This is a genomic window from Paenibacillus solanacearum (genome assembly GCF_910593845.1).
Lineage (GTDB): Bacteria > Bacillota > Bacilli > Paenibacillales > NBRC-103111 > Paenibacillus_G > Paenibacillus_G solanacearum.
In genome coordinates this window covers 1-55781 of record NZ_CAJVAS010000041.1, presented here as the reverse complement: position 1 = coordinate 55781, position 55781 = coordinate 1, and the positions used below count along the sequence as shown (strand labels likewise).

At 47.9% G+C, this 55781-nt stretch carries 37 protein-coding genes; 31 read left to right on the top strand and 6 right to left on the bottom strand.

Annotation, left to right across the window (positions count from 1 at the left end):
* Nucleotides 1-126 precede the first annotated feature (126 nt).
* The 5 genes from KXG62_RS27745 (at nucleotide 127) to KXG62_RS27725 (ending at nucleotide 11859) form a co-directional block, all read left to right on the top strand.
* The gene (locus KXG62_RS27745) at nucleotides 127-5667 is read left to right on the top strand and encodes an S-layer homology domain-containing protein (RefSeq protein ID WP_218095280.1); all 5541 of its coding nucleotides are present in this window, start codon (nucleotides 127-129) and stop codon (nucleotides 5665-5667) included.
* A 179-nt stretch (nucleotides 5668-5846) separates the two neighbouring features.
* Nucleotides 5847-8123: a helix-turn-helix domain-containing protein gene (locus KXG62_RS27740; protein ID WP_218095279.1), complete on the top strand. Its 2277-nt coding sequence runs from the start codon at nucleotides 5847-5849 to the stop codon at nucleotides 8121-8123.
* 212 nt (nucleotides 8124-8335) lie between these two features.
* Nucleotides 8336-9301, top strand: a complete 966-nt coding sequence (locus tag KXG62_RS27735) for an ABC transporter permease (RefSeq protein WP_425517382.1) — start codon at nucleotides 8336-8338, stop codon at nucleotides 9299-9301.
* A 15-nt stretch (nucleotides 9302-9316) separates the two neighbouring features.
* Nucleotides 9317-10204 (top strand): carbohydrate ABC transporter permease, encoded by an 888-nt coding sequence (locus KXG62_RS27730; protein ID WP_218095278.1) that lies wholly within the window; start codon nucleotides 9317-9319, stop codon nucleotides 10202-10204.
* Between the two features lie 35 nt (nucleotides 10205-10239).
* Nucleotides 10240-11859 carry a type 2 periplasmic-binding domain-containing protein gene (locus KXG62_RS27725; RefSeq protein WP_218095277.1) on the top strand — a complete coding sequence of 540 codons (1620 nt, stop codon included), beginning with the start codon at nucleotides 10240-10242 and terminating at the stop codon, nucleotides 11857-11859.
* Nucleotides 11860-11929: 70 nt separating this feature from the next.
* On the opposite strand, the gene KXG62_RS27720 is transcribed toward KXG62_RS27725, so the two are convergent.
* The 3 genes from KXG62_RS27720 to KXG62_RS27710 all read right to left on the bottom strand — a co-directional run bounded on the left by KXG62_RS27720 (nucleotide 11930) and on the right by KXG62_RS27710 (nucleotide 16000).
* On the bottom strand, nucleotides 11930-12928 hold the full coding sequence (locus KXG62_RS27720) for a DUF6528 family protein (protein ID WP_218095276.1): 999 nt from the start codon (nucleotides 12926-12928) through the stop codon (nucleotides 11930-11932).
* A gap of 97 nt (nucleotides 12929-13025) precedes the next feature.
* Complete coding sequence (locus tag KXG62_RS27715) at nucleotides 13026-14543, bottom strand: extracellular solute-binding protein (RefSeq protein ID WP_218095275.1); 1518 nt, start codon at nucleotides 14541-14543, stop codon at nucleotides 13026-13028.
* Nucleotides 14544-14659: 116 nt separating this feature from the next.
* Nucleotides 14660-16000 carry an ABC transporter substrate-binding protein gene (locus KXG62_RS27710; protein ID WP_218095274.1) on the bottom strand — a complete coding sequence of 447 codons (1341 nt, stop codon included), beginning with the start codon at nucleotides 15998-16000 and terminating at the stop codon, nucleotides 14660-14662.
* A 216-nt stretch (nucleotides 16001-16216) separates the two neighbouring features.
* Here KXG62_RS27710 and KXG62_RS27705 point away from each other — a divergent pair, with 216 nt between their 5' ends.
* Complete coding sequence (locus KXG62_RS27705; protein WP_218095273.1) at nucleotides 16217-18529, top strand: helix-turn-helix domain-containing protein; 2313 nt, start codon at nucleotides 16217-16219, stop codon at nucleotides 18527-18529.
* A 73-nt stretch (nucleotides 18530-18602) separates the two neighbouring features.
* On the opposite strand, the gene KXG62_RS27700 is transcribed toward KXG62_RS27705, so the two are convergent.
* Nucleotides 18603-19487 (bottom strand): TetR/AcrR family transcriptional regulator, encoded by an 885-nt coding sequence (locus tag KXG62_RS27700; protein WP_218095272.1) that lies wholly within the window; start codon nucleotides 19485-19487, stop codon nucleotides 18603-18605.
* Nucleotides 19488-19743: 256 nt separating this feature from the next.
* Here KXG62_RS27700 and KXG62_RS27695 point away from each other — a divergent pair, with 256 nt between their 5' ends.
* From KXG62_RS27695 to KXG62_RS27630, 14 genes are all read left to right on the top strand, one after another.
* Nucleotides 19744-20280: a GbsR/MarR family transcriptional regulator gene (locus KXG62_RS27695; RefSeq protein ID WP_218095271.1), complete on the top strand. Its 537-nt coding sequence runs from the start codon at nucleotides 19744-19746 to the stop codon at nucleotides 20278-20280.
* Between the two features lie 29 nt (nucleotides 20281-20309).
* Nucleotides 20310-23426 carry an efflux RND transporter permease subunit gene (locus KXG62_RS27690; RefSeq protein WP_218095270.1) on the top strand — a complete coding sequence of 1039 codons (3117 nt, stop codon included), beginning with the start codon at nucleotides 20310-20312 and terminating at the stop codon, nucleotides 23424-23426.
* Nucleotides 23427-23473: 47 nt separating this feature from the next.
* Nucleotides 23474-24730 (top strand): efflux RND transporter periplasmic adaptor subunit, encoded by a 1257-nt coding sequence (locus KXG62_RS27685; protein ID WP_218095269.1) that lies wholly within the window; start codon nucleotides 23474-23476, stop codon nucleotides 24728-24730.
* 34 nt (nucleotides 24731-24764) lie between these two features.
* Nucleotides 24765-26498: a hypothetical protein gene (locus KXG62_RS27680; RefSeq protein WP_218095268.1), complete on the top strand. Its 1734-nt coding sequence runs from the start codon at nucleotides 24765-24767 to the stop codon at nucleotides 26496-26498.
* A gap of 193 nt (nucleotides 26499-26691) precedes the next feature.
* Nucleotides 26692-32052, top strand: a complete 5361-nt coding sequence (locus KXG62_RS27675; protein ID WP_218095267.1) for a fibronectin type III domain-containing protein — start codon at nucleotides 26692-26694, stop codon at nucleotides 32050-32052.
* A gap of 46 nt (nucleotides 32053-32098) precedes the next feature.
* Entirely contained in the window at nucleotides 32099-37300 is a 5202-nt protein-coding gene (locus KXG62_RS27670; protein WP_218095266.1) for an RHS repeat-associated core domain-containing protein, read from the top strand.
* A gap of 17 nt (nucleotides 37301-37317) precedes the next feature.
* The gene (locus KXG62_RS27665) at nucleotides 37318-37671 is read left to right on the top strand and encodes a hypothetical protein (RefSeq protein ID WP_218095265.1); all 354 of its coding nucleotides are present in this window, start codon (nucleotides 37318-37320) and stop codon (nucleotides 37669-37671) included.
* 1335 nt (nucleotides 37672-39006) lie between these two features.
* Entirely contained in the window at nucleotides 39007-39840 is an 834-nt protein-coding gene (locus tag KXG62_RS27660) for a rolling circle replication-associated protein (protein ID WP_218095264.1), read from the top strand.
* A gap of 228 nt (nucleotides 39841-40068) precedes the next feature.
* Nucleotides 40069-40845: a recombinase family protein gene (locus KXG62_RS27655; RefSeq protein ID WP_218095263.1), complete on the top strand. Its 777-nt coding sequence runs from the start codon at nucleotides 40069-40071 to the stop codon at nucleotides 40843-40845.
* A gap of 12 nt (nucleotides 40846-40857) precedes the next feature.
* Nucleotides 40858-41121 (top strand): hypothetical protein, encoded by a 264-nt coding sequence (locus KXG62_RS27650; RefSeq protein WP_218095262.1) that lies wholly within the window; start codon nucleotides 40858-40860, stop codon nucleotides 41119-41121.
* 220 nt (nucleotides 41122-41341) lie between these two features.
* Nucleotides 41342-42577, top strand: a complete 1236-nt coding sequence (locus tag KXG62_RS27645) for an IS110 family RNA-guided transposase (RefSeq protein ID WP_218095261.1) — start codon at nucleotides 41342-41344, stop codon at nucleotides 42575-42577.
* 227 nt (nucleotides 42578-42804) lie between these two features.
* A complete protein-coding gene (locus KXG62_RS27640; RefSeq protein WP_218095260.1) occupies nucleotides 42805-43392 on the top strand; it encodes an HNH endonuclease in 588 nt (195 codons plus the stop codon).
* Nucleotides 43316-43840, top strand: a complete 525-nt coding sequence (locus KXG62_RS27635; protein WP_218095259.1) for an SMI1/KNR4 family protein — start codon at nucleotides 43316-43318, stop codon at nucleotides 43838-43840. Before KXG62_RS27640 ends, KXG62_RS27635 begins: the two co-directional genes overlap by 77 nt.
* A gap of 565 nt (nucleotides 43841-44405) precedes the next feature.
* Entirely contained in the window at nucleotides 44406-45254 is an 849-nt protein-coding gene (locus KXG62_RS27630; protein ID WP_218095258.1) for a replication initiation factor family protein, read from the top strand.
* 2 nt (nucleotides 45255-45256) lie between these two features.
* Here KXG62_RS27630 and KXG62_RS27625 read toward each other — a convergent pair whose 3' ends face one another.
* Entirely contained in the window at nucleotides 45257-45463 is a 207-nt protein-coding gene (locus KXG62_RS27625; protein WP_218095257.1) for a helix-turn-helix domain-containing protein, read from the bottom strand.
* A 150-nt stretch (nucleotides 45464-45613) separates the two neighbouring features.
* On the opposite strand from KXG62_RS27625, the gene KXG62_RS27620 reads away from it, so the two are divergent.
* The 6 genes from KXG62_RS27620 (at nucleotide 45614) to KXG62_RS27595 (ending at nucleotide 50910) form a co-directional block, all read left to right on the top strand.
* Complete coding sequence (locus tag KXG62_RS27620) at nucleotides 45614-46390, top strand: recombinase family protein (protein ID WP_218095256.1); 777 nt, start codon at nucleotides 45614-45616, stop codon at nucleotides 46388-46390.
* A gap of 16 nt (nucleotides 46391-46406) precedes the next feature.
* Nucleotides 46407-46652, top strand: coding sequence for a hypothetical protein (locus tag KXG62_RS27615; RefSeq protein WP_218095255.1), 246 nt, complete (start codon nucleotides 46407-46409; stop codon nucleotides 46650-46652).
* A 238-nt stretch (nucleotides 46653-46890) separates the two neighbouring features.
* Entirely contained in the window at nucleotides 46891-48126 is a 1236-nt protein-coding gene (locus KXG62_RS27610; protein ID WP_218095254.1) for an IS110 family RNA-guided transposase, read from the top strand.
* A 179-nt stretch (nucleotides 48127-48305) separates the two neighbouring features.
* Complete coding sequence (locus KXG62_RS27605) at nucleotides 48306-48950, top strand: hypothetical protein (RefSeq protein WP_218095253.1); 645 nt, start codon at nucleotides 48306-48308, stop codon at nucleotides 48948-48950.
* A gap of 20 nt (nucleotides 48951-48970) precedes the next feature.
* Nucleotides 48971-49618: a hypothetical protein gene (locus tag KXG62_RS27600; RefSeq protein WP_218095252.1), complete on the top strand. Its 648-nt coding sequence runs from the start codon at nucleotides 48971-48973 to the stop codon at nucleotides 49616-49618.
* Nucleotides 49619-49992: 374 nt separating this feature from the next.
* Complete coding sequence (locus tag KXG62_RS27595; RefSeq protein WP_218095251.1) at nucleotides 49993-50910, top strand: phage/plasmid replication domain-containing protein; 918 nt, start codon at nucleotides 49993-49995, stop codon at nucleotides 50908-50910.
* A 318-nt stretch (nucleotides 50911-51228) separates the two neighbouring features.
* On the opposite strand, the gene KXG62_RS27590 is transcribed toward KXG62_RS27595, so the two are convergent.
* Nucleotides 51229-51435 (bottom strand): helix-turn-helix domain-containing protein, encoded by a 207-nt coding sequence (locus KXG62_RS27590; RefSeq protein WP_218095250.1) that lies wholly within the window; start codon nucleotides 51433-51435, stop codon nucleotides 51229-51231.
* Between the two features lie 188 nt (nucleotides 51436-51623).
* On the opposite strand from KXG62_RS27590, the gene KXG62_RS27585 reads away from it, so the two are divergent.
* From KXG62_RS27585 to KXG62_RS27565, 5 genes are all read left to right on the top strand, one after another.
* The gene (locus tag KXG62_RS27585) at nucleotides 51624-52415 is read left to right on the top strand and encodes a recombinase family protein (RefSeq protein WP_218095249.1); all 792 of its coding nucleotides are present in this window, start codon (nucleotides 51624-51626) and stop codon (nucleotides 52413-52415) included.
* Nucleotides 52412-52639 carry a hypothetical protein gene (locus KXG62_RS27580; RefSeq protein ID WP_218095248.1) on the top strand — a complete coding sequence of 76 codons (228 nt, stop codon included), beginning with the start codon at nucleotides 52412-52414 and terminating at the stop codon, nucleotides 52637-52639. The genes KXG62_RS27585 and KXG62_RS27580 overlap by 4 nt, the downstream gene beginning before the upstream one ends.
* Nucleotides 52640-52871: 232 nt before the next feature.
* Nucleotides 52872-54107 (top strand): IS110 family RNA-guided transposase, encoded by a 1236-nt coding sequence (locus KXG62_RS27575; protein WP_218095281.1) that lies wholly within the window; start codon nucleotides 52872-52874, stop codon nucleotides 54105-54107.
* Between the two features lie 308 nt (nucleotides 54108-54415).
* On the top strand, nucleotides 54416-54910 hold the full coding sequence (locus KXG62_RS27570) for a hypothetical protein (RefSeq protein WP_218095247.1): 495 nt from the start codon (nucleotides 54416-54418) through the stop codon (nucleotides 54908-54910).
* A gap of 29 nt (nucleotides 54911-54939) precedes the next feature.
* Nucleotides 54940-55353 (top strand): hypothetical protein, encoded by a 414-nt coding sequence (locus tag KXG62_RS27565; RefSeq protein WP_218095246.1) that lies wholly within the window; start codon nucleotides 54940-54942, stop codon nucleotides 55351-55353.
* Nucleotides 55354-55781 lie beyond the last annotated feature (428 nt).

Below are 55781 nucleotides of genomic sequence, written 5' to 3'. Positions count from 1 at the left end.
ACGCTCTGATCGAAAATCGATGCATAGGATACATTCTCCACGACTGCCGCTTAAGCGTCAAAGTTGAAATACTGAGATTTAGTGAGAAAACAGGAGAAAACATTACTTTATAGTGGGAGGAACCAGATGCTATCGGTTAAACAACGACGCACAATTATTTATGTTTTGCTGTTTTCTTTGATTTTTTCAAGTTTTGGATTAATTGCTGAACCACAGGAGGCGAGGGCGGCGACAGGGCTTCCTCGCATCTTGATTACGGAGTTGGTCCCTAACGCTGTGAACGGTACGGGTGGCGTGACTTCTGACATGTATGAGTATGCGGAAATTTACAATAACTCCGATCAGCCGGTGAAATTGTCGGACTTGCAGTTCATAATTAGGAGCGACGATGCTAAGGATTCCCAAGGAAATCCAAAACCCACATCAAGCGACCCATGGCAAGGCTGGGATGCAACTGAGTCCGCGAAAGTTATTCCGCCTTGGGGTGTTATGGTGATCTGGGTTAAGCAAACAAGCAATAATCCCAACACACTTGACGATTTTTATACATATCATAAAACGTTTAATGCGGATTTAAAAAAAGAACAAATTGCTATTTTCAAAGGAACCGGATTCGGCAATGTAGCTGCTCGAACTTTTATTGTCAAGGATAAGGATGGTAAAGATGGCAATATATTGTCTACAGCGAGTTATGTTGGTACGTCGACAAGCGATCCTTTGGACAAAACATCGATTCAATACTTTTATCCTAAAGACGGCACCACAGCGATGGAGCATAAAGGAGACCCATCAAGGAACCAGCCTCTAACAACCGGAAAATTGAATGCTATGCAGCTCCCTTTGCAGGAAGTGGCCAACCCAATCGTGACATGGAGTGACGGACAGGCAACGGTTAGTTGGACAGCACCAGATATCACGGGTTACAACGATTACTCGTATATTAATGTCTATGACCAAACGGGAACGATTGTTGCGGGTCCGATCACGAAAGAAATGAAACAAAGTGTGAATATTCATCTACTAAATGGAACCAATTATACTTTTACGATAAAGACTGTTCTTGACAATGTTAGTGAAAGCAGCGGTGTAACTTTACCGACAGGGCAACCAACGGGATCGTCGCAATTTCCGCCATCTGGAATATATCAAGATTCACCTGATTTAAATGGAAGGAAGGAACAGTCCGATCTTGTCAATTTCTTCAAAGTAAGTGAGAAGGGGCCGATCATTCCAGGCTTGCAGCAATATTTGGTGCCGCAAGGGATGGCTTACGATGCAGCCCATAATTGGCTCTTGATCTCCCATTACCGTGAAGGAAAATCAAGCATGCTTTCGGTTGTCGATATGATTACTGGCAAGCTGATCAAGGCGATGGAGCTGTACTCGAATGCGAGCACTGCATACAAAGGGCATGCGGGCGGAGTGGCTGTCAGCCCGAATTATGTATGGCTTTCTTCGGATTATAAAGTGTATCAGATAAAAATGGACGATCTTGTTAGTGCGCAGGACGGAGGAAAGCTTGTATTTTCCAGCAGCTTTAATACGGAGACGAAAGGCTCCTTTCTTACCTATGCAGACGGATTCCTATGGTCAGGGGATTACGAGGATTTGGCCAATTATTCGACGAAAGCGTCCCATTATCTGACCAACAGGGATAATCAACCTCATCACGGCTGGGTTGCAGGCTATCGTTTGGACGCTACCGGAACCCCTGCGGCTTCGCCTGAACAAATTTTTTCTATTCCGGATAAAATTCAAGGAATGGCTTTCGTTCAGGATAAAATTGTATTAAGCAGATCCGGCGGACGAACGAATATGAGCCAGTTGATCGTGTACAAAAATCCGTTAAAGTCGAATATCCCCTCCGACAAGACCGTTGATGTTGGAGGCACCGGAGTTCCATTAACAATATTGGACGGGGTGAACGCGATCAATTCGTTGATCATACCGCCAATGTCCGAAGGCGTCTACGAATACAAAGGGAAACTGTACGTATTGTTCGAATCGGGAGCAGCAACTTATTTGTACAACGGCACTTACCCGGTTGATTCCATATACTCGGTCAATATTGAGCCGTACCTTCAACCGCAGGAGGATAAGTTTCCGGAGCTGCTGGTTACGGAGGTCTCTCCCGCGCCAAAAGGAGCGAGTGAGCCGAATGAGTTTGTCGAAATCTATAATACGACGAATCGGCCGATCGATTTGACTGGGTACAAGTTATACTATTACTACAATCCCGGCTCCCAGCCATGGTTCGATGGGGTTACCAAGTGGAACTTGGTGGCGAAAAATAACATTATAAATCCGACGAACATGATCATTCAGCCTAAATCCGCGAAAATTATATGGTTAATCAAGCCGCAATATAAAGATAAACCGTATACCATTGATCTATTCAATAGCGAATTCGGAACGAATTTGACTGCCGATCAATTTGTATTCGCCGATCTCAAAGATGGCGATGCCATGTACGATACGGGGAACCGTTACGTTGCTATTGTTTCCCCAGAGGGAGATAAGGTCAGGGATCGGTTAAGCATGGCGGGCTATAATGCGGCAATGGAGAATAAAGATTGTAATAACGATGCCAGCAAAGGTACGGTTACTTGCGATGTTGAACGAGCCAAAAGCGAAAGCATCGACTATTCTTACCCTGTAGCCGGCATTAACATGGACGGCAGACTAATGGTGGCTTCGCCTCACCAAACGCCCACACCAGGTACAGTCAAACCGCAACAAATAGCAAACTTCCCGTCTTCGCTTTCAAACGACGTCGAAAAACCGATTGTCACTTGGGATGATAAGCAAGCGAAGATCGAATGGACGGACCCGCCCATTGTACAGGATTTTGAAGTAAATATATACGACGCGAAGGTTAGCCTGATCGGCACTGTATCCAAGGGGATAAAGTCATACACTGTGGCAGGGCTAGAGAACGGTACGGATTATCAATTTACATTGAAAGTGACAAGATTTGGGTTGGAAAGCAAGGGTGTAACGACAGAGACAGGATATCCAAAGGATGGCGAAGCACCCGCGAAGCCGAAAAGTTTGAAGGGAAACTCGATAGATGGCGACATCGTTCTGGAATGGACTTCTAACACGGAAGCCGATTTGGTCGGATATAAGATATACGTGGATGATAAGCCAATATCAAGCGAACGTGTCGATGTGGAAGCTTCCAAAAGCAAGCATGCCTTTAAGACAGACGACTTGGAAGACGGAAAAACGTATCAAGTCTCCATCGCCGCTGTTGATACAAGCCGTAACGTTTCCGAAAAATCAGATTCTGTTTCGATCAAATACGAGGGAGGTCCCAGCGGGTTTAAAGGTACGGCTGGCGACAAATCGGCAACACTCACTTGGAATCCGATGTTGATCGACTTGCTCGGGTATACGGTGTACCAAAACGGCCAACCGCTGACCGTTTCCAATTCGGTGTATACGGTAACATACAGTACGTATTCCTATACGGTGACAGGGTTGGCAAACGGAACGAAATATAATTTCGCTGTAACCGGTGTGAAGAAAGATAATAAAGAGACGCCGAAATCGAACATAATCGAGCTTACTCCATTTGTGATGACCGACATTTCGCTTGATATTCCTTCAACGATCCCGGTGGGCGGCATATTTAACAGCGTCGTAAAAGCCGTGTATGACGGTAGGCCGGCGGAGGAAATTAAGCTGAACGTTTCGTACAAGAGCGCGGATGCCTCGATCGTCTCTATTGAAGCTTCGGGACAAGGAAAGGCGCTCAAGCTTGGCAAAACGGTCATTGAAGCCACTTACGGAAGCTACAAAACATCGCAAAATATTGAGGTAAAAGAGGATTTGATTTCCTTGGAACTGAGCGGTGTGCCATCAGCGCCTTTCTACATTGGCGATAAAGCGCAGCTGAAATTGACAGCGAAGTATAGCGACCAATCGACGAAAGAGGTCACGGCGGGGGCTACCTACACAGTAGACCCGTCCGCGGTCGCAACCGTTTCGAGCTCAGGGTTGCTTGAAGGCAAAGCCAAAGGAGAAGCGACCATTAAAGCCGCGTTCGGCGGAAAATCAGCCGAGCAGAAAGTTACGGTCAGTGAAAAGGCATCCCCAGTTACACTGGTCTCCCTTGAAATCATCGGAGTGATATCGAATTTCTACCCTGGGGACCGAGTACAGCTGAAAGTGACAGCGAAGTACAGCGATAATACGACAAAAGATGTCACGAATTCGGCCGCATATACTAGCAGTAAGACGGATATCTTAACGATCAGCTCCACAGGTATGATCGAAGGGAAGAAAACGGGTGATTCCATCATCAAAGCCGACTTCGGCGGGAAATCCGTTCAATCGACGGTAAGCGTTGTTGATCGACCGCTCAACTCAGGCGGAGGCGGAGGGGTTGTGAGCGGTGGCTCTTCGTCGGGATCGGCGAACTCATCCACGCTCGGTGCTTCGTCGCTGAAAGCCGTCAAGGAGAATGATTCGCAAGGACGAAGCGTGACCAGGTATGAAGTAGATTCGGCCCAGCTGGGGAATGCCTTCAGATCGCTCAAGGCGGATGAGCGCAAAGTGACGATTAACATTAGCAGCAGCGAACCGGTAACCAAAGTTGCAATGCCGGCCTGGACCTTGCAGGAAGGTAGCAAAAATTCGCCGAACGCGGCCATCGTCATTCAGAACGGCGGAATATCTTACGAGATTCCGGTTAAGGCTTTCAACTTCGATTCCTTGGCCAAGGAGCTCGGGGGCACTATAGATAAAATGACGATCAACGTCGTTTTCACGGCGCAATCCGGCCAAGAGGCAGATCGTATTAAAGCCGTCATGACCGGTCAAAACGCGAAGGCGTTGACGACCGCTTACGACTTCACGATTCAAGCAACTGTCGGTGGAAAAACCGTTGAAGTAAAAAGCTTTAACGGCGAATACGCAGTGAGAACGTTAGAAGTTACGGGGAAGATGGATCCATCCAAATCGACCGGTGTGCTCATCGATTCGACCCGTGGAACGATGTACTTCGTACCTACCATATTTACTACATCGGGGGGCAAGACGCAAGCATCAATCATGAGCCAGAGCAATAGCATTTATGCCGTGGTAGAGCTGAGCAGAACATTCGCCGACGTGAAGGGCCACTGGTCGCAAAAAGACGTCGAGCTGCTGGCGTCGAAGTTGGTGGTCAGCGGCGTGGATGATCGCAACTTTGCGCCGGACGCGCAAATCACCCGTGCCCAATTCGCCACCATGCTCGTTACGGCGCTCGGTCTATCCGGTCTTGCGGATAACGTAAAGGCGGCGCCCAAGTTCAAGGATGTCGCTGCCGGCGACTGGTTCGCTTCGGCGGTCGCCGTTGCTGCAGAGAAAGGCTTGATCAGCGGGTACGAGAATAACGAGTTCCGGCCGAATGCGAACGTGACGCGCGAAGAGATGGCCGTCATGGTCGTCCGAGCGCTCCAGCTCGTGGACAAACGGGACGTTCCGGCGGCAAAGCTTGTCCAATTCAGCGACGGAACGGCGATTGGCAGCTGGGCCAGCGCATCGGTAGCCAAGGCTGTAGATACGGGGATTATCCAAGGGGTCACGGATACATCCTTCGAGCCGGGACAATATGCGACGCGTGCCCAAGCGGCCACGATGCTGAAACGAATGCTGCAATATTTGAAATTTATGAACTGATGCAAGGGATGAAGTAGCGGATAGCCCCGATCTTCCGTCATGGAAGCGCGGGGCTATCCTGTTTTTTAACCGTAAGGGGCATCGCCAAGCACAGGCTGTTCGCGCTTTGCGTATACAATCGCGGAGGGATTTGTTAAAATTGGTTTATGAACTCCAATTCTACTGGCAAAGGAAGAGCTATGCAGAGAAGATCGATCCCTATCGCCCCGGTCTTTTATAAATATCTCGTTTCCTATATTATCGTCCTGCTGATTCCGGTAGGGCTGCTTGGCGTGAACGGATCGATGCAGCTGAAGGAAATCGTCAACCAATACGTGGAATGGACGAACAAAGAGATGCTCAACCAACTCGGTGAGAGCGTCGATACGAAAATCCTCGAAATGAACCGGATCGCCGCCCGCATATCGTCCAATCCGGATTTAACCCCCTATGCGGTCACGAAAGATTTTTACAGCGCGTACTTGACCAAGCCGCTGCTCGATTACAAAGTATCCAATGATTTTATACAAGAGGTATTGTTTTATATCCGGGAGCAGCCGAGTCTATATTCATCTGTCAGTACGTATCGCCTTCCGAATTTTATTAATGACATTTACCATTTTCCGAACTGGCCCGAGGAACAGTTTCGTCACGATTTGAACACCATCGCGAAACCGACGCTTCGGCCGGCGGAAGATGTCCTGTTCATGTCTTCCGCGCACGAACGGTATATCAGCTACTTATTGCCGATTCCGACTTCAAGTCTTCATCCATACGGAACGGTCCTTTTCCTGATCAAAGAAAGCTCACTACTCAATTATTTGAAATACGAAGCGTACCCGCGCGCCGGAAATACGATTATTTATGACGAGAATAACCGGGTTGTCACCTCTTACAAAGGGGAAGGACATGCGGAAGAAGAAGCGCTGTATCGCGCGCTGGAACCGACGGGCAGCATGTTCTCGGTACTGGAGCTGAATCATGTCAAATATTTCGTCTCCCGCCTGAAATCGGATCAAACCGGCTGGACGTACGTGAATGTGCTGCCTGTCGCGGACGTGATGAAGCCGATCAACGACGTGGTGTCCAAATGGCTTCGCACCCTGTTTTTCATTCTGCTGCTCGGCAGCTTCGTTATTTATGCCCTGCTTCGTTATAATTACAATCCGATCAAGAAGCTCGCGCAGCTGGCCGAGATGCATCTGGGCAAGACGATTGCGAAGAGCAACGAGCTCGATACGGTCCGCACGCTCATTGACAAAATTATGCTGTCCAACGACGAGTTGGGACAGAAGTTCGAAAGAAACCGTTCCGCCATTCGCCAGCAGCTGCTGCTCGATCTGCTGAAGGGCGAGATCGAGACGCAGGAACAGCTGCGGGAACGCGGCAGCGAAATCGGCGTATCGCTCGAACACCCGGTATATGCGGTATTTGTGGTCGAAGGCGCCGGACTCACGGCGGCCACGATGCAGTGTGTTGCAGACGCGATCACCGGCCGCTCGGGCGAAGCGCTTGCGGTGTACGCCAAGGAAAGCATCGGGAACGACATGATGATTTTCCTTGTCTCGACGAGCCGAACGGAGGAAGAACTGTCCGAATGGATGCGGGAATGGCATGAAGCAGTGTTCCGGGACTTCGGCGTCAAACTGACATGTGGCGTCGGCCAGCCGTACCGCGAGCTGAAGCAGTTCGGGCGCTCGTTCATCGAAGCTTCCACGGCGTCCGATTACAAGTTCATTAAGGGTAGCGGTCAAATCATTCATTTCCGCGAAGTCGCTTCCGATCACACTTCCACCTTGTTTGACACCGGCAAGGAGATGGATCACTTAAGCTTTTTGCTGCGCGAAGGGAAGACGAAGCAAATCGCCGAGACGCTGGCGCAATTCACGCAGCATATCAAGCAGGGTGGAACGACCTTGTTCGTAGCGCGCTGTTTGTGCTTCGACATCATCCATACGGTCATGCTGACGGTCCAGGAGCTGAGGAATGAATTCCCGCAGCTGACCGGACAGCTGCCGGATGTCATGACGCTGATGCAGTTTCATACCGTCGAGGAGCTGGCCGAGCTGATCACGAAGGCGTGCATCGATGTGAGCCAGGCGGTGCAGGAGCTTCGGGGCCATCCGAGCGAACGGCTGCTGGAAAGCATGCTGGATTACTTGCATACCCACTGCCGCCAGCCGGATTTTTCCGTGCAGGCGATGGCCGGCCATTTCGCGTTATCCGCTTCATACTTGAGCCGTTTTTTTAAAGAAAATACCGGACAGACGATCTCCGATTACGTTCATTCGATACGGATTAATAATGCCAAGAAGCTGCTGGAGCAAAGCGATACCTCGATCAAGGACATTGTGCAGCTGGTCGGTTACTTTGACACGTCGAGCTTTATTCGCAAGTTCAAGACGGAAGTCGGCGTGACGCCGGGCGAGTACAGGAAAATGACGCGGCAGCAAGCGGGCAGCCCGCCAACCGGTTGAATGACCGGTTTTTTTCGTGTTTGCGGCACTTCATGAACCGCATATGGACGAGTCAAATACCGCATATTCAAGGCGGCAACAAGCCTTTGCACAGCGGAAGATCAGATTTCGCATATGGCGCGTGAAAGCGCTTATATACGCGGCGCCGGAAACTTTTTTACAATAATAAGCGAAACGGAAGCCATCCATAACGGAAGAAGGGAGGGGGAAGATTGACAGCGAGACCGATAGAGCACTCGGCTCCGGCAACACAGAAGAAGCAGACGCTGCGGCGAAGCCCGGGCTGGAAACGCGTCTTGCACAATTACGAGCTGTATTTGTTTATTCTTCCTACGCTGGTCTACTTTATTTTGTTTCACTACGTTCCGATGTATGGCGTACAAATCGCATTCAAGAACTTCATTGCCGTCAAAGGGGTGACCGGCAGCCCGTGGGTCGGATTCGAGCATTTCGAACGGTTTTTCGAATCGTACCAATTCATTACGGTTATGCGCAACACGCTGGGCATCAGCCTGTACGAACTGTTGGTCGCCTTTCCCGCGCCGATCGTGCTCGCGCTGCTGCTCAATCAAGTCACGAGCGAACGATTCAAAAAAATCGTGCAGACGGTCACGTACGCGCCGCATTTTATTTCCGTCGTCGTCATCGCCGGCATGCTGTATTTGTTCCTGTCACCGAAGCAAGGTTTGGTGAACCAAATCTTAGTGCTGCTCGGGATGGAGCCGGTCTTCTTCATGGCGAGTCCGGATTGGTTCAAGACAATCTACGTGTTCTCCGGCATATGGCAAAATATCGGCTGGGCGGCGATCATTTATTTGGCGGCGTTATCCGGCGTCAATCCGGATTTGCACGAAGCGGCCGTCGTCGACGGCGCCACGAAGCTGCAGCGCATCCGGCATATCGATCTGCCGAGCATCATGCCGACGATCGTCATCCTGCTCATCCTGAACGTCGGGCATCTGATGAGTATCGGGTTCGAGAAAGTGTACCTGCTGCAAAACCAGCTCAATATCGACGCTTCGGAAATCATTCAGACCTATGTGTACAAGGCTGGTCTCATGAACGCGCAATTCAGCTATTCGGCAGCGATCGGGCTGTTTAATTCGGTCGTCAACTTCATCCTGCTGATCTCGGTCAACCAGTTGGCCAAAAAGACGAAGCAGGCCAGCCTGTGGTAAAGGAGGACCCGCAACATGATTGCAACCCGTACCCGAGCGGATCAAGCGTTCGACATATTCTCTTATACGCTGTTGTCCCTTCTGCTGCTTGTCGTGCTGTATCCGCTCTATTTCGTCGTCATCTCGTCGATCAGCAACCCGGATTTGGTCAACTTGGGTAAAGTTACCTTGTACCCGCGCGGCGTGACGCTCGAAGGCTACCGGCGCATTTTCTCTGACGCGACCCTCTGGCTCGGTTTCCGGAACTCGCTCCTGTATACGGTGCTGGGCACATGCCTGAACGTCGTACTGACGCTGACCGCCGGATATGCGCTGTCGAGAAACGATTTGGCCGGACGCAACGTGTTCATGTTCCTGATCGTGTTCACGATGTTTTTCGGCGGCGGGCTGATCCCGACCTATTTGCTGATCAAAGGCTTGGGGCTTGTCAACACGATCTGGGCGATGATTCTTCCGAACGCCGTCTCCGCTTACAATATCATCATCACGAGAACGTTTTTTCAAGGCAGTGTTCCCGGCGAACTGCTCGAAGCGGCCAAAATGGACGGGAGCTCCAATACCCGTTTTTTCCTCCAAATCGTGCTTCCCATTTCACTGCCGATCGTCGCCGTTATGGTGCTGTTCAGCGCCGTCGGGCACTGGAACTCGTATTTTCAGGCGCTCATTTATTTGAAGGACGACGAGCTTCAACCGCTGCAAATCATTCTGCGCAAAATATTGATCAGCGGCGAAGCGGCAGAGAATATGGTCGACGGGCTTGTGAACCAGGCGGAAATCGTCAAAATGGCTGAAACGATGAAATACGGCGTCATTATCGTGTCGAGCCTCCCGGTGCTCGTGCTATATCCGTTCCTGCAAAAATATTTCCTTAAAGGCGTTATGATCGGTTCTCTGAAAGGATAAGCTTTCAAAACGATAAAAATTGGGGGAATGGTTAGATGAAGACAAAATGGTGGGTACACGGCGGGATGGCGACTGCGCTCGTCATGACGGCAGGACTGAGCGGCTGTAGCGGGGCTGGCGACGGGGGCGGAGCGAAGTCAAGCGACAAGCCGCAGCAATCCCAAGCGCCGGCGAATATGAACGCAGCGGGATTACCGATCGTCAAAGATAAGGTGAATTTGAAAATTGCCGGGTTTTACGGCATTGCAGGTCAGAAGCCGTTCGGCGATCTGCCGTTCTTCAAAGGCGTCGAGGAGAAAACGAATGTTCATATCAACTGGCTGATGAACGATTCGAACGGATTCAAGGAGAAGAAAAATTTGATGTTCGCGAGCGGTGACTTGCCGGACGCTTTTTATGGCCATTATATATTGGATACGGACGAAGTCGTGAAATACGGTTATCAAGGCTTGTTCATCCCGCTCGAAGGGCTGATCGACAAATACGCGCCGAATTTGAAAAAAATATTGGATGAAAGCCCCGACTACCGCAAAGATTTGACGGCGCCGGACGGCCATATTTATTCGCTGCCGACGATAGACGCTTCGTATGCCAAATCGAAGGACGCGCTGTTCATCAACAAGAAGTGGCTGGACCAGCTGGGCTTGCCGCTGCCGACGACGCCGGACGAATTTTACAAGGCGTTGAAGGCGTTCAAAGATAACGACATGAACGGCAACGGCAAAAAGGACGAAGTTCCGTTCTCATTTCGCGTACACGCGATTACCGGCATTTATTCCATGTACGGCTCGTTCGGGCTGCTCGATAAGCAGGATCACATCATCATGAAAGGCGATCAAGTGATCTACACGGCCGTTCAGCCGCAGTATAAAGAAGCGACCAAATATTTCAACAAGCTGTTCGCCGAAGGGCTGGTCGACCAGGAATCGCTGACGCATGACGAGAAAGTATACGGCTCCAAGCTGCGGAGCAAGGAGAAAAATATCGGAGCCTTCGTCGCCTGGACGGCCGCCACGTATATGGACCCGGATCAGGCCGCCGATTTCGTGCCGCTGCTGCCACTCAAAGCGCCGGACGGATCGAGAGTGTGGAATCGTTATCCTTCGGGAATCTTGAGCAAAGGCGCCTTCGCGATCACTTCGGCGAACAAAAACCCGGAAATCACGATGCGCTGGATCGACTATATGTACGATACGAAGGTGAGCCTGGAGGCGGTGAACGGCACGATCGGCACCGTCATGAAGGAGAACGGGGACGGAACGCTCAGCTACATCGATCCTCCGAACGGCGTGAACGCAAACGAATTCAGGCATATGACGGCGCCGGGCTCCACTTCCGTCTTCGCGAAAACGAGCCGCACGCCGGCCGTCACGGGGAAACCGAACGATAAAGGCGACTTGGATAAAATGTATGAGCCTTATCTGGATAAAAACATTTTCCCGAACATGTATTTCAGCTCCGAGGAAACGGATGCCCGCACGCGGTATTTGACCGATATCGACGCTTATGTCAAGAAGATGCAGGCCAAATGGCTGATGCAGGGCGGCATCGACGCGGAATGGGATGAATACGTGAAGAAGCTGAAGGAAATGAATCTCGACAAGCTCGTCAAGGTGTATCAGGACGCGTACAACCGGTATAAAGCAATTAAATAGACAAAAGGGGCAGGCAGCGGATGATTATCCTTTGCCTGTCCCTTTGCTTATACTTGTTCGCGAGCCGGCGCTACTGGTAGTTCGGATTCCAGACACGCGCCTTGTAAAAGGCGGCAGATGTCCGGCTGCGGTACGTATCCGGGCCTACGAACCGGACCGTATCGGTGCACCAGTCGCTCTGACAGCCTTTCTTCGGTGTCGTCAGCACCACCTGGCCCGTGAGCAAGCTGCCGACGCTCTTAATTCCGCGCACATTGATTTTGGGTGCGTCGGGGAATCCTCTGGACCAGCTTTTGTCCGATTTGACGTATTGCAGCACTTCGGACCCGGTACTGACCCATAGGCGGTCCGTATTGCCGTACACAGGCTGAAGATCGTGGCCGTCGGCCGAAGGGAGGTTGACCTTCAGCTCCTCCTTCAGCACGGGGGCTTCGGGCGTGCCCTCCACCTTGAGGGCGACCAGATGATCGTGTCCGAGTGCCCAGAGCACGTTCTTCTGCGGGTCCCATAGTACGCCGTGCGCCGTCTTCATCGGATATTCGGCATATTTGGACGATGACGGCCCTTGGGAAGACGTGTACACCCGGACCCAGCCGCCTGTGCTTGCGGCGATCGCAATGTTCCCGTTGGGCAGCAGCTCCGCTTCATGCGGGTTGCCGCCCACCTGGAGTGCCCACTTCTTGCTGTCTCCGGCAGGGTAGGGGATGATGGCGGCAAGACCTCTGGAATCGGTGACGACCATCCATTTCCCACCGAATGTATCGTTATTGCGGAGCTTGATGCCCGAGGGGAGTCCCCAGCCCGGCGTAACGCTGCTGAATCCGTTCGTTGAGGTCGGTTTCCATGACCATTTGATCGCCTGCTCGCTGTTCCAGTCTTCCGCGCTCGGATCGAGCACGATAATTTTTTGCGAAGCCTGGTCTGTGACGGCGACCCAATTGCCGATTTCCGGCTCGGGTGCTTTGACCGTAGCGGCGGGTTTACTGCTGCATCCTGCGACGATGGCTGCGGCCATCAGCATTAAGAACAACCAGAGGGAGCTTGCACGTAGAAGGCGGCCGGTTATCAACGGTGTTGCTCCTTTCGAATGTACTTATAGATTCCTGACTTCATTATATAAAGGGAATTTCCAGTGATACATGGAATTTTGTAGTTATTGGAAAATTTTATTTTCCCGCCGTTTTTTGCCGATACATTTGATTGATCTCAGCTACAACTTTTTGGTAACGATCATCCTGTTTTAATTTCAATATCCAGGCATCATACGCTTCGATCGTCATTTGTCCGATAATGACCTTCATTCGAACATCGTTTACCGAGCTGAGCAGGCTTGCCCAGGCATCGTAATTTTTTTCCGGATATAAACCAGCCGACGGATTGGGGGGAACGGCTCTGCTTCGCTGCTCCACAATTCGCTTGTTGCGCTCGTTTATTTCCGGGGAAATGCCGATGGCCGATACGACCTGCGTATCGCCGAGCGGTCTCCAGATCGAGCCCAGATTGTCGCCGATGATGACCAAATCTTTTTTGGCCTGCTCCGTCGCCGTACGTATGCCGTCCCGTTCCGTGTAGTGAATGCCTTTCAGACCGAAGTTGACCAGATCGTTTCCTTCCGGCGAGTAGCCATAATCGAGAAACTGCAATATTTTTTTCATCTTTGGTTCAGGGACGCTTTTGGGGATCAAGTAAGCGCCGAAAAAGCCGCCTTCCGTCGTCGGCACATAAGGGACGCCGCTTGGCCCTTTAAGAAACGAAAGCGGCAAGATGTCGGCTCTCGGATTCGTTTTGCGCAGCTCTTCGATGAATTTCCATACGTACCCCATCGAGAGCGATGTGGCGCCAGCCTCGCTCCGCTTGATCGCCTCCTCCATTTGCGTCAGCTTCATGATTGGCAGGTTCGGATCGATGATTTTGTCGTCGTACGCTTTCTTGATCCAGAGCAGCGCATCTCTGGAGGCATCCTCGGTGATGAGCGGGTGGAGCATGCCGTCACGCAGCTTCCAAGCGCCTCCGGTTTCGTTGAACGTGCTGAACACGAACTGCAGTGAGCTGAAATAGCCGGAGAATCCGATCGTATCCTGCTTGCCGTTCTGATCCGGATCCTGGTACGTAAACGCATAGAGCACCCGGTACAGCTCATCCATCGTCTGGGGGACGTTCAGCTTCATCCGCTCCAGCCAATCGAGACGGAGCATCGGGAATTGCTCGCCTCCGACGACAGGATAATAGCGAGGAACGGCGTAATGCTTGCCGAATAGTTTGGAGTTCTCCCAAGAATAGTCGGGCAATGCGGACAGATTGGGATATTCTTGAATATAAGGCGTTAAATCCCAAAACAATCCTTCCTTGACCAGGTCTTTCAGGATGGGCATATTCAGGTTGATGGCAAATGTCAAATCCGGCAAGTCCCGGGAAGCGAGCAGCATGCGGATTTTATCGTCGAACGAGGTGGAAGGAATCCACGTAATTTTCAGATCGGTCTGCGTCCGTTTCTCGAGCTCGTTCCAGAGCGGATTATCTTCGCCGACCATTGTCTGCGCGTAATTCATAATTTGCGTCGTGATCACAGTCGGTTTGGCTCGTTGCTCTCCGCCGGTGCGCGTGAAGCTGCATCCGGAGAGCATGACGGCGCCCGCACAGAGCAAGCCGAACAGGAGACGGCAAAGCGGCATCGGTTTCAACATGACGGGTATCCTCCATAGAGAAGAATCAGACTCTGCGAGCTAAGCGTATGCGCTTTGCCCGTTTCCGTCAATATGAACCTTTTGCAGGCCGCCCGCGCCTCCTGAATGAGGGACGATTATTTCATCAGCTCGGCAATTTTTTTGTTGGCTTCCTCATGGGCTTCCCGGAGTGCCGTATTGATGTCCTTCTTCTCCTTGAGCACGCCGGTGTTCATCGCCTTCTCGGCGATCAGCTCCACTTCCTTGTCGTATTTGGTCGGCATCGGATTCGCATTGTATACGTTTTTGAAGGCGGCCTGAATATTTTTGCCCTTGAGCGACGGCAGCTCACTGCCGAACAGTTCCTTCGTTTTCGTATCGTTCAGCACGGACATTTGGCCCCGCTTGGCGACCAGCTCCTGGACCTCCTGACTGGATAGGAAGTTCATGATTTTAAAGGCCAGATCCTTGTTCTTGCTTGTGGAGGACAGCAGCAGGAGGCGCTCTTCCGTTTCGATGCCTTTCGGGCCTGAGCCGGACTGGATCGGGAACGTCGCCACATCCCAGAAGCTCATGTCCGCTCCCTCCTGATGAAACGCTTCGCTGTTGCCGAACGTGCCGCCGTACGTCAGCGTCATCCCGACGTTCTGATCCTTGAAGAAGCGGTTGACCAGATTGCCGGACGTGGCGTTGCCCGGAATCGAACGGATTTGCTGGTACAGGTCAAAATATTCTTTCCACGGCTCCGTGTTGAGCAGCGACTTGTTCGTTTTCGGATCGACCTTCGGAAGCAGCCGGGAGATGCCTAGGCGCGACGGCGAATTCGGCTCGAACGCGGCAATTTTGCCTTCGCTGGCGGAGCCGAGCACTTTGGCGATCTTAATCGTATCTTCGAGCGTCATGCCATCCTTTGGAAACGGGATGCCGTATCGTTCAAAAATATTTTTGTTGTAAAACAACAGGCCGAAGTTGAGCGAGAACGGCATGGCGAGCATTTCGTTTTTGCTCGAGAACGATTTGATTTCGTTGATGCCGCGCGGTTGAAACTTGCTCATGTCCACATTGTACTTCTTGATTAGCTCGCTCACATCGGCTGGAATGTTCAAATCGGTAAAGTTGAGCATATTCAGCGAGCTGGTGAACGTGATGTCCGGGTATTCACCGGTCGAGAGCAGCTCCACCGGCATCGTTCCTTTGCCGGCCCGGACCAGTTCAAGCGTCACTTTCGGAAACTTTTTCTCTACCGGTTGTTTCATCCAATAATTGAAATCCAGATCGGTAATGCCCGCATACTGCTGGAACACTTTGATCGTGACCGGTTCGGACGGTCCGGTATCCGGCGATTCCGCCGCTCCCTGGGCCGGCGCTGCAGACGGTTTCTGTTCGCTCTTGCTGCAGCCGACGAACATGGACGAGCATAGTAACGCCAAGCTTGCCACTACAAGTACTTTCTTTTGAACCCCTGAGATCGATCGCATAACTACCTCCTTGAATGTCGCTCGGATTCGAGCCGATTGCAACGTCATCGTAGGCCCGGCAGCAATTCCGGTCAATAAGAACGTTTTGCATACCGATTTCCTGACGCTGTCTTTTTTTGCAGAAGGTCGAATCATGTCGGCAGTTCGTGACAATCCGGCGGCGAACGTTTACAATAAAAGGGAGTCATAATGCTGCAAGGCAGGTGAAACGGCACAATGAAGGCGATGCTGCGCGATAGGGGCACCTTTTTCTGGAAAAGCTTGATGCTCGTTCTTGTGGCTAGCTGTTTGCCTGCGATGCTGATCGGCATAAGCATTTATTATGTAGGCGCGCACACGATCGTGCGCGAATTGAACAGTGCGCATAAAGTCCAGATGACGCAAACGATTCAGCGATTCGACGATTATTTATCGAATCTGGAAAATTATTGTGCGCTGCTTGCCTTTAACCCGGGCGTCGATTCCACGCTCAACCGGATGGATTTTGCGCAGCAGTACCATAGCACGAGAAATTTGTTCAAGACGCTGATGCTCATGAAGGGCTCCAATCCTTTGATCAAAGACGTCGCCTTATATTTGAAGGAGTCGGGCAGCATCATCAGTGATTATTTGGGCGTCAGAACGCTGCAAACGGCCAAAGACCGTCAGCTCGCCAGCTCGCTGCTCAATACGGACAAGCTGACGTTTATGACCGATCTGCAGCTGGATGCGCTGCCCGAGACGTCGAAGGTCGTCGCCATCAAACTGTCCGATCAGAACGGACGGGCGCCTTTCGGCGCATTCTTCATCTTCATCAACCAGTCGATGCTCGATCGGCTCGTCGGCAGCTCCGCAACGGGAGGCGGTTCGGCATTCCTGATGGACGATAGCGGCCGGCTTGTCACGAACGATTCGTCTGCCGATCCGCAGCTGCAGCGGGCGCTTAAGGACGCGGTCATGAGGGGAGCCTCTTCGGAAGATACATTCGTGTACGGATATGGCGGCGCTGCCTATTCCGTGTCGCATCAGGAGTTGTCCCGTCTGGGGCGCAAATGGATTTACGTATCGGCGACGCCGCTCAGTCAAATTACGGCGCCGGTCACGTCATTGTCCCGGATCATATTGATCATCGGCACCTGCGGGCTTATCGTCGTACTGCTCATCGCATGGGTTACGTCGAACCGGATGTACCGTCCGATTCAGCGGCTGATCAATCGTCTGCAGCCCGGCAAAGAAGCGGATAGCGGGCCGAACAACGAAATTGCGAGAATCGAAACCCACTGGGAGCGGCAAATGGAAGAACGGATGGCGCTGCAGACGCGGATTGAGAAATCGCTGCCTTCGCTGAGGGAAATGTTTTTGCTGCAGTTTTTTCAAGGAAAGTATACCGGCCTGTCGGAAGAAGAGATGCGGGGCAAGCTGCGGCAGTACGGCTGGCGCACGGAGCGCCGCAAATTTGCGTTTCTTGTGCTGCAGCTCCATGGGACGATCCCGCCTGATCGCCGCATGACGGACAAAGACCACCGTCTGGTCGCCTATGCGGCCGCCAATATTATGGAAGAGCTGACCGAAACGCAGCTGGAGCATGGGCAGGTCTTCCCGTTCCACGACTCATCCATCGCCGCACTGCTCGTGCTGCCTCCGGATCTGTCGTATGAAGAGGCACATCGGCATGCGGCTGATTTTGCGCAGACGGTGCTGAGTACGGTCGGCGGACTGCTGCGCATGCAGGTGACGGTCGCTGTTGGCAGGCTGAAGGAATCGCTGCTGGAGACGCCGGAAATATTGGAGGAAACCCGCAAAGCGCTTCGTTACCGGCAGATCGGCGAGGCTTGGCAGCTGGTGGACGTTCATGAGCTGCAGCAGCAGGGTGAAGAGACGGTGCAATTTCCGTTCGTGCTGGAGAAGGAATTAATTCATGATTTGCGCATGGGTTTGGAGGAACAGGCAAACATTCATTTGCGGCAATTTGTGTCCACGCTGCGGGACGACGGAGGCACGGAGCTGTGGATCCAGCAGGGGATGATGAAGCTGCTCGGCAGCATCCACGAAGCGGTGCTCAAATCGGAGATCAATCCATCCGTCTTGTTCAACGGAGAACATATGTATGACGAGCTGCTGCAGATCCGGGACCCGGAAGAAATGATCCGCTGGTTTCAAAGCAAGGTGATCCGGCCTTTCATTCAGCGCGTTCCCAAAAGCTACAACCTCCAAATGAAGGATACGGTAGAGGAGATGCTGGAGCAGCTTCACGAGCTGTACTTGAGCGATATTTCCCTTGAATATTTCGCGGAAAAATCCGGCGTCAGCCTATCCAAACTGAGCCGGGCGTTCAAGCAAGTCACCGGGGAAAACTTCGTTGACTACGTGACGCGTCTGCGTCTGGCCAAATGCAAGGACTTGCTCGTGACGACGAACTTGAAAATCGGCGACATCGCCGAGACGCTTCGTTATAATCCGCCGTACCTGGTACGTATATTTAAAAAGTATGAAGGCATGACCCCCGGGCAATACCGCGAAAAGCACGCGGAGCCTTCACAGCAGCACTAGCGCTCCCCGGATGCAGGAGGGTCGAATCTGCGTCCGGCGGCCGTGCAACTTTTGAGCTGCCAGAGCCGTATTATCAGGTAGGCTGCACTTTGGAGCGGAACAGCTGCTCAAACTGCTCGATGAGCGGTTTGTTCTCTTTTGCGAGCGTGATGAAGTAATTGTACATCCCTTGAATAATAATCCCGTTGGCCTGTTCCTTGCCGATTTCGGATGCCAGCGCCTCCAGCGTTTGCAGCAAAGCTCGGCTGCACTGCGGATCGTCAACCCGCGTCGTAATCCACTCCCGCAGCCGCTCGATGCTGGTCTGCAGCGAATGCCCGTCGGACGGGTTCGCATAGGCCGGATGAAGGTAGGACGGATTAAGAATCGGCTCGGTTTTCCTATGTAAAATGCCCTGCACCAGATCGTCCAGCCGCTCGATCAAATAGATGGATAATGTGGCGCTGTCCATCGGATGGTTGTGAAAAATAGCGAAGAAGAAATATTCTTTCAGCAGCCCGTTCAGCATGCCGGCGCAATCCAGCGCATTCGGCGCAAGGGCGGGGCCGTAGAGCTCGGTAATCCGGTCCTGGTACCATTTCAGACTGCGGGCCGATTCCTGCAGGAACAGATCGGAAAGCGCCTGGGTATGAGAGAAAGCGATTCCTTTCATGATCATGCAAAGAAACGCCTTGTCCTCGAAGACGAGCTTGCACTGCAGCTGGATCGCAATGATGAGCAGCTCTCTGGGGCTTCGCGATAGTTTGAACTGCGCTTCGTGAAGTTCGGCGTGGAATCTTTCGAAATAATGGCGATATATGGAGACGAGCATTTCCTCCTTCGACTGAAAGTGCTGGTAGAAGGCCCCCTTGGATACGCCGGCTAAACTGACGATGTCTTGAACGGAAGCGGTATGGTAGTCTTTTTCGCCGAAAAGCCGCATGCCGGCATGGATCAGCTGCATCTTTTTGTCATTCATTGCCAGATTCACGTCCTATGTCTGTCCTGGGTAGGCAGAAGATTCATATTACCGACATTGTATAATCAGAACCTCGGTTCGTCAAGACATTGACCGACTGGTCATTCTGAAAAGGTTCACAAAAAAAATGATTGAAAATATCACTATTTTTCATTATATTACTTGGTATGACCGACTGGTCATTTTTGGTTTCCCTGCTGTCCGGGAGATGAGCCCGAGGCGATACGGCGGGACGAATGGGGAGATGATACGCGTTTTGCCCAGTACATATACCGAATTGCAAATGTCCGTTAGTCATTATATGTCGCTTTTGTTTGAAGATCACGGATTCAGTCCGCTGACCGGAAGATTGTTTACGCTGCTGCTGTTTGCGGATCGGCCGCTGAGCTTACAGGACATGGCCGGGAAGCTGGAAGTATCCAAGGCGGCGGTCAGCGTGCAGATCCGGACGCTCGAACGGGAGGCGTTGTGCCGCAAGATGCGGACCGTCAAGGACCGCAAAGATTACTATGTCATCTCCGGCGATCTTGGCGCGACGATTCTTCGCAGCAAGCTGGAGCAAGTCAGGAAATTTCGCGATACCGTCGATGGTATCTTGGATGCGCTTGGGCAGTGCGGCGAAGTGCAGCCGCAGGACGAGGCGTCCCACGCCGCGTTCAAGGAACGCTACAGCGAATTGTCGATGCTTTACCATCTGCTTGCAGGCAAGCTGCAAGGAGTGGAGAAGGAGTGGCTGCAAGGGCGAGCCCGCTCCCTGGGAGAACTCGATTTTCGTTCACCCGGATATATATAGCCCGCGGAATGGAGTGAAGGAATAGAACGATGAATTACTTAACACGGTTTTCGTTAAAGAATGTTGCCGCGATCATTATTATTAGCGCCCTGCTGTTCATAGCCGGGGGATTTTCGGCAACGACGCTGAAGCAGGAGGCGATGCCCGACATCTCGCTTCCAGTCGTCTTCGTGAGTACGATTTACCCGGCGACGCCGAAGGACGTCATGGAGAATGTGACGAAAAAACTGGAGAAGCGGGTTGTCGGGATCGAAGGAGTGAAGAAAGTCAGCTCCACCTCGAACGACAATTATTCGGCCATTACGGTCGAGCTGGTGAACGGAAGAAGCCCGGACGATGCTAAAAAAGACATCGAAGCGGCGATTTCCGACGTCAAGCTTCCGGTGGGGGCTGGCAAGCCGAAAGTATCCAAGTTCGGCAGCAATGAATTCCCGGTTTATTTCGCAGCGGTGCACGGCAATGAGAATATGAACCGCGAAGAGCTCAACCGGATTTACAAGGACATTATTGAGCCGACGCTCAGCGCCATGAAAGGAATCGATCACGTCGACTCCGTCGGCGAGGAAGTTTCGACATTAAAGCTGAAGCTCGACTTGAACGCATTGACCAATTTCGGATTGACGCCGACAACCGTAACACAGAGCATTCAGGCCGCTCTGACGACGAGCCCGGCCGGTACGGCCGAATTTAGCGGCACGACGCAATCCGTTCGTGTGGAAAGTGATTTGAATACGATATATAATTTAGAAAATATGAAGCTTTCGACGCCGACGGGAGATACGCTTCTGCTGAAGCAAGTCTCGAAGGTCGAAGCGATCTCGGATTCCGAATTCGTCACGCGCCTGAACAAGGAGCCGGCGATCGGTATTACGCTCTACAAGGCGAAGGACGCCAATACGGTGCAATTCGCAAACGATGTCGAGAAGCTGTTTAAAGGCTGGGAGCAGGAATTCCCGAACATGAAGTTCACGACCGTGTACAACTCGGCGACGGACGTGAAGAAATCGATCAATGGCATGCTGAAGGAAGGGGCTTCCGGCGCTCTCCTCGCATCGATCATGATACTGCTATTCTTGCGGAACGTTCGAATGACGCTGATCGTTCTCGTCTCGATTCCGCTGTCGATTTTGACGACGCTCTGTATTATGTCGTCCCTCGATATTACGCTGAACATCATGACGCTGGGCGGCTTGACGATCGCCGTCGGGCGGGTCGTGGACGACAGTATCGTCGTTATCGAGAACATTTACAGTGAATTGCAGAAGGCGCAGGAACGTAACGAATCGGTTATCCGAATGGCGACGTCGCGCGTGGCATCGGCCATTACGTCTTCGACCATCACGACGGCCGGCGTATTTCTTCCGATCGCGTTTGTCGGCGGCATTCTGGGGGATATTTTCAGACCTTTCGCCATTACGCTGATCGTCTCGCTTATGGCATCGCTGATCGTAGCATTGACGGTCATTCCGATGCTCTGTAAGCTGCTGGTGCTCAACAGCAACAAGATCAAGTTCCATGATGAGAACCACATCGGCAAATTTGCGCTTCGCTACAAAAAGGTTTTGGACTATTCTTTACATAATCCGAAGAAAATTTTGTTCGCTTCGTTCCTGATCTTTGTCTTGTCGATCGGCGGAACGGTACCGTTCCTGGCCGCTGCCTTCATGCCGGAGAGCGCGACGGACAAACAAATCCAAATTACGCTGAAGCTGCCTCGGGAAACGTCATTCGAATCGATGGATTTGAAGGTTAAAGAAATCGAGGACATGATGGGCAGCGCGAAGGACGGAGCCGGCCAGCCGGAATTCGATTATTTCGAGTCGATGGTGGGCTACGATCAGAACAATATGAGCGGAGAACGCACTTCGTACCGCGCTATGATCATGGCTGCGGTCTCGCAAGCTTCCAACGCCAAAGAAGTGGCTGCTGCGTACAAAGAGAAAATTTTGTACTTGCTTCCGAAAGGTTCTGAAGTGGAAAGCTCGCTGTTGTCGGGCTCAATGGGCGGTACAAGCGAAGATTTTGCCTACCTGCTCAAGGGGGATGACTTGATTCAACTGATGGCCGGCGCGGAGCTCGTGAAGGCGAAGCTGCGCGAATTCCCGGAAATGCAGGAAATCAAAGACAACCTGAACGAGAAGAAAATGCAGGTTACCGTGAGCGTGGATCAGAACAAAGCGCGCTTGTACGGACTTTCTTCCGCCCAAATTACCGAAGCAGTCAGCAGTTGGCTCGCCAAGACGGACATCGGCGAAGTCAAATTCGACAATGTCACTTATGCGACCAAGCTGATGCTGGACGACGATTATAAGAACTCGCTCGATAAGCTCGGACGCATTCATATCAAAACGCCGACAGGCACGATGGTGAACTTGAACGAAGTCGCCAAAGTGCGTCAAGTCGATGCGCCGGCGTCCATTACGCGGGAAATGCAAGAGCAGTTCGTGAAAATTACTGCAAAGATCGACAGTAAGGATAAAGGCGGAGTTAGTGCTAAAGTGACGGAAGCGCTCAAGTCGGTCGAGCTGCCGAACGGCGTGCGCACGCAGGTTCAAGGGGTGAACGAAGACATTCAGGAGAGCTTCGGTCAAATGGCGATAGCGATGCTGGCTGCGATCTTCATCGTTTATCTTGTTATGGTTATCGCATTCGGCAACGCCAGCGCCCCATTCGTCATTTTGTTCTCTTTGCCGCTTGCCGCCATCGGCGGATTTTTGGGATTGCTTATCGCGAACGAATCGATTAATATTACTTCCTTGATCGGCTTCCTCATGCTGATCGGCGTCGTCGTTACGAATGCGATCGTATTGATCGACCGCGTCCAGCAGCTTCGCGAGGAAGGAGCCGGCGTGCAAGAAGCGCTCATCTCCGCGGGCCTTTCGCGTTTGCGTCCGATTATTATGACGGCCGGAGCAACTGTGTTTTCCTTGCTCCCGTTAGGGATTGGTTTGTCGGAAGGATCGCTTATTTCCAAAGGATTGGCGGTCGTTGTTATCGGCGGCTTGACCACTTCGACCGTATTGACCTTGGTCGTCGTTCCGGTTGTATACCAAAGCATCGACCGGATGAACAACCGCATTGCCCGTCTCTTCAAGCGAAAAGCGAACACCTCTGCGGATTCCAACGCGGCTCCAGCCGTGCATTAATCCGCGAAACCACCTTATGGAGTACAAGGAAAAAGGAGAATCGATCCATGAAGCTAATGAAATCTCGTGTGTTGAAACATAGCGCGAAGCTGGCCGGAGCGGTTGTACTCGGCGCAGCCCTGATGACGGGCTGCTCCGCAGCTCCCGATGCCAAAGCATCGCAGGAGAATACGGCCGAATCGCAGGTGAAGACCGTCAAGGTTACGAAAGTATCGAAGAAAAAAATAAGTGAGCCCCTCGAGCAGGTAGCGGATGTTGTCTCTTCGCTGCAGATCGATATTATCGCGAAAGCCGGCGGCGACATCCAGGAAATATTGAAGAAGCGCGGCGATATGGTGGAGAAAGGCGACATCATTCTCCGCCTCGATCCAACCGACGTATTGATTCAGAAAGAAAAGGCGCAAATCGGCCTGGCCGGTTCCCAGCAGCAGCTGACGAAATCGAAGCAAGACGTGGAGGACGGCAAGCTGGAGCTGAAGAACGGCATCGCCAAGCTGGAAGCGTCGCTGAAGGATGCAGAGAAGAACTACAGCAAGATGCGCAACGATTACGATCAGGGACTTGTCGAGAAAATTCAGCTCGAACAAACCGAGACGCAGCTGAACAACATGAAGCTCGACTTGGAGAACAACCGCAACAAACTGCAAACGTTGGAAAAGACGAATTCGCTTGCCCAGTTGGAACAAGCGGTTCAATCTGCCGGCGTATCGATCAAGGAACTGGACCGGACGCTGGAAAATCTGGAAGTCAAGGCAAGCGTCAGCGGCATATTGACGGACTTGCCGGTGGAAACGGGCATGACCATCTCTGGCGGCTTCAAGGTCGCACAAGTGCAGCAGCTTGACCCGATCAAGATCAAGGCCGAGCTGACGGAGCAATCCGCCGCCATGATTAGAGGCAAGCAGGAGCTGACGTTCTACATTCCCGGGACGGTAGAGAAAACGAAAGCCAAGGTCAATTACCTTGCGGATGTGATGAGCGCCCAGTCCAAATCGTACGCATTGGAGCTTGAAGTGGCGAACGCGGACCGGAAGCTGAAGCCGGGCATGAAGGCTCAGGTGCTGCTGTCCGAGGAGCAGGATCAAGTGGTTGTAGCGATTCCTACGCTGAGCGTTGTGCGCGAAGGTGGCGACACGTTTGTGTTCGTGCTCACCGGTGATCAGGTCGAGAAGCGCAAGGTCGAGCTTGGCCGGTTGAACGAAGCCGACCAGGAGGTTATTTCCGGCCTGAAAGAAGGTGAACAACTCGTTACTACGGGGCAACATCAGCTGAAGGACAAGGAAAAAGTCAAACTTGGCCAATAAAGCAAATGCATAACTAACTGGAGGATAATTCGCCATGAACAAAAAAATGAGACGCACATTGACATCCGTCGCCATCTCGGCCGCGCTGATGAGCAGCTATGCTTATCCGGTGCTGGCCGAGGAGGCTCCCGAAGCTTCGGAAGCTGCCGAAACAGTAAGCAGCTCGTCCGTTGCCGCATATTATACGCTGACCGATACGCTGGACGTACAAGTGAAGAGCGCCGTGAACGAGCATGTACCTGCAGGTACGAGACTCGGCATCGTCGTCAAACTGAAAAACAACGGCGGCAAAATTACCCGCGTGCCGGAATATGAATTGAGAGTGACGACATCGGACGGCGTTACATATACGCTGCAGCCGAGCGCATCGAATCCGAAATCAATCCAACCGAAGGCGGATACCGAGCTGAGCTACATGTCCGTCATCGACCGTACCGACGACTTTACGATCAGCGAAGTCAACTACACTGACGTTGACTATTACGTCTATCCGAAGACCGAGACGCTTGTCGTGTCCGTTCCGGTCAGCGAGCAATCGTGGAGAGGCAGCGACATGACGATCACGAACCCGTCCGCGGTGAAGAAGTGGTCCGATACGTTCACGATCCCTTATTCCAATTCGCCGATTCAATTTACACCGGTAGGCATCACGAAGGAGCTGCGCGACCAAGGCGCGGTATATGTCGTGCAAGTGCTTGCCAAGAACGGCTCGGACAAAAGAGAAACCGCCCCGGACTTCTTGATCGACGGTAAAACCGAAGCGAAAGTATTTGCCGGCGAGCGTGTGGAGAAAGATGCCATCGTCCTTGAAGCGGGCGAGCAAAAATATATTCATTACGCGATCCCGACGGATCAAGACACGGTTCTTGCCAGCCTGAACCTGCTGACAACGGAGAAGTTCACACCGGCCGGTTCCGCTCTCATCTATCAATACAAGGTTGGCCGCTTGAACATCCTGCTGCCGAACCAAGCTTCCGGCGTTGCGGCCGCTCCTTATACGCTTGGCGAGTCGATGACGTTCGACGCGAACAGCCAGCTGATTCATCCGGATTTGAAAGTGTCGCTCGTGGAGTTCAACATGAATGATAACGCCGAGGAAGGCAACAAGACGGTGACCGCGAAGTTCCTGTTGAAAAACGGCAGCGACCGTCCGATGACCGTGCCGGTGTTCCAGACGAGCCTGATCAGCTCGGATGGCTACCAATATGACGGAAGCCGCCAAGCAGCTACAGCGGCGACGGTGCTGCCGAACTCCGGCTTGACCGTAAACTATGTATTCACACTGCCGGTATCCGAAACAGGCGATAACCTGACGTTGAAAGTCGAAGACGCCGTCATTGCAGCGCCTTATAAGACGCCGATCGCGACTTACGCGGTACAACTGCAGAAAAACAGCTCGATTGATACATTCAGCGTATATCCGTTTGATATCAAGCTGAACAGCTGGAGCATCGGTCTCGCGTTCAACGGCTCGGCATATACGTACAAAGGCAAGCTGTTTATGGACATTCAGCGCAAAAATGAAGTGCAAGCCGATCAAAACTTCCCGAACCTGTTGTTCGAAGTGTACGACAAAGACGGCCGTCTGATTGCAACGATCGAGAAGCCGCTGATCGGGCAAAATCGTCTGGTCACCGGCGAGAACAACTTGACCTTCACCGGAACGTCGGAGCAGTTCGATCCTACGGTGAAGCTGAAAATTTACGAGGCGTTCAAGACGAAGAACGGCCAGTCCAAGCGATTGCTGCTGGATCTGACGCAAAAGTAATTATTAATCTATCATATTGGCGAGAAAATCCCCGGGAGATGTTTTCCGGGGATTTTTGTGATTTGCCGGAGTGCTTCCTAACAACATTTTTCGACAAAATAACTTTTGATTCGACGAAATTTCCTAATGAAAAGGGAACGTACGTACTGTATAGTTGTTTTGTTGACACAATTTTGGGAAAAGGAGTCTGTACATGATCGGAAGATGGAGAAGAATAGTGTCTATTGTACTAATAAGCATGATTGTAATATCAAGCTTAACAATTGAGTATGCAGGGGCAGAACCTGTAAGTCCTGAAGGGGGCATAACTTACACTGGAAAGCAAAACGCAACGAGTGATGTTGCTCCTAGCGAATATGAAGATGCGGCCTTGAATAAGGAAGACGATGGCCAACATATGGGGGTTAATACCAAACAAAACGAAGAGGCTTTTTTCGATTACGGACCGCCTCTAGGCTTTTCTGTAGCAGACAGTGTGTATAAATTTGTGTATGGAAATGCTTTATTATATTCGACTCTTATGGGGCCGGCTGTCAGATATACATCAATGAATGTTTTTAATGGTGGAGGAATATATACTTACGATGACACTCAGAGTTGGCCAAGCCTAATTAATGCGCTGTCGACAACCTATAGCCAAGAAGCAAGTGGCTATGATCAGAAATGTGTCTTGTATGTCGATAATACAGTACAGTGTAGATACGGTGCACAAATATACGATGATACATCGGGTTGGCCAAGTTTGATTAATGCAAGGTCGATAACCAAAAATATTAATAATTATTCTGACTATCGTTGCGTCCTCTATATAAACAATACAGTATCTTGCAGAGATCCTTGGAATGGCCCTTACGATGATACATCGGGTTGGCCGAATTTAACTAACGCAAAAGCGATTAGCCTAGCCTCCGACCAGAACGGTGTTGGTGTTCGTTGTGTCTTGTATAAAGACAACAAAATAAGATGTAGGGATGGCTATGGGGAATGGGAAGAATACGTTGGCGCTTGGCCAGATTTGACCAATTCGAAATCATTTTCTCATCACTTCAATCCCGAATCGGGTGAAGTATACAATTATGTCGCATACACCAATGTAAACCCTGCGATTGAATACATATCGAATAATACACAATATGTCAATAGAAATACGGGTCAATATATTTCCATATCAGGAACGGTCAGGGATATGGACGATGATAACGTAACAATCAGTGCTACAATTGCTGGGATCACAAAAACCACTGTAATACCTAGTGCTTACAACGCAAAGTCGTGGACACTGGTATGGAATGTAGATAGCGATAATATTCCAGTCGGAACATACTCAAACATTACGGTTACAGCAAATGATGGACTTTGGGGTACCGCAGGTCAAAATTACACAGGGACCGTTTATGTCAGCAATCCACCGAAGCCCCCGGCGAACCTGGGTTTTAATTGGAACACGACAGATTGGCAGTGGTTTAGAACACAGCCACAAGTTACTTGGAATTTCAGCCATCCCGATGCTGGTAAAACGCAATCGCTGTACCATGTGCAGCGGACCCAATCTGATTGGAACAACATTGATTACGACACTGGAGGGGTCTCCTCTAGCGATACGTACCACAGCATGGGATGGTCTCACCAAGGCACAAACTATGTCCGAGTACGAACGGCCGACTCAAATGGCTCCTGGTCCGATTGGTCGTATAAGACATACCAATTTGATTCGAACGCACCGAACGTCTTTAACTACAACGTTGGTACGACTCCTGTAAACATCGTCGACGGCGGAACAAAAAACATTTCCGTTGAGGTTTCAGATGATCGGTCAGGGGTAAGATTGTGGGATGCATATTATCAAAAACCAGATGGTCAGTGGGTACAGGCAATAATCCGTGTAACGCAGAACGGATCTGTTTGGACGATGAGCGTTCCTATCACATTAGAAGGGAACTATAAAGTTCATCTTTATTTCGGGGATACGGCGGGTAACGGAGCTGTTCAGTATCCTTCGGAATTAAACTTTGCTGTTGACCGGACACCTCCTACTGTGCCAAGTAACCTGGCCGCATCCAATCTCACGGCTACCAGCGTGGTCTTAAATTGGAGCCCCTCATCAGATAGTTCAGGCATCAGCGGCTACAATATTTATCGGGATTCGGCGCTGATCGGAACAACATCAGGCGGGATCACCAGCTATACGGCTACCGGATTATCAGCCAATACGACATATCAATTTACCGTGGCCGCTAAAGATATTTTAGGGCACGTATCCAATCCGAGCAACGCGATAAACGTTCTCTACGATACCATTCCGCCGACGGCGCCAAGCATATCGCTGTCGAACTGGACACTAACGAACGTTACGTTAACGATAACTCCTGGCACAGACAATGGTAGTGGCGTACAGAAGAGTCAATATAAGATTGGTTTGTCAGGGGCTTGGACGGATTATGTTTCACCGGTTGCTGTTGGAACGATAGGACAACCAACCGTATACGCGCGTACGATAGATATGGTCGGGAACATCGGTCCGGAGGCTTCAACAACGATTCCGGAAAACGTGACGACGAATCCCGCAAATTTAAGAGTTGTCAGCCAATCCGGTACGACCGTACAGTTGGCTTGGGATGCGCCGAAAGATATTGTCGGCGTTGTAGGCTACGATATTTTGATAGGCGCCGCGGTCACAGGCACTTCCACGACCACAAGTTATCAGGTTACGGGGCTAACAGAGGGTGCTACATATCAATTTAATGTAAGAGCAAGAGACGCTGCAGGGAACGTATCCGGGAATAGCAACACGGTAAGTGTGACGATTCCGGACTATACAGCACCGTACGCGCCGACGAATTTGCGAATTACAGATCAAACGGGCACCACCATCAATTTGGAGTGGAGTGCTTCCTCAGATAATATCGGCGTAACGGGCTATGACATTTTAATTGGAGATAATATTGCGGCCGCAAGTACGACAACGAGCTATCAATTTACAGGATTAGCGGAGGGAAGAACCTACCAATTTAGCGTACGGGCAAAAGATGCAGCCCAAAATAGTTCCTCTAGCAGCAATACGGTGACGGCAACCATTCCGGATTACACACCTCCGACTATTCCGTCTAACCTTAGAGTTGCAAACCAAACTGGCACCACAGCGATGCTAAATTGGAATGCATCAACGGACAACATCGACGTAACAGGGTATGACATTCTCCAAGGTACGGTAGTGACCGGTACAAGCAGCACATTGAGCTACGAGATTACTGGACTCAATGATGCGGCTTCGTATCAATTTAGTGTAAGAGCGCGGGATGCAGCAGGAAATGTTTCGGGACTGAGCAACGAAGTCAACTTAACATTAGCGGACACAACGCCACCGGCTCCGCCTGCCAATGTGCGAGTAACCGATCGAACCGGCAATTCACTTACCTTGGTTTGGGAAGCGGTGAAGGATAACGTTGGCATTTCACGCTACGACGTTTACATGGGGGGGAACATGATCGGTAGTACGGCAACCACCAACTTTGCCGTTTCAGGACTATCACCTGGTGCTACATACCAGTTTGTAGTGAAATCGATCGATACATCAGGAAATGTTTCTGGGCCAAGCGCTACGCTTACAATGACCACCATGACGCCTGCTCCGGGTTCTGACAGCTATACTTCTCATATAACATTGAAGAAGCTGGAAAGATGCTGCAACACTACCCTAACCACTGAGGACGCGGTTAATTGGCCGAGCGTGACCAACGCCAAATCAATCTCCTATTATACGCATCAAGGCATTACAACGGTGTGGAGATATGTTTTATACAATGATCTTACAATCCGGCTTTTCAAATATGACGGTAGGAACATCATTGATGCAGGTAACGATGCAATGATATGGCCAAGCCTAACAAATGCGAAAACCATTTCCTATTCAATGGACGGAACCTATGAATATCGATGCGTGTGGTATAACGATAACACGGTGAAGTGTAATAAATACGATTTTTATAATTATTATCATACAACAGAACTCATTGACGATTCTGCCAACTGGCCGGATTTGAGCAATGCAAGGGAGATTACTCGCTATAATCGGCCTGGCAGTCTGACGGAAAGGCGTGTTTTATTCAACGATAACACCGTAAAGCTTTACATAAAAGATAATTATGGCTACACCACGGTAACGGACGAAACACCACAATGGGCCGGCGTTGCCGGAGCTAGGTCTATTGCATACGCGCGTACGGATTCCTACGAATATCGATTTTTAGGCTATTTGGATAACAACCCGTCGATCCAAATAAACAACAACGATCAAACGAGCTATGTCAATGGAACCGCTAAGACCATTACCTTGTCTGGTACGGCAAGCGATCCGAATGGAGACAACCTAACCATCAGCGCCACGATTGCTGGCGTAACGAAAACGACAACGCTCTATAACACAGCTACGCCACAGCCGTGGAGTTTGCAATGGAATCTAGCAAGCGATCCGATACCGCAAAACACTTACACCAATATTACGGTTATGGCAACCGACTCATATGGAGCAAGCACCAATGCATTATATTCCGGTTTGATTCGAATCGATCGGTTACCGAATGTGCCTAATCAATTAAGTCCCGGAAATGCAAGCTCACCTGTAGTAATCTCAGGCGCAACGCCAAAATTCAGTTGGGTATTCGCGGATCCGGACGCCGGCGATGCACAAATGGCTTATCAGGTGATGGTCTACGATCAGCAGTCGAACGCGTCGGTAATCGACACCGGGTGGGTTACTTCGGGAAGCAACTCGTTTGCCGTTCCTTCGGCTACCCTAGGGCGGGGAAAAACGTATCGTTGGCAAGTTCGAGTGAAAGATAGCTATGGTGGCGAGTCCGGCATATCATCTTCGGCATTTATCCAAATTAATCAAATTCCGAAGATTGAATATACCGGAGGCGAAGAGCGACCTAACCATATTTACAGCTTCAATTGGAATTACAGCGACGGGGACGGGCAGCCGCAAGCCTCTTACCGAATCATGGGTTCCAAGACCAACTGGGCGTCAACCGAGTATGATACGGGCGTCATTAATTCGACAACGACGAGTTTCACAACGCCATCGTTAGCCGCTGGGACGTGGAGCTTTAAGATCATTGTGAGTGACGGTTTGGAATGGTCCGATCCGATGCCGCTAGGCATTATCGATAAAATCCCGCCGACAGTACCGGTGAAGCTCGAATTGGTGAACAAAAATACCGCTGCAGCCACTCTAGCTTGGCAACCGGCAACAGATAATATCGGAGTAGCGGGTTATGATGTGTACAACGGGGATGTCCTGGTAATCTCTACCACCAATACCGGCATTACCGTTCCGAATACCGTTCCAAACCGGCTGTACATTTTTGCGGTAAGGGCTAGAGACCTGTTAGGCAATGTATCGGAGGCCAGCAACACGGTTTATTATTACAACGGGGAGTACAGATATGTTTACGATGCCAAAGGTCGTATTGATTATATGCTCTTATCGTCAGGGCAAATATTAAAGTATGAATATGATGCAAACGGCAATTTACTGCGAATCGTGTTGCAATAAGGTTTAGGAACGGCTTGTTTGACGACTTTGGGATTGGAGGCAATGTATGATTAAGAAGTGTATATCCTTAACATTGGCTTGGGTGTTATTGTTCTCGATGGTAACACCTGTGGCCGGAGCTGCGGATTCCCCTAACATGGGGGATAGCCGCGGCGGATATGATACAGCGGTGAGTCAGGCTGTGTACTCGGCGGTAGCGCAGAATGTATATGATCGTGTCACGGATAATGTGTATTCTTCGGTTACCGAGAGCGTATACGGTACGATCGCCGGTCGTATCAATGAATTAAGTCTCATGTACAATATAGACATCTCGGTCATTCGTTTGAAGCTTCTGGAAGGGTATGAATTGCAAGATATTGAATGGGCGCTTCAGTTGCAGCAGCAAAATCACAAAGGACTGCAGGAGCTACTGGATATCCTACGTCCCAAAGGATTGTCTCCCATACCGGTTGGGGGAGGAGCTCGGAGGATGTCTATTGCTAGCGACAATCCGTATGCTTCTGAGATTGATGCCGCCGGAGTAAAGGCGGTTAATACGAATCCGGACCAGGCTCCGTTTCAAGTGAACTCGGGCAGGGAACAAATCTCCACTTTAAGCGGTGAGCTGACAATTAAGGAAACAGATCTAACCCTGCCCGGCAGGAGCGGGCTTAGCTTTGCACTAACAAGAACGTATCGAAGCAACTCATCCGGATTTTTCAAAGAAGATACGGAGCTTGTCCATCCGGGTACGCTCAAATTTCAGTACAACGGTTATACGTACACGCAAACCATGGATAGCAGCGGCAACGTTGTTTCTTCCCCTAAGACGGAGAAACTTGAGACCCAAAACTTCAGCAATGCGACGGACTTTAATGAGGCATCGGATTGGATCATTGCCAATCAAGGAAAAGATATTACGTATTCCAATTGGACGGGGCCAGATGCGAACGGAGTATATACACGAACGATTCAGGGCGTTTCATCGAATGCACAATATAAAATATTGAATCAGGATGTATCGAGTATTTCCTATTTCCGAAACAAAGCATCGGAAAAACCAAAGGAGCAAAAATGGTTCCCCATTGGCGCCGGATGGAGCTGGAGCCTTCCCTTTATTGATTGGGAGACCGAAGGGTTTTCAGGATATGTTTATATAGGGGATGGAAGCTCGTATAAATGGGCAGTCGGAAATAGGCTGAGCAAATACCCATTTGAGGATTTATATATTGGGAGGACAAGCGCCAGCATCGTTGTAAACGGAGAAACGGCCGGATACGAATTAAATAATAATGTGACGAAGAGAACGGTTTATTTTACCCAAGACGGAAGGCCGATCCAGATCTCCGATGCGTATGGGAATACGATCCAGTTCGAGTATAAACAAGTCGAATCGTATGGGAAAGTGCTCGGGACAATACGGGATGCCATCGGCAACACGATTGATATCAACTACACCGCAACACAAGTGATACTTACTTCGAATGGCAAAACCGTCGTATACACAAAAGTGTTACAGGATAACATCTTCCCGGACCAGCCGTGGCGAAATAAAAAAACGGATCTGCTCGTATCGGTGCAAGACGTAATGGGCAACACCACAAGATATGCCTATTTGGAAGGAGACACTCCGTCATTTAACTTAACTAACAATTCCGGTATTGCCGTTCCGAACAAGCATGCGTATGTCAACACTGTCGAATATCCGACAGGGGCCAGAACGATGTATACGTATGAATCGGTTCCAATCTTCCGGTATTATAGCGAAAATTCTTTTACACGGAAATACCGTCTTACCTCGAGGGAAGATCAGGTATCCATGAACGGGAGCACGGTGGCGTACAATCACCAGGACTATTCTTACGAAAATGATATGGCGACAAGGCCAACGTACCGATTCGATACTTGGGGCAACCGAGTGATCCCAAATGATGTATATTTCAAAACGATCATAAATGACGGGTTGAAGACGACAACGGTTAATAATGTAAGGTACTATCACAACAGACTTACCGATTCAGGGGTATTCCTCGATACCGAAGAATTTTACTATAATCTCGGGAGCACGGTGAAATCGGGAGATCAGCAATATGATACGACCCATACGTATGATCTTGGTAAAGACAATCCGAACCCGATTGAAACCAAAACACAATATCAGGATGCGAGCGGGACGAGCACCCCTGTTATCGTCAAACGAACCTACGATAACTACGGCAACGTGCTAACGCAAACCGATCCTAACGACATTACAACAAGGTACACGTACGATTACGGCTTGCTTAAAACGATGACCAAGCCAGTCAATGCGAACTTGACTCATTATGCAGAATACGAGCGCAATGCCCAAGGTAGCGTTACGCAGCTCACGGTAAAAGACAATAATACAACCGGTCCATTGCGGTTAAAAGTAAACTACAATAACTATGATGCATTCGGTCATCCGACGAGCATTACAGTGACGGACGGTCAAAGCTCCCGAACAATCGATAAAGAATACAATAATGCGGCGCCTTATCGAGGCGGATTTTTGACCAAGCAAGCTGTACTGGTTACCGACGTCGAGGGGAACCGTACGCCCATCACACAGCAGTTTGATTACTACACCGATACAGGGCTGCTGAAGAAGCTTACGGACGGGAAAAATTATGGTACTACATATCAATACGATGCTTTTGGTCGCGTTACGACGGCCACATTCCCAGACGCCAGTCAAGTCAACATCACATATGACGATGTCAGCAACATGGTCACTTCACGAGATGAGACGGGAGTCACAACGATTACAAAATGGAATCCGATCGGCTTGAAGCTGTCGACTACCATACAAGGAAGTGGAACCATTGCCTACGAGTACGACAATAAAAGCCGTCAAACGGCAATAATCGATGCACTGAATCATCGGACACAAATGATCTATGACAACTTCGATCGACCGGTCGAAACCATTGCTGCAGATGGCAGCAGATCGAAGCTGGCATATAACGATGTCGCCAGGACCAAGACGGCAACCGATGGCGAAAATAACAAATCGGTTGAAACGTACGATAAGCTGGGCCGCGTCATTCGGAGCGAATTATTCAATGCAAGTAATGTATCATTAACGCACTCCACGTTCGATTATGATTATATCGGGAATGCCGTGCAGGCCATTGACGGTAAAGCACAGCGTACCAAGTATACGTATGATATTCTTGGCCGGTTAACATCGGTGGAAGACGCCAAGAACCAGAAAATGAATTATAGCTATAATTTCGCGGATAAACTGACGCAAATTCAGTACCCGGATTTAACCGTAGTCCTTAATCAGTATGATGAGCTGGGGCGTCTGATTCAAAAAACGGATCAGGAGGGGGCCATAGAGAAATATTTCTACGATGCGAACAACAACCTAGTGACCCGAATCGACCGGAAAAATCAGACGACGCTGAACACATTCAACTCGCGCAACAGACTGACCAAAAGCGTCGTCGGCAGCGAGATCGTTGAGTACGATTACGACAATGCTGGACGCCGGACGCTATTAAAGGATGCCACGGGATCGACCCAATATCTGTACAACACGATAGGTCAACTGGCAACAGTCACCTTCCCGGACGGCAAAACGATGAATTATACGTACGATCTGCAAGGGAACCGTAAGCAAATGACGGATCCGTTCCATAACGTTACGGTATACGATTATGACCAGAAGAACCGATTGAGTCATTTGGGGCCAGCACTGAACGACTGGGATGCAGGTTATTCGTATAAAAATAACAATTTGCTTTCAAGCGTCAGTTTGCGAAACGGGATTAGCTCAAACTACACTTACAATGGCACCAATCTGGCCCAACTGACGTACCAACGTTCAGGTATAACGTTAAGTCCGTTCCAGTATAATTATACGTATGACAACAATCTCAATCAGACAAGCAAGACGGAGAACGGGGCATATTTTGAATTTGCATACGATGAACTGAACCGTATATCGACATCGTCACAATTTAGCGAACAGTATCAATACGATGCACGCGGCAACCGCAGTTCACTGCAAACGAGAAACAACCTGCTGGACAAAAATAAGCCGAACTACCAGTACAATGCCCGTAATGAACTTGTTCACGTTTCCGATGCGAACGGGGCCAATATAAGTTACACGTATAACGGGGACGGATTGTTATACGAACGGACGGAAAACGGGCAAACGACGCGTTACTACTATGATGGAGCCAGTGTCATTGCAGAAGGGAATGTAGCAAACGGTGCGTCCAGCTTGAAGACGAGATATGTGCGCGGCAACGGTCTCGTCGCCAGGGTTGACGCTAACGGCACGAAGTCATATTATGTGCATAACGGCCATGGAGATGTCGTGGGGTTAACCGACGGCAGCGGAAGTATACTGAATCAGTATACGTACGATATATGGGGCAATCCGCTCGTTGCGCAAGAGCAAATCAAACAACCATTCCGTTACAGTGGCGAACTCTGGGATAGCAGCACGAACTTGCAGTACCTCAGGGCCAGATGGTACGATCCGAGTGTAGGACGGTTTATAAATCAGGATACGTATGAAGGGGATATTACGAATCCTTTGACGTTGAATCTTTATACGTATGTGCATAATAATCCGTTGAGGTATAGCGATCCGAATGGTCACTGGGCTACCGAAATTACTGCCAATTGGACCATTAATGAGATGAAATGGCAATGGGAAAAGGCTTATTCTGCTAACAATACTGACAAAATGAAGTATTGGGCTGGAGAGGCTAATAAGCTTCGAGAACGAATGAGGACGGCAGGATATTCTGAGTCTGATATTATGCAAAGCGATGACTATTCTATTCCAGAAGCAGTTGTAATGGATATTGCTTGGGCTTCTACAATAAATTGGATAGAAAGCGACTCACTCGGATTAAAGTTATATGTTGATGCAGTTCAAATGATAATTCCTGACCCAATGGCTTTGGGAACATTGAAGGGTCCAGGTGGAATGAAGTTTTCTTTTAGTAATTTGCCTAAAAATCCAAATGAACTATTGAAGAATGGTTGGAAAGATGTGACTCCTGATGGTATGCTTAAAAATACAACTTCCCGAGAATATCATGACGAGGTTACTGGATTTAAGGTAAGATTTGATCCAGGGAAAGAAGGAGCAAATGGATTTGAAGGTATGGACCATTACCACTTTTATAATCCAAATAGTACTGGTAAAATGGACTATTATATTGATAAAAGTGGAAATCCTGTTCCAAAAGGCTCTAAGCCATCACATATTGTTCCTTAAAAGGACTGAGATTAGGTATGAAACCATCTGAGCTATTGAGTAGTTTAAATTTACATGACAGTCTTGTAAACAGTATTTCTTTAGGCGAATCGGAATTAGAAATCGAGTTAGAATTGTGCAATTGGAAACAAGAAGGCTTTCAAGAGACCGAGGAAGAGATGTTGCTGTGTCAGTTAAATTTCTTTGAAGTAAGAAACCTCCATTTGGAGCCTGTGAATTTCTCATTTGATAGCAATGAAATTCTCGAAGTGCAGATTGAAAGCGTTGATGATGCGAGAGAACCTGAGAAAATTAGGATAGTGCTTTCAGGAGGAGAGGATGTTGTGATCATTGCCTTTGAAGCGAACGAGGTTATTTTTATAACAAAATGAATAAATTATATGCCTGTTGGTTTTACCACAATGCGACTAAACCTCGCGTTGTGGTTCTTTTTTATCTGCCGCGGCCACTAGAAATCGGAAATAGCTGAATAACGTTTGCGCGGCGGCGAACAGCGCTTCACTTACTCTCTCTGAATTTAATAATACATAGCCAGTTCTCTCGGCGGACGGGGGGCTGTCACCCCGCTTCCTTAGGGCTGTTATACGATTTCACATGTAGCCAAAATTGTAGCGTGATGGATATGCTGATGATCCCTGAAAACCTTGCCCGTACGTATTCACCACATGGCGACGAATTGGGCGTAAAACGCCCAGAAATCGCCGTAGATGGGCGCTACTGTCCTACCGTGACTTTCGACTGTTCTGAGGATAGAAATGGGAAATTGCCCGGTTTCTATCGCCTGTAACCACGTGCCTCACCCGGATTCGACAAGCGATGGGGTATAGGATGGCCTGAGGAAAAATAATTGATATAATTTTTCGATCAATTGGCTTCGATTGATAACCTAATGGTATAGAATGGTATATTTCCTGCTAAAAAACGAATGAATATACGGATAATTTCCTATATTTAGAAAAAATTTTATGAAGAAGGACATGCGCTCCTATGTGGGAAATACAGGGGTCTTATGGGAAAGCTCCATTCTCCGCAGATTTCGGATGCCTGTCCAGAGTGGACGAATAAAACAAATAAAAGTGGTCGCTATATTAAAAAATAAAGAGGATTCATCAAAGGAATAACATGCTCTTAGATGAATGAAAAGAGAAAGAAAGTGACGAAGCGAAGCGGAGTCTTCCGAGCGAAGCGAGGAGGTCACAGGCAGGGAACGAGCGGCTTAATATTCGTGGGCAGCCTATGCCCATAGAAGCCTGGGCTGCTTTTCTGACTATGAAGGATGGATGTGCTCTGCTCCTCGCTAACGCTCGGAGGACTTCGCTTCGCTCGTCCGCTGAGTGATATTAGGATTTATACGAGGGTTGTAGTAATGATTGGAATGCTCTGATCTCCCTATGTTCTCTGGATGATAATATCCCCCACATGCCCCCGCTGGCGACGATATGGACGTAGAACGTCCCGTAGTCGCTGACGGGGGCTTTTTGCGTATCCGAGGAAGCTTTTCCCAACCTGTCTATGACTCGCCCGTTATGCCTGTTTAAATGTACTGTAACCATACTCCCTCGTGACCCCCTTGCCGGATATGCCTAACGAAGTGTAGGGACTGCTTTCCCTGCCGTTATTTTTTATATGAACCCCATGGAGTACACATGCATCCCCCCGGTTTATTTACGGTAAACGCCCCAATGGGCGCCAAGGAGGACTGGGCGATGGGATATAACTGCCAGATGACGAGAATTGGAGATTGCCTGCGAGTGAAGCTGTATGGAAAGGAACTATTTGAAGAAAGTGACCGTAAGTCGAAAAACCAACGCTTAGCGGAGATCGAAGCGATTCAAGCCGACCCGAGCCTGACGGACTTGCAGAAGCGGCTCTATGCGGCGATCTTGGAGCCGCCTGATAAAGAGGAGGAGTGTGCGCGAAATCGCCCTGACCGAACGCCGAAGCCAGGACGGTTGAAACTGGCGGAACGGGAACGATTCTGCCACCTGATGGACCGAAACTTTAGCCTGGGCCACAAGTTCATTACCTTGACCTACGAGAAGCCGGACGTGACGCTGGATGAAGCGGCGAAGGACTATGAGAACTGGGTGAAGCGGATGCGCGAACGGTACGGCGATTTTAAGTATCTTGCCAATCGTTCCTTCCAGCAGCGCGGCACACTCCACTTCCACCTGCTGGCTGACCTGCCTACGATACCGAGAGCGGAACTGGCGGATGGAACGTTTCGGGATATATGGGGACGGGGAAGCGTCGAATTGAAGCGTATCTATAGCCTGCCGATGGAGGAGCGCCGGAATAAGCTAAAACTTGACCTGATTAAGAATCTGCGGGATTTTAAGGCGGATGAGCGTTCGTATGGGAAGCGCCTGTTTCTCCAGAGTAAGAACCTGATTGTCCCGAGAACGGTAAAAGGCGACTTTAACGAGATGATGGAGAAGTTGAGGGAGAACGGGTATGTGCCGGAGCTAGTGGAAACCCGTCAGTTTCCGGTGGAGTACCTGAACTATATCCAGCTCGAAACGTACCGCCTGACGAAGTAAAGGTCACCTTTATACCTTTACCGCATTAAAGCCCATACTACCCCTGTCCCCGCTGTGGTGCGGCTGGGTAAAGGTGTGTCACTTTAATTTTGAAATGAAATGATGCTTGAACTCTCCCATACACGCGTACTATGATTGCTCCGAACAAAAATTACCAAAAACTAGTAATCTTTAATTCGGCTTCGGTTACGGTAATTTTAATTATCGTTGCGATTGGGGGAGTGACTGTTGAACGTGATTGGTTATATTCGCGTATCGACGCAAGGACAAGCGAAGGAAGGCTATAGTCTCGCGTACCAGCGCGATGAGATTGAAGCGTATTGCGCCGCACAGGGTTGGAACTTGTTGCATGTGTATGAGGATGCCGGGATTAGCGGCGCGGAGGTAGACGAAGAAGCGCTGGAAGTCGAGCGTGAAGGCTTCCGGGATATGCTCGAAGCACTGCCGGATGGTGGTGTGAGCTATGTGCTCGTGCTTAACACGAACCGCTTATGGCGTAGTGACATTGTGAAAGTGCTGGTTCACCGCGAGTTGAAGCGCTATGGCGTGGATGTGAAGAGTATCGAGCAGCCGACGTACAGTATCCATCGGAAAGACCCGAGCGATTTCCTGATTAACGGGCTGATGGAACTGCTCGATCAGTACCAGCGGTTAGAAATCGCCTTGAAGCTGGGACGCGGACGAATGAAGAAAGCGCAGCAAGGCGGCTATGCCGGAGGACGCGCTGCGTTCGGCTATACGGCGAAGAAGGGACGGAAAGTGATCGAAGTGAACCCGATCCAGGCGTCGGCTGTGAAGCGGCTATTTGAGATAAGGGAACGAAACCCAGGCCTGACGCTGGCGGAGACGGCGCGGCGGCTGAACGCTGAAGGGTATACGACCCAGCAAGGCATGCGGTTTACGAAGGTACAGGTCAAGCGAATCCTGGACCGGAAAGAGCTATACGAAGGCATGGTGTGCTATGGAAACGTGAAGGCCGCCGGGCTGCACGAAGCGATTTTGTGAGGCGGTGGCGGGATGGAGGAGATGGAGCACTATAACCGCTGTGTCGAGCAGGAAGACCGATACGATGAGCAACTGGATACGTTGGAATCGTGCCAATACGCGATATTCGACCATATTTACCGCTATGGGGAGCGATTCGATAAGTTGGCGGTGGAGAATGTATTAATTGCCATTCATCAATTGGAAGATGCTGTAAGGTTGGAACTGCTTCATGTGCGACTGGAGAAGGCATACCTTGCCTATGGGCTGAAACCGAACAAACCGAAAGCTGACTGATGGAAACGTGAGGGAATGAGAATTTGCTAGCGTGTCTTTGCGGCTCGTCCGCTCGAACTGAGGATGCAAGCTCATTTATCATGGTTTCAAGCCGTCTGATGGGACGGATACTCATGGACTGGAGGTTAGTTTACGTGTTATGTATTCTGCCCGCTTGTTCGCAGGATGCCTCTCCAGCCTGTGCGTAGTTGTCCCATCCCTGTGAAGGAGCGAAGTGAAGATGATCCAACCCGAAAAATTGATTTACGTAGGCGTAGACCTGCACAAGCAGCATCATACCGCCGTGATGATCGACTGCTGGAATAAGAAACTGGGCGAAATCCGGTTCGACAACAAGCCGTCCGCCTTTCCCCTGCTGTTGAAGGAAGTGAAGAAGCACACGAAAAGGGGCATGTCTGTCGTATACGGTCTGGAAGACGTAGGCGGATTCGGCAGAGCGTTGGCGGTGTACCTAACCGAAAGCGGCTGCCGGGTAAAGGAAGTCAACGCGAAGCTGGCGAATAACCGCCGTAAGAGTCACGTCACAGTACAGAAATCCGATAGCTGGGATGCAGAATGCGTGGCGAAGGTGCTGCGGGATGAACTGCCGAATCTGCCTGACGCAAAGCCAATTGACCTGTACTGGGCGATTAGCCAGCTCGTCACCCAGCGGAAATGGCAGGCTAAGAGCTTGTCTGGCATGGTGAAGCGGCTGCACCAGCAACTCGGCTACCATTACCCCAGCTACAAGAAGTTCTTTTCCGAAATCGACGGGAAGACGGCGTTGGCCTTCTGGCATAAGTATCCTTCGCCCGTCCACCTAGATGGTGTGATGGTGGATGAACTGGCGATGTTCCTGCGGAAGCTGAGCAACTATGCGCTCTCGACGAAGAAAGCGGAGCAGATGCTGATGCTGATCGCGGAGGATGGCGATACGACACGCGACTTTCAGGAGAAGCGTGATTTTATCGTGAAAGGTCTTGTGCGAAATATTCGCTTCTATGGGCGTGAACTGAACCGAATTGAACAGGAGATCGCAGGTCTAATGAAGCAGCTTGGCTTTCAGTTGGAGACGATGACGGGAATCGACTTGGTAACGGCTGCGGAACTGGTAGCGGAGATCGGCGATATCCATCGTTTCGCTACGCCGGATAAGCTGGCGAGATTCGCGGGAGTAGCGCCGATAGCGGTAGGTTCGGGAAACAAGCACCGCAACTACAAGAGCAAGCAAGGGAATCGCGAGCTTCACGACATTCTGAAGGCGCTGGCTATTCGGCAGATCGCGGTGACGAGAACGAAGAAGGAGCCGCGCAACCCGTACTTCCATGCGTACTACGAGCGAAGGATGGCGGAAGGAAAGACGAAGCAGCAAGCCATCGTTTGTATCATGCGGAAGTTGGTGAATGTCGTCCATTACCTGATGCGGACGAAAGCAGCGTATGTGATACCGACAGTGCCGGAAATGGACGCTGGATGATATACTGGGGAAAGGCTGTGGAGGAAGAATCTGCCGCCTATATTCCCGGTAAGTAAGGCTTTATTAACTAGGATACGTATGAAGGGGATATTACGAATCCGCTGAGTTTGAACCTTTATACGTATGTGCATAATAATCCGTTGAGGTATACTGATCCTAGTGGGCATTGTGCAAAGGGAATGGATTACTGTGAAGTTAGTAGTCATCCCGATGGAGAATACGACCATTTGTTAAACGCTGAAAATAGACTGTTAGTAGCTTCATTAAAAGATGATGTGACTTATGGTGGCCAAGAAACAGCCCTTAATGCCGCAAGTCAAATAGAGGCAATCAGGTCAAATCCATGTAGTTATACTTATTGTGATGAAGGCGACGTTGCACGTTTTCAGTATGATGATTATGGTGTTTTTCTTGGAGCAACACTAGCAGTCCGAAACTCAAGCCTAGCAGGGAAAGTGCATCCAGTAACTGGAGTAGCGTTTGATTCCAATGGATTTCCAAAGTTTGACTCAAGGTTTGATACCCACCTGCCTGAGGATCAATTGAAGTCAAGTGATGCAACTCAATTTAGAACAGCTACTAAATCACTAGCAAATGAAGTTATGAATAATCCTGAGATAGCAAAGCAGTTCACAAAGCTACAATTGGAACAAATAAGCAGGGGTATAACTCCTGAAGGTTATACTTGGCACCATCATCAAGACACTGGTAGAATGCAATTAGTAGACTCCGCTATTCATGCAAAAACTGGTCATACTGGCGGAAGAAGTATTTGGGGCGGAGGAAGAAAAATACGTAGTGGGAGAGGGGAATAAAAGAGTGGCAAGTATTGAATGGGACTTTTATGATCAAGCTTTAGATATTAATCAAATTTACGTGGTAGAAAAATATCTTGGATGCAGATTTCCCGAAGATTACGTTTCAGTTGTAAAAAAATATAGTGGGGGACATCCAAATCTTGATTGTTTCGATTTCTACGATCACGAAGAATCGGTTTTTAATTATTTATTAAGTTTTAACTCGGAAAGATCGATATATATACTAAAGGTTTATGAAGATGTAAAGGACAGATTACAAAAGAATCTTGTCCCAATAGCCAATGACCCATTTGGCAACTTAATTTGTTTTGATTATTCAAAGAACTCAAAAGAACCAGCGGTAGTATTTTGGGATCATGAAATCGCTTATGAAGATCGTAATCAAGCAACGTCATTTATTTGCAACACATTTACAGAATTACTGAACAAATTATATCAGCTTTAATTGAAGTAGCCACAATGCGACTAATCCTTGCGTTGTGGTTTTCTTTTTTATGTTTCGCCGCGGCGGCGGCTTTATTAAGACCATACACCGGTGCCGAATGAATTACTATTTCTTGTTTGAATAAAGTTAACCCTTGTAAGCCACGTACCAAAGTTTCCCCAAAGCAAGTGTACGCACACAGTAGCTGTTGAAGATTATACCCTAACTGATGAAACCTACCCGACCAAAACAATAGTAAAATCATCAGATGCTATCATATTGAAGCCCAATTTCCTTAGCTTCGCTTTATCGCTGTTTTCTGAAAAAAAAGAAATATGCGAAATAGAAGGTGTAACACGCAACTTCATGGCTACTTACCCCGACCATTCATAGTAGAAGGCCGTCAATAAAAAGTATTTGATTTTATCCGCAACTTATCTAGGGATTGCAACGATGGATACGGTGTAAAGAGAATCTGCTGACGAGCAGTTGACATATACAGGTAAGGAAACGTATCAGGCTAGCCGCCTTGCCCTCTAATAATAGACGGAAATTCGTTAAAAAAATTTCCGGTTGGGGGCTGAACATGGAAGGAGTCAAGGTTTCAATAGACCGCATTGTAGTCGATTTTACCAACGTATATTGGAGTTTCTTTAATCCGCTCCGCCAGTGGTTATGTGACTATTACAATGCTGCTTTTTACGTCAAAGATAAGGGGTTCAAATATCGTGTTCGAGTCAGAGAAGGGAAGTATTGGGTATACATCTCCTATCAATTGGTCTACGCTCGAATGTCAAGGAAGCATACGCTCCGAATCGAATGTCATCCTGATTCTCTTGTCTATTTTCGTTCGTGGTTGTCCCAAATTGTCGATAACGCCGAAGAGGTACAATTCGTAAGGTCGGATGTAGCGTTTGATATTCCTTTGCCCTTAGCGGAATTGTTCGTGCTGTCACTGACTGGGCGGAATATGCGAAAGAAATTAGGAACGTTTTACTCTAACAAGCGACATCAAAGGCAAGTTGCCGGATATTGCAGGGTATATGACAAAAAACAAGAACTGTCGCAACGGCATGGAGTAAGTATTCAAGGGGAACTAACGAGGTTTGAAATCGTGTATAAGCCGGATGACAAGATACCTATGAATAGGCTTGTCCAGTTTCCGCCCCAATTCAACAGGCTTTATCTATGCTCTCATGTAACTGAGCCGGAACAATTGAAGCCAAAACATCTGCAACGAGTTCGAGGGCTGATGACTGGTGAACTGGAGCAAAGAGAAGTTACGGGATATTACCGCAGAGAGATTGAGAAAATTATGCGAAAAAGCCCTACTCTTGATTTCGACATTACAGCGGCGGAACAGTGGGAGGATGTAGTAACAATTCCCTGCTCAGTTTTGGGCGGCTTGATTACCAAAACGGCAATAGCACAGTAAGGTTATTCGTCCTCCATGTCAATCAAATCATGGATATGTATGTTCAGTGCTTTACATATTTGCTCAAGGGTACTGATATAAATTCTATCCGTTGTCCCCCTGCAAAGGGCATTTATCGTACCGGGACGCATATCGACCATAAGTGCAAGCTGACGTTGAGAAATATTCCGCTCGTCCAAGAGTTCCTGCAATCTAATCTTGATTCTCATATCTTATTTTCCCCCATCGGTATATTTAACAATATATCATGATTAACGAAAAAACACATTGCTTGTGACGCTGTAACGTCATATAATGGTTGTGTGACGTTGTAACGTAACGGAAATTGTGATTATTGTAACGGTGGGGGAGGAAACAGAATGAATGTCATCGGATATGTCAGAGTATCGACGCAAGGGCAAGCCAAAGACGGATACAGTTTATCTTACCAACAAGACGAAATCCATTTGTATTGTGAGCGGCAGGGATGGAACTTATTGCATGTATTTACAGACGAGGGAATCAGTGGGGCGAAGGTCGATGAGGATACTCTTGAAGTGGACAGAATCGGCTTTCAGAGCATGTTAGCCGACCTGTCTGCTCATACCATTGATGCAGTTGTCGTACTCAATACAAGCCGTTTATGGCGGTCTGACATCGTAAAGGTGCTTGTGCATCGGGAGTTCAAGAAGCATGGCGTGGATGTGAAAAGCATCGAACAGCCTACATACAGCATCTACAAGAAAGACCCAAGTGATTTTCTGATTAACGGACTGATGGAACTGCTTGATGCTTACCAACGGCTCGAAATTAGCATGAAACTGAGCCGAGGACGCAATAAGAAGGCTCAACAGGGCGGCTATGCCGGAGGTCGGGCGGCATATGGATACAAAGCCAAGAAAGGTCAGAAAGCTATCGAAATCAATCTCGATGAAGCCCAAGCGGTACAGCGAGTATTTGAATTAAAGGAATTGTTCCCTGACTGGTCATTGTCGCAGATGGCGTATCAGATGAACTATGACCGCTTTACTACGGCTCAAGGCAAGAAGTTTACGAAAGTGCAGGTCAAGCGAATCCTTGACCGCAAAGAATTTTATCAAGGTCTGTACCTCTACGGCGACATTAAAGCCGATGGGCTACACCAAGCGATTATTTAATCGAGGGGGCGGCAACGTGGAGGAAACAGCCAAGCAAAAAGCCTTATTAGGGGAAGAATTGCAGTTTATGCTACAGATTCAAACGTGCGAAGAAGTTTTGTGCACCATCATGAATACGGTTCGTCAACAAGGAACTTCGATGCACCTGCTAACGGTTGAGGACATCATAAACTTTATTCATCGAATGGAATTGGATTTCAGAACCAAACTGCTCCATGTCAACCTTGAGCAAGCCATTGAAGCAAGTAAGTACAAGCGGTAATCCTGCCGGAACGTGACGGAAATGAGATTTTGCTAACGTGTCTTTGCGGCTCGTCCGCTCGAACTGAGGATGCAAACTTATTTCACGGCCAACGTTCCAACCATCCGTATTGTGGGTGGTTACTCATGGGTTAGAGATTTGCTTACGTATCGTTGTGGCTTGTCCACTTGCAGTCAGGATGCAGTTCTAACTCATCAGTAACCATTCAATTCTAACGACAACAGGGAGTGAAACAAGCATGAAACAGCCGGATAAATTAGTTTATGTGGGGGTAGACCTTCACAAACAGCATCATACAGCGGTCATTATCGACTGTTGGAATCAGAAGTTAAGCGAAATCAAGTTCGATAACAAGCCAACAGCGTTCCCACAGCTTGAGAAGGAAGTCAAGAAGTACACGAAAAAGGGTATGTCCGCTGTGTATGGCTTAGAAGATGTGGGCGGCTTCGGTAGAGCATTAGCAGTCTACCTGACCGAGAAAGGCTGTTGGGTGAAGGAAGTCAATGCAAAACTGGCAAATAACAGACGTAAGAGCCACGTCACGATACAGAAATCCGACTCGTGGGATGCGGAATGTGTGGCTAAGGTTTTACGTGACGAGTTGCCGAATCTGCCGGATGCAAAGCCGATTGACCTGTATTGGGCGATTAGTCAGCTTGTCACACAGCGGAAATGGCAAGCTAGAAGCCTGTCAGGGATGGTCAAGCGGCTTCATCAGCAACTCGGCTATCATTACCCAAGTTACAAGAAGTTCTTTTCCGAGGTTGACGGTAAAACGGCGTTAGCGTTTTGGCATAAATATCCTTCACCTTCCCGATTGTCAGGCGTGGGGGTGGAGGAACTAGCAACGTATCTCCGAAAGCTGAGTAATTATGCTTTATCGACCAAGAAAGCAGAGCAGATTCTAACGCTCATAGCCGAGGATGGCGATACGAGCCGTGATTTCCAAAACAGTCGTGACTATATCGTCAGAGGGCTTGTCCGTAACATCCGCTTTTACGAGCGTGAATTGACTCGTCTTGAAAGGGAAATCGAAAGCCTGATGAAACAGCTAGGCTTCCAACTAGAAACAATGACAGGCATTGAATTGGTTACAGCCGCTGAACTGGTAGCAGAGATTGGAGATATACACCGCTTCGCTACTCCTGACAAGTTGGCACGATTCGCAGGAATCGCCCCCATCGCAGTAGGTTCAGGAAACAAGCATAGGAATTACAAGAGCAAGCAAGGCAACAGGGAACTTCATGACATCATAAAAGCCCTTTCCATCCGGCAAATTGCCGTTACACGTACCAAGAAAGAGCCACGGAATCCATACTTCCATGCCTACTATGAACAGAAGATGGCGGCAGGAAAGACCAAGCAACAAGCCATTGTCTGTATCATGCGGAAACTGGTGAACGTCATCCATTACCTGATGCGAACGAAGGCGGCATACGTAATTCCAGTAGTATCCAGTAACCAAGCGGCATGATATAATCATAGAGTCGGGCGGCGATTGTAAACAAACAGTCTCCGCCCTTTTTATCGGATATGGAACGGTTTATTAACTAGGATACGTATGAAGGGGATATTACGAATCCGCTGAGTTTGAATCTTTATACGTATGTGCATAATAATCCGTTGATATTTTCTGATCCTAGTGGACACTGTGTGGCAGGTGTAGATTCAGGTTGCTACGTAGACTCAGCTAGTGGAGTAGACGATCAGTTAAATGATGCGGTTAGAACAGAAGTAAAGAAAAACTCATCTATGTGGTGGGAAATAGAAAGATCAAAATCAAGTTGCAAAAGTACTGCTTGTATTGATAAATCCATATCTAATCAGAAAAAGCTTGAGGCAGCAAATGATGAATGGAGAAACAATGCTTGCAGTTACACAGATTGCATGTCTGGAGAAGCAAGTTTTATCTTGGAAGGTAACATAGCTATCGGTGTAAGGCTAGCTATTGTGATTCAGGAAGAAAGCAGAGGTATCCTGGATGGAGTGATAGATTTTATTTCACCGAGGGCATATGCCGCTGACTTGCCTCCTGGACAAGTAACACCTAAAACAAGTATTGGGTATATCGAACATTACTATCGTTCTGGTGACCATGCTCCACCACATGTGCATGTCATTGATAAAAATAATGTTGTCGTAAGGGTAGGGCAAAACGGCAAGCCAATTTCAGACGAAGATGCTGCAAAAATGAATCGATACCATACTCAACTGATTAGTACCTATCAAACTCATATAAGGTCAACTGTTGGTAGAATTATGAGGTACTATAGAGAAAATCCAAATGAAAGAAAATAAATTTTTGGCAGGTGACTATTTTGTCGGTTATAGAGAAGATTAATGGAATTGCAGTTCAAGCAAATATAGACGGAGAACAAACAGCTATTGCAATTGGTGAAATAATTTCTAGACTTGAAATTGGCAGGCAATTCGAGTTACACAGTCAGTTGTCGGAAATAGCTTTAACTTTATTAGTGTCCTACAGGGATAAGCTTAATATTAATCAAGAAGTAAAAGAACAGTTTGTGTGGTGGTACTTTAGAGAAAAAGTTCAAAAATCAGGAAAACGTATTGATTCTAATTTACTTAGTGAGTTATTTCATGAGTATGCAAGTTCAAAATCAGTGGGTTTAGAAAGCATTGTAATACAGGCAATCAAATCTGATGTTTTAACTGAGGCTCAATTACTGCAAGCAGAGGCGATTTTTAGTAGCAAAACATTTGAGAAAGAGAGTTTTGCTTATACCATACGAAAGAAAATTGATTTAGGCGCTATGTTAGATAAGACAGATGTTAGTAAACTACTTGATTTCAGGTTGTATCTTGTTTTAGAAAAGGCTCTTGACAATAAGCTTGTTCCAGTTGAGGGACTGGACTACGTTACAAGCCCTTCGGACGGCACTCCCGATAAGAAAGCTCGATTAAAATTATTTCAAAAGGCTCAATTAATTAGAGCGCAGTCTTAGCGTTCCTTAGCCACAATGCGACTAACCCTTGCGTTGTGGTTTTCTTTTCCTCACATCAGCTATCAACGTATTGTATTTTGGAGTACTCGATACTAGATCAGCACAAAAAGGACTCGATAAAAATCCAGTCCAAAAATAATTTCAAAAGTATTGATTTTTAAAATGCGATTTTGATATATTGCTTAATGCAGACGAGAGGATATAAAAAGGCATTATAAATATAATTCAAGTGGGCAATCTTTGCAAGTCCCAATTTGAAGATTTGAGGTGAATTATTTATGAACTTGAACAATTATGAACTATGATTTGTTATAACAGGTCAAATTATATCCAAAATTTTAGAGTCCTGATTTAAAACCCAGAGGAGGAATTGAATGATTGATACCGTCAATTTAATTGTTAAGCCAGTTCAGATTAATCCAACTTACTTGCTGAAACTACAACCTAACCCTAAAACTTACTTGGATCATCCTACCGGATCATTGAAAACTACATACAAGATGTACGATGAACAACTCCCCTATATCGTGTATAACGACTATAGCCAAATCTTAATTGTACAAGTATCCATTCCCAAATTCCTCTACGGAAACAACGTCTACCTCATACAAGAAAGCGATATTCCTCTTTTCTTTCATAGGCTAAGTTCCCGATTATATGAGTTATTTGCCATACATGTGAAGAAGGAGGATTGGTATGTATCAAGAATTGATTTATGCTGGAATTTTCAATTGGGAGATGAGGTAGAGAATTACATTAAGCAGCTACACGGTCTGTATATCCCGTATATGAAGTCCAAATTATACGGACGGAATGAGACAGCAACTCATTTTAATGACAGCAGATACATTACATTTTACAACAAGCAGCAAGAATGTAAGGATCATAAGGAACCAGCAGAAATCATTGCTAAAGCTCAAGGATTGCTGCGCATGGAAGTAAGTCTAAGCTATGATGAGATGAGAAAATATTCATCGAAACGTCTCGCAATTCATTTAATATCGAAAGCGTTTTTTATACATACTTTTAAGCCAAGCTTGGAAACGATCCAACTGCCTGCAACTATTGATGGTCTAAGTCTAGAATGGTTCAAATCTCAGTCATTCAAATTGAATCAGATTGAGAGTGTGCTATCGTTTCAAGCATTACATAATTGGCTAACAGATTCGGAAGTCAGACAATTATACAAGCCATCGACCTATGCCAATCGCAAAAAGTTATCGAAGCAAATCATATTTCCAAGCCAACGATCATTGAGGCCGCTTGCTATAGATTTCGATAATTTGGGATGAAAGTCATCCATCTTGAAACGACAGTTACTCCTACGATTACGATATCAGATAAGTACATAAATGATTAAAAGTCCAATCATATAAAGTGTTTCAGAGTTATGCTCATCTTACATAGGTGAAATCAAGTGTACATAAGAAATACAGCAATTACCTTACATATTGCAAGAAAAGTCGATTTATTTCCGATTGTGTGAAAATGAAATGGCGATTTTATTTTCATGCGTAAATCCGGGGCTCGTTTACATTCATTTAAGGCTTTGAAATAGCCGTATTAATCATAGCTGATGCGTAGTCATCGCGATGTTAGAAGTATGACGATTAGCTTTTTTCCGAGACTATGAGCTCATCTATTTCAACGTTTAAGGCTTCGCATATTTGTTCAAGAGTACGAATGTAAACTCTGTCTACGTTATCTGAACAAAGATGATTAATCGTAGCAATTCTCATGTTCATTGATAGCGCAAATTGTCTTTGCGAAATATTCCGTTCTGCTAAAATTTCACGTAACCTAATTTTTATTTTCATGGAATCCTCCAAAAGGATTACTTTTAAGAGTTCTACGAAAAGAATATATCATTATTTCAAAGTTTCGGCAAAATATGATTGAATTATACTCTTAAAAGTAATAGAATAGTTACAGGGATATTACTCTTAAAGGTTTAAACTCATAAGAGTTACATAAATTAAAATTTCTGTAACGGAGGATAATTCTCGTGAATGTGATCGGTTATATTCGAGTCTCAACAGCAGGGCAAGCCAAAGATGGTTACAGCTTGTCATATCAACGTGAAGAAATTGAAACGTATTGTCATCAGCAGGGATGGAATTTGCTTCATGTATTCGTAGACGAAGGAATTAGCGGCGCAAAAGTAGACGAGGATGCTCTGGAAGTAGATCGTCAAGGATTTCAAGATATGCTTTCATTTATATCGACTCATTCGATTGATCATGTTGTCGTGTTGAATACAAATCGTTTATGGAGAAGCGATATCGTCAAAGTGTTGGTTCATCGGGAGTTTAAAAAGCAAAATGTTGATGTGAAATCGATTGAACAGCCAACTTACAGCATTTACAAGAAAGACCCGTCAGATTTCCTTATTAACGGGTTAATGGAACTTTTAGACGCATACCAACGACTGGAAATCGCAATGAAGCTAGGCAAAGGAAGAACAAGGAAGGCCAGAGAAGGCGGTTATGCTGGTGGACGGGCAACATTCGGATATAAAGCCCAAAAAGGTTCTAAAGTACTGGAAATCGATACAGAGCAAGCAGTAATTGTTGAAAGAATATTTGAACTTAAAGAACATTTTTCAAACTGGACATTATCGGAAATAGCTGATCAATTGAACCTTGAAAACTACAAAACGCAGCAAGGCAAGGCTTTCACCAAAGTTCAGGTAAAACGAATCCTTGATCGTCGAAGCTTTTACTGCGGCATGTATCAATACGCAAATGTTGAAGCTATTGGCAAGCATCAGGCGATCATACAAGGTGGGTGGACATGAACGAACCAACCCTTATGGGCAAATGGGATGCTGAAGAACGAATGTTGATGCTGCAAATTCAGACCTACGAAGCTTGTACTTTAGCTGTGTTGGGGATCGATCGAATATCGGCATTACATAAGTTGACAGTTGAAGACATTGTTTCAAACCTTCATCGTATAACCCTTGATTTACAGACTGAATTATTGCATGTGAGATTAGAAAAAGCCTATGCCGTTCACTGAGATACTAAACTAGGAACAAAGATGGGGAGTAGTTTTTGCTAACGTATCTTTGCGGCTCGTCCGCTCGAACTGAGGATGCATAGCTACTCAACCGTCGTTGTTCAGGTTGAATGATTACTCATGGGTTGGAAATATGCTTATGTATCTTTGTGGCCCGTTCACTTGAAATCAGGATGCAAGTCTAACTCATGAGTAAGGATTCAACAATACAAACAATGAGGAGTGGAGCGATATAGTACAACAAGACAAATTTATTTATGTAGGAATTGACTTGCACAAACAGCATCATACGGCTGTGATCATCGACTGTTGGAATCAGAAGCTAGGCGAAATCAAGTTCGAGAACAAGCCGACAGCATTTCCTCAGCTCGAGAAAGAAGTCAAGAAGCATACGAAGAAAGGGGTGTCAGTAGTCTACGGCTTGGAGGATGTAGGCGGTTTTGGCAGAGCATTAGCTGTTTACCTGACCGAGAAAGGCTGTTGGGTGAAGGAAGTCAATGCAAAATTGGCTAATAACAGACGTAAGAGTCACGTAACCATACAGAAATCCGATTCGTGGGATGCAGAATGTGTAGCTAAAGTTCTACGGGATGAACTTTACAATCTGCCGGATGCAAAGCCCATTGACCTGTATTGGGCAATCAGTCAGCTTGTAACCCAACGAAAATGGCAAGCTAAGAGTCTGTCGGGCATGGTCAAGCGGCTTCATCAGCAATTGGGCTACCATTATCCGAGCTACAAGAAGTTCTTTTCCGAGGTAGACGGTAAGACAGCGTTAGCATTTTGGCATAAGTATCCTTCTCCTTCCCGATTGTCAGGCGTGGGGGTAGAGGAACTGGCAACGTATCTCCGCAAGCTGAGCAATTATGCTTTATCGACCAAGAAGGCGGAACAAATTCTAACGCTCATAGCTGAGGATGGCGATACGAGCCGTGATTTCCAAGACGAGAGGGATTTTATCGTCATTAGTCTTGTTCGCAATATCCGCTTCTACGAGCGTGAATTGAGCCGCATTGAAAAGGAAATTGAAGGACTGATGAAACAGCTAGGCTTCCAACTGGAAACGATGACAGGTATTGAATTGGTTACGGCGGCGGAACTGGTAGCTGAGATAGGCGACATTCATAGGTTCGCTACTCCTGACAAGTTGGCACGTTTTGCCGGAATCGCTCCTATTGCAGTAGGCTCAGGTAACAAGCATCGAAATTACAAGAGTAAGCAAGGCAACAGGGAACTGCATGACATCATTAAAGCTCTTGCCATTAGGCAAATTGCCGTTACGAGAACCAAGAAAGAACCACGTAATCCCTACTTCCATACCTACTATGGACAGAAGATGGCGGCAGGAAAGACCAAGCAACAAGCAATTGTCTGCATCATGCGGAAACTCGTAAACGTCATCCATTATCTCATGAGAACGAAGGCGGCATATGTAATTCCAGAAGTATCCAGTAAAGAAGCGGCATGATATAATTATAGTGTCGGGCGGCGATTGTAGCAAAACAGTCTCCGCCCATTTTATCGCCAAATGAACGGTTTATTAACTAGGATACGTATGAAGGGGATATTACGAATCCGCTAAGCCTTAACCTCTATACCTACGTCCATAACAATCCGCTGACGAATGTTGACCCTACTGGGCATTATTGTGTATCTACTGATGGAAATTGGGCTCATGGAGGTAGTTGCGATAATGGTGCATTAGGTTCAAAATATCTTGGCGATGACAGCAACTTCCAAGGAAGACCTATTATTGAAGATGGGGTTACTACTGGCATGTTAGATGCTAGTGGTCCTGTGTTACCTTCAAGAAATAATTTTTGGAATTATGCTTATGTAAGTTGGATTAATGGTGACAACGATATATATCTAAACTTAGATCGAGGTACTCAACAAGAATTCAAGACCCATTTATTAAAAGGATATATGTCGTATCAAATTAATAACGGATATCCAGATCTTGAAGCCGGACTAAGTTTAGATCCGTCATTAATGACCGTTTTTCCAAATAATGCTACTGAAATAAATAAATTGTTTGGACAAAATGGAAAGTATATCCCTGATGAACCTGGGAAATCTGGACGTGGTAAAATGGTATGGGAACTGGATGAAAATACAAGGATAACCTTAGAAAAACATCCTTATGACAAAGGAGCTCCCGAATGGCATAGAAATTATCACTACCACATAGATTCACCAGAAGGCAACCATCAAAGGTTTCTTCCAGGTCAAAACATTCCTGACTTTTTACGAAGATTCTTTAAAAAATAGCTAAACAAACTTAATACTTGGAGGTTATAATGTCTGTTATAAAAATTGATTCTGAAATCGAGGGGCTCAAGGGCGAAATAATTATTAGTTTGTTAGATTCTCGCAGAATATTGTTTAGTGTTAAATTGTTACACAAGTACGGGATGGAGGCTGCGATAAAATTAGAAGCCACTCAAAGCAAACAATTAATATCTTCTCTTAATAAAGGTTTGGAATTGAGTAAAAGTAATAGTAATTTTTCAGAAAGAGTAGGAGTTGATATTATCAATATTACTTCGCAAGTCGAAAGCGAAGAAGGCATAATAATTGTAAGTGTTTATCAAGACGAGGTAGTTTTATGTGTCTCTTTAGCTCAAGGGGGAGACCCAGAAGTTACTCTAAATCAAAAAAATTGTGCTGAACTAATCCATTCACTTAATGAAATTACAAAAGAGTTTGTATAGATAGTCCCTAACCACAATGCGACTAACCCTTGAACTGTACCCCGTAAGATGGACACTTGAAAAAAGTGACCTCTTACGGGTTACAGTTCACCTCGCGTTGTGGTTTTCTATTCCTCACATTTTGGAGTACTCGATACTAGATCAGCACAAAAAGGACTCGATAGAAATCCAGTCCAAAAATAATTTCAAAAGTATTGCACTTTTAAAATGCGATTTTGATATATTGCTTTATGCAAACGAGAGGATATAAAAAGGCATTATAAATATAAATCAAGTGGGCAATCTTTGCAAGTCCCAGTTTGAAGATTGTCGTTGTGCTGTGATAATGTCACTGTGTAACTGTTCTGAGATAATGTCACCATGGGACAGGAGATCATGACATTGAGCAGAGCAGAATTGAAGAAGGTTGTCGTAGTGGAGAAAATCAT

Bases quoted from the DNA above. Each gene is read 5' to 3' on its own strand.
- KXG62_RS27745 (WP_218095280.1), top strand. From the start codon at position 127: ATGCTATCGGTTAAACAACGACGCACAATTATTTATGTTTTGCTGTTT.
- KXG62_RS27740 (WP_218095279.1), top strand. From the start codon at position 5,847: ATGCAGAGAAGATCGATCCCTATCGCCCCGGTCTTTTATAAATATCTC.
- KXG62_RS27730 (WP_218095278.1), top strand. From the start codon at position 9,317: ATGATTGCAACCCGTACCCGAGCGGATCAAGCGTTCGACATATTCTCT.
- KXG62_RS27725 (WP_218095277.1), top strand. From the start codon at position 10,240: ATGAAGACAAAATGGTGGGTACACGGCGGGATGGCGACTGCGCTCGTC.
- KXG62_RS27715 (WP_218095275.1), bottom strand. From the start codon at position 14,543: ATGTTGAAACCGATGCCGCTTTGCCGTCTCCTGTTCGGCTTGCTCTGT.
- KXG62_RS27710 (WP_218095274.1), bottom strand. From the start codon at position 16,000: ATGCGATCGATCTCAGGGGTTCAAAAGAAAGTACTTGTAGTGGCAAGC.
- KXG62_RS27705 (WP_218095273.1), top strand. From the start codon at position 16,217: ATGAAGGCGATGCTGCGCGATAGGGGCACCTTTTTCTGGAAAAGCTTG.
- KXG62_RS27700 (WP_218095272.1), bottom strand. From the start codon at position 19,487: ATGAATGACAAAAAGATGCAGCTGATCCATGCCGGCATGCGGCTTTTC.
- KXG62_RS27690 (WP_218095270.1), top strand. From the start codon at position 20,310: ATGAATTACTTAACACGGTTTTCGTTAAAGAATGTTGCCGCGATCATT.
- KXG62_RS27685 (WP_218095269.1), top strand. From the start codon at position 23,474: ATGAAGCTAATGAAATCTCGTGTGTTGAAACATAGCGCGAAGCTGGCC.
- KXG62_RS27680 (WP_218095268.1), top strand. From the start codon at position 24,765: ATGAACAAAAAAATGAGACGCACATTGACATCCGTCGCCATCTCGGCC.
- KXG62_RS27675 (WP_218095267.1), top strand. From the start codon at position 26,692: ATGATCGGAAGATGGAGAAGAATAGTGTCTATTGTACTAATAAGCATG.
- KXG62_RS27670 (WP_218095266.1), top strand. From the start codon at position 32,099: ATGATTAAGAAGTGTATATCCTTAACATTGGCTTGGGTGTTATTGTTC.
- KXG62_RS27665 (WP_218095265.1), top strand. From the start codon at position 37,318: ATGAAACCATCTGAGCTATTGAGTAGTTTAAATTTACATGACAGTCTT.
- KXG62_RS27660 (WP_218095264.1), top strand. From the start codon at position 39,007: ATGGGATATAACTGCCAGATGACGAGAATTGGAGATTGCCTGCGAGTG.
- KXG62_RS27650 (WP_218095262.1), top strand. From the start codon at position 40,858: ATGGAGGAGATGGAGCACTATAACCGCTGTGTCGAGCAGGAAGACCGA.
- KXG62_RS27645 (WP_218095261.1), top strand. From the start codon at position 41,342: ATGATCCAACCCGAAAAATTGATTTACGTAGGCGTAGACCTGCACAAG.
- KXG62_RS27635 (WP_218095259.1), top strand. From the start codon at position 43,316: ATGCAAAAACTGGTCATACTGGCGGAAGAAGTATTTGGGGCGGAGGAA.
- KXG62_RS27630 (WP_218095258.1), top strand. From the start codon at position 44,406: ATGGAAGGAGTCAAGGTTTCAATAGACCGCATTGTAGTCGATTTTACC.
- KXG62_RS27625 (WP_218095257.1), bottom strand. From the start codon at position 45,463: ATGAGAATCAAGATTAGATTGCAGGAACTCTTGGACGAGCGGAATATT.
- KXG62_RS27620 (WP_218095256.1), top strand. From the start codon at position 45,614: ATGAATGTCATCGGATATGTCAGAGTATCGACGCAAGGGCAAGCCAAA.
- KXG62_RS27610 (WP_218095254.1), top strand. From the start codon at position 46,891: ATGAAACAGCCGGATAAATTAGTTTATGTGGGGGTAGACCTTCACAAA.
- KXG62_RS27595 (WP_218095251.1), top strand. From the start codon at position 49,993: ATGATTGATACCGTCAATTTAATTGTTAAGCCAGTTCAGATTAATCCA.
- KXG62_RS27590 (WP_218095250.1), bottom strand. From the start codon at position 51,435: ATGAAAATAAAAATTAGGTTACGTGAAATTTTAGCAGAACGGAATATT.
- KXG62_RS27580 (WP_218095248.1), top strand. From the start codon at position 52,412: ATGAACGAACCAACCCTTATGGGCAAATGGGATGCTGAAGAACGAATG.
- KXG62_RS27570 (WP_218095247.1), top strand. From the start codon at position 54,416: ATGTTAGATGCTAGTGGTCCTGTGTTACCTTCAAGAAATAATTTTTGG.
- KXG62_RS27565 (WP_218095246.1), top strand. From the start codon at position 54,940: ATGTCTGTTATAAAAATTGATTCTGAAATCGAGGGGCTCAAGGGCGAA.